Source organism: Chitinophagales bacterium (assembly GCA_020636535.1).
In the GTDB taxonomy this organism is placed as follows: domain Bacteria; phylum Bacteroidota; class Bacteroidia; order Chitinophagales; family JADIYW01; genus JADJSS01.
The window spans coordinates 173,015-230,685 of sequence record JACJXT010000011.1; the positions used below are offsets into that span (position 1 = coordinate 173,015).

Below are 57,671 nucleotides of genomic sequence, written 5' to 3' on the forward strand. Positions count from 1 at the left end.
ACAGAATTTATCAAGAAGATCAAGGTATTTAGTAAATGAAAGTAATATAAGATCTAATGATGCTTGTTTTACAGAACAAAGGCATTATAAAATGGCATTACAATACTTACAATCTTTAATTAATTTTTTTGAGAATGAATATGATGAAAAATTAATTGTAATTGAAGTTTTGTGTCCAGGTTATGCAGAATCTGCTAATTTTATAACTACCAGAACTTAATTTTTCCAGCAGCGAACCAACACATTCTTAGTAACATCCAACCATTGGTAAATCGTGAGATATTGGTATCACCATAAGTTCGTTCTCTATAACGAATTGGTAAGTCTATTATTTTTAGATTCAGTTTATACGCACCAAATAATAAATCGAAATCACCAAAAGGATCGAAATCGCCAAAAAACTTTCTATTGGCTTTTAATTGTATATAATCTTTTCTAAACATTACTTTAGTGCCACAAAGTGTATCTTTAATTGGCTGTTCTAGCAACCAAGAAAAGACTTTGCTAAAAAACTTATTGCCTAAAGTATTTAAAAAACGCATAGCTTCTTTATCCATTTGATACACCAAACGAGAACCATTAATAAACTCTGCTTTTCGTGTAGCAATAGCATTATAGAATTTTGGTAACTCTTCTGGCGGAACCGTTAAGTCTGCATCGAGAATCATTAAGATGTCTTTGGTTGCCATGTCATAACCTTTTCTTACAGCATCGCCTTTGCCTTTACCATCTTGTTGAGTAATTTTTATATCATGCGTTGATTTATATTTTTCTTGCATTTGTTGAATCACTTCCCAAGTATCATCACTTGAGTTGCCTTCTACAAAAATAATTTCTTGTTCTTTGCCAAATTTTGGTAATCTCAAAATAGCATTTTCAATATTGCCACTCTCGTTTCTTGCAGGAATACATATAGTAACACTAAACTCATCACTAACTGTTGCTTCTGTTTCTGAGATATAAGGTCGTGCAAAAATAAATTGATTTAAACACAGACTTTTTATCAAAGGCAATTTTGCAATGTATTTATTGAAAAACCAAGATATAATTGGAATATTAATAGGTATAAGCAATCGTCTATTAGTTCTGTAAGTTTCAAATCCACTTAAATACAACAAATTAGAAATGTCGCTTTCGTTTAACCAATTTTGATGTGGCGATTTTTTCTTGATACCAATTAACTCACCAAAATTTAAAAGTGGTTCCCACCAATGATTATAGTACGAAATAATAATTCTAGTATTCGCATGACAATTTTCTTTGATAGAATAAAACACATCTTGAATATTGTCTAAATAACCCACTACATTATTAAAAATAATTACATCAAACTTTTCTTTGAGCGAAAAATCTTCAGCATCCATTACAAAGAAATCTGCATTGGTAACATTTTCCTTAGCAACAGCAATCATGTTTTCGCTAATATCTATACCTACTTTTTTGTTGGCAATTAACTTTGAAAGCGTATTGCCTGTACCACAACCAATTTCTAATACACTACTATTTTCTTGTAGAAAAAAATTCAGATACTTAACAATATCGTTTTCATAATAGTTAAATCGTTTTCTATAACCATTGTATGAATCAGCTAGTTGATTAAAGTGTTCATGTATCTTATTTTTTCTTATACTTAATTCCATGTATTATTTTTTCTTAATAATGATTGTTTGAAACATAGCAATATATGGTAAAATTGGACTACAAATCTTTTCTATAAAGTTAATTAATTTATAGAAAGTAAAAGGCACTAACGCAGGTTTAGATAAACCACCAGAAAGCAAATATTTAAAAGGAGTATGATACTTAAATGCTACGAGTTCTAAATTGGGAAATAATTGATTGAATTTTTGAATATCTCTTTTAAATATAATATATGGTAATGCTCCATTAGCATCACTTAATGGACCCTTGCTTTCAAATTTCCAATCAACGACATTTTCTTCAAATGGTTCATGGTGAAAGTTTTTATAGATGAATCTAGAAAATAGAGTATTTGCTGGTTCTACCATATAAATAAATCCATCTTTATTTAAAACTCTATCTGCTTCTTTAAAAAATGCTTCATTATCTGGTATGTGATGTAAAACATTCAGCATAAAGATAGACTTAATTGTATTATCTTCAAAAGGCATCTCAGTTGCAGAGAATTGCATATCACAGCAATCTAAAGGCATAATGTCTGAAGTAATTACTTTTGGATAAATGTCTTTTAAAAAACCACCACCAGCACCAATTTCTAAAATTTTTCCTGTAGTAGTATTGGCTTCATCATACTGTTTAAACTCATTATACCAATCGGTATGAATTTGTTTTAAAAAAGGTTTTGATAAAACAATGGCTCTATGTTCTAATGTCGTTTCTGGTTTGTCTAATGTATTTATATCAGTCATTATTATATGCTAATATTATTTATTTATAATTCTAATAGAATCTATATAATTATAATTAATTTTATAGAGTGTAGATTTTTCAAACTGACCTTCATTGTGTATCTCTTCAAATGCATTTGGATATTTTTGTGCTATATAATAAACATATCGATGCATAGTATTTACAAATTGATTAGCAATATATCTGTTCGGGTCTAATCTTAATTCAGAAGTAACGATGTAATTTACTTTATTTTGAATTAATGGATCAAGCAAAGAGTCTGCATCTTGAGTTGGAACATTATAAACAGGATAAAATTCTTTTCCACCAGAAAAAATATAAGACATTGGTGCTTTTCTAATTGCAATATTTTCCTTAGGTAGATTGTCTTTACACCAAATACTCATATTTACATAGTTTTGCCAATCTGGAGTATAGCCATAGGCAGGATTACCATTTATATTTTCTATAAACATTGGAAACCTTTCTTTTCCATTTGTAATAGTTGCTTTTAGATTAGATACAAGTAATATAAATAGAATTAAAGGTAGTGCAAATTGAGTAAAGCTAAATTGTTTTCCTAAAATATAAAATAGATAGAAAATTGTAAATAGTATGAACGGCAAATACACCATAATTAATCGAGTTTGTCCCCAAGAGGTGTGTAGTGTTACAAATGTAACGGCTAGCATTGCCAAAAAATAAAGTGTAGAAAAGAGTAAATATTTTTGTTTGTTTTTATAAATATAAAATAAACTAACGAGTATTATTACTATAGAAATTATTGTTAACATTGTATTTCTTTCGGCTGTTTCTTTTACAAAACCAAGTACATAATAAAATCTAGAGGAAATATAAATTTCGCAGTTTCCCCAAAATCGTTCCACAAAGCCCCAAGTTGTTTCTTGTCCTAATTGTTGATTGTAAACATCTTTTTGAAACATTAATTTACTTTGAGCAGCAAACTGTGAGTTTGCTGCTGGCCAAATAAGTGTAAGTATTAATTTATATAAACCATAAAAAATTCCAAAAGAGACTATAGATAAAGCTGCTGGAATATATTTTTTTTCTAGAATGAAATAGATAACAATAACAGCAATAAAAATAAGTGCCACATTTCTAGTTAATAACTGTAGTAAGCAAATAGCACCAACAATTAAAAACTGCCAAGCGTTCTTTTTTATATCAAAAGTATTGGAGTCTAATTTGTCAAAGAAATTAAAAAGTACATAAAAACTTAAACCCATTACAAAAAATGAAAGTGTTTCAGCATAAGTCAAACTAGCATACATTAAATATGGAAAGTTAATAGCTGTGATTAATAGTGCAGGAATAAGTATTAAATACGGAATTCTATCTTTAAATGCTTTATAAGTAAACCAAAGTCCTAATACAAAAAAGAGTAACGAAAACAATTTCATTAGCACCAGTTTTATCCCAAATAACTTAATGACTAGTCCTAAGAAAATTGGATATAAAGGAGCATTGGCTGTGTAAAAATAACCAAAAAAGTTTTTAGCATAGTTTGCACCAGCTTCTATATATAAAGAATCGTCATTTGCTGTAGAAACTTTTGCATCAAAACAGAAAAATCCAAATAATATTGCTAAAAACAATATTAAAATAATATATTTTTTTTGATTGTTCTTAAAATGGTTTTCTAAGAAAACAAACAAGTCACTATTTTCTGTTTTTTTGTGGGTTGATTTAGGTGTAACAGTTTGTTGTTTATTACTTGTTGTAGCATTGGCTTGATGTTGTTTTCCTTTAAAGTTTTTTTTCTTACTCATAGTTGTTGTTTGGTTAAGAATAAATCAAAATAAAAAAGACGCTCTTTGGCTTTAGTTTCGTATAAACTCAATTCTTTCTTATCAAATATAGATAATTTACCATTTATGTTTTTATAGATAAACAAATCAAGGTCTTCTAATTGTTGATACCAATTATCTAGAGCAATTCCACATTGAGCAATTCCGTATGGATAAAACTCAGTAATAATTTTCAAATCATTACTGTTTTTAATTAAGGATTGCATTCCTTCAAAAGCATAATATTCAAATCCTTGAATATCTATTTTTACAAAATCAATATGTTTTTCTTTTATAAAATTGTCTAAACAAACAGCATCTATTGTTTCTTTTGAAGTAAAATCTTCATTTGCAAAAGTTTTGTGGTCAACATTCATTAAATCAGATTTGTACAAAGTCAGCACTTCATCTTTATTGCCAACAGCTTTATGAAATAGCTGTACATTTTGCAAATGACCACAGTTCTCTTGTAAGTGTTTAAAATTAGTACTATCTGGTTCAAAACTATAAACTTTACCATTTGCTCCAGTTAATTCAGAAAGCATTTTCGTATAAAAACCAATATTCGCACCAATATCTAAAATAATAGCATCTTGCTTTACATATTGTTTAATAATTTGTATATCGTATTTGTCATTTCGTTGCTTAAAAATAGGATACAATTTATTGTATATAGGAAATGCATTTTGATATAAAAAATTACCAATTTTTATAGAAAAAGAAGACATATTTATTTTTTTAAACCAATTTCTCTTAATCGTTCATCTAAATATTCGCCAGCAGAAATAGGTTCGTAGTGAATTGGATTTTCTGTAGTAACACAACTTTCTAAACAATCTAAACGCATTTCACTTCTTGGATGTAAAAAGAAAGGAATAGAATATCTTGCAGTACTCCATTTTTCTCTCGGCGGATTAACAACTCTATGTGTGGTAGAACGCAACTGATTATTAGTTAATCGTTGTAGCATATCACCAACATTTACCATAATTTGATGTGGTTCTGCTTTCGCAGCATGCCAATTGCCTTCTAAATCTTGTACTTGTAAACCATCAGCACTTGCACCAACCAACAAAGTAATTAAGTTAATATCTTCATGTTCTTCTGCTCTTATTGCAGATTTTGGTTCTTGTGTTATTGGCGGATAAAATATGGCTCTTAAAATACTATTGCCATTATGAATTTTAGCATCAAAATAATTTTCATCTAACTCTAAAAAGTTAGCAATTGATCGTAGTAAGTGTCTGCCAGTATTTTCAAAACTTTTATATAAGTCTTTTCCATATTTTTCAAAATCAGGTAATTCATCTACCACAATATTATCAGGATAGTCTGCTTCAGGCATTACTTCACCTTCTACATATTGACCTATTTGCCAAAACTCTTTTAAATCAGCAACTTCACTTTGTTTTGCTTTCTCTCTACCAAACGAAGTATAACCTCTTTGTCCTGCTAATTCTACTTTTTCATAACTCAATTTTGTTTCAGTAGGCAAAGCAAAAAACTGTTCCACTACACTGTAAAAATTATCAATTAACGCTTGCGGAATACCATGATTTTCTACAGCAGCAAATCCTATTTCTTGATATGCTTTTCCAAACTGCTGAATAAATTTTTGCTTTCTTTCAGCATCACCAGATAAATAATCTTCTAAATCAACTACTGGAATATAACTCATACTTTATTTTTATGGTAAAGATAAAAATATTAAATTCAAAACAATTAAGTTTCAATGTTTTTTCCTAAATACTATATGACCTTCAATAAATTTAGTGAGAACAAATAAAAAAGCGTTAAGAAAATCTTGTTGTTTGAGTGAAACGAGTTTTAAGATTTTTTAAGCAGTTCGAGCGTCAAGAATTCCTGTCTACCGACAGGTAGATATTGTAGTCTTGATTTTTTGTAACTTTTGTATCAAGACAAAACTTAATCCTCTGAATTATAATATTAGATTAAACCCAAATTACGCATTAGACTTTGTCATGAGAGAAAATTATACAAAATATTTACAAAGCACGGAATTTTTTTCACGGAAATGTAGTTTTAGCTACATTGAGTATAAAAAGATGAGTACTGAAGTAAATATAAAGTAGAATTTTTTCGGAATAAATTTCTAATGCGTAATTTGGGTTAAACAATCAAAACGATATACTTAAGCTTATATTCAAGTATAAAAATGTATTTTTGTCGTTCAATAGCTAAGTTATGACACATATTAATATAAAACAATTATTTGCAGAAGGAAAAATTGACGAGCAATACTTAATAAAAGCTTGGGTAAGAACTAAAAGACAATCTAAAACCGTAGCTTTTATTAATTTGAATGATGGTTCTTGTATTCAAAATTTACAAGTAGTAGCAGAAACAGATCAATTTAATGAAGCATTATTAGCTAAAATAAACACTGGTGCTTGTATTGCTGTACAAGGAAAATTAGTTGCTAGTGGAGGCAATCAAAGTGTAGAGTTATTAGCAGAAAATATTGAGATTTATGGAGAAGCAGATCCAGAAAAATATCCATTGCAACCTAAAAAACACTCATTCGAGTTTTTAAGAGAAATTGCACACTTGCGTCCAAGAACACAAACTTTTGGTGCTATTTTTAGAATTCGTCATCATTTGGCATTTGCAATACATCAGTATTTTAATAATAATGGATTTTTCTATTTACACACACCAATTATTACTGGTTCTGATGCAGAAGGAGCTGGTGAAATGTTTAAAGTAACCACTTTAGATTTAGACAATGTGCCAAAAACAGACGAAGGCAAAATCAACTATAAAGAAGATTTTTTTGGCAAAGAAACTAATTTAACTGTAAGTGGACAGTTGGAAGGTGAATTAGGTGCTATGGCTTTGTCTAAGATTTATACTTTCGGACCAACTTTTAGAGCAGAAAATTCTAATACTAGCAGACATTTAGCTGAGTTTTGGATGATTGAACCAGAAGTGGCTTTTTATGATTTGAATGACGACATGAACTTAGCAGAAGATTTTTTGAAATATCTTATTCAATATGTTTTAGATAATTGTTTAGATGATTTACAGTTTTTAAATGATAGACAAGCAACTGAAGATCAACAGAAACCAATGCAAGAGAGAAGTCCAATGCCTTTGATAGAAAAACTGCAATTTGTTGTCAATAATGATTTTGTTCGATTAACTTATACAGAAGCAATCGACATTTTGAAGAAAGCAAAAAATAAATTTAAATTTCCAGTAGATTGGGGAACGGATTTACAAAGTGAACACGAACGATTTTTAGTAGAAAAAGAATTCAAGAAACCAGTTATTTTGACACACTATCCAAAAGACATCAAAGCATTTTACATGAAGCAAGATGAAGATGGAAAAACAGTAAAAGCAATGGATGTGTTGTTTCCAGGAATTGGCGAAATAATTGGTGGTTCGCAAAGAGAAGACGATTATCAAAAACTAAAAGACAGAGCTTTAGAAGTAGGTATTACAGAAGAAAGTATTTGGTGGTATTTAGAAACCAGACAGTTTGGTGCTTGTCCACATGCTGGTTTTGGTTTAGGTTTTGAACGATTGGTTTTATTTGTAACAGGCATGAGCAATATTAGAGATGTAATTCCTTTTCCAAGAACACCAAAGAGTGCAGAATTTTAATTAATTTTATTGACATAGATTTTCAAGATGCTAAAACAAAGATTATCGCAAAAAATGCTACAAAAGTTGTCGCCACAACAAATTCAGCTAATGAAATTGTTGCAAGTGCCAACAGCTATGCTCGAACAAAGAATTAAAGAAGAGTTGGAAGCAAATCCAGCATTAGAAGAAGATCCAAGCGACTACGATTTTGATAAAGAAGATATAGCAGAACCACAAGAAATTACAGACAACGAAGAAGATTATAGCAATGACGATTTTGAAGATAATTTAGATTTATCCGACTACGATAATGATGACTACGATTATAGTGGAGGTACTTCTGGAGGAAGTAGTAGTGATGACGACGACCAAAAACAAGTACCATACGCAGTTAATAAATCGTTTCACGATAACTTAGTCGACCAATTAATGTTGGCAGAGCTAGATGAACATCAATTTCAAATAGCAGATCATTTGGTAGGAAGTGTAGATGAAGATGGTTATTTAAGAAGAGATTTAGATGCAGTAGTAGACGATTTAGCTTTTCAGAGAAATGTTACTACTACAGAAGAAGAAATAGAAGAAGTTTTAAAAATTATTCAACGATTTGATCCAGCTGGAGTTGGTGCTAGAACGCTTCAAGAGTGTTTGCTCATTCAGTTAGATAGAAAAAAACAAAGCAAAGAAGTGTTACTAGCAACCGAAATCATTACCAACCATTTTGATGCATTTAGCAAAAAACACTACGACAAATTATTAAAAGCATACGACCTAACCGAAGAAGAACTTAAAGTAGTTCTAGACGAAATCCTACATCTAAATCCAAAACCTGGAGGTACAAGTGCTAACAGTAGTATGGCTATTCAAAATCAAACCATAGTACCAGATTTTACTATAGAAAACAATAATGGCGAATTAGAAATTTATCTCAACGGAAAAAATGCACCAGACTTACGCATCAGCGATTCTTTTAAAGAAATGATGCAAAGTTACAGTCAAGGCAACATGAAAGACAAAGAACAGAAACAAGCTTTGGTTTTCATCAAACAAAAAATAGATGCCGCTAAGTGGTTTATTGATGCGATTAAACAAAGACAACACACACTTTTTGTTACCATGCAAGCATTAGTCGACTATCAAAGACAGTTCTTTTTAACTGGCGATGAAATGGATTTAAAACCAATGATTTTAAAAGACATTGCAGAAATGACTGGTTTAGATATTTCTACAGTATCGAGAGTTGCCAATAGCAAATATGTACAAACAGAATTTGGTATTTATAAATTAAAATATTTCTTTTCAGAATCATTACAAACCGATAGTGGCGAAGAAGTATCTACCAGAGAAGTAAAAAAGATATTGCAAGATATTATAGACGGCGAAGACAAAACCAAACCACTAAGCGACGAAGACTTAACCAAAGGATTAAAAGACAAAGGATATAATATTGCTAGAAGAACCGTTGCCAAATACAGAGAACAACTCAACATTCCAGTAGCACGATTAAGAAAAGAGTTGTAAAAACCTTTTATGTAAAAAAAATTATGAAAATAAATTTAATTATACTCATATCTTTAATTTCTGTATTAACTGTAGATGCACAAACTATTACAGACGCAGCATTTCCTAAAGGTTCTAAGGCATTAATGAAATATTTAGATCAGCATTTAGAATATCCAATGCTAGCAAAAGAAAATGAACTTGAAGGTAAAGTTTATGTAAGATTTATGATTGATGAAGAAGGTAATATAATTAATCCCAAGGTAGTTAAAGATGCAGTTGGTGGAGGATGTTCATTAGAAGCGGAAAGAGTTGTAGAAAATATGCCTAATTGGATTCCAGCAATGAAAGATGGAGTACCTATAAAGTCATACTATACATTGCTTATTATTTTTCAACTTAACAATCCAGAACCAACTCTAATTGATGATGAAGATTCTATATTTCAGAACATAACTTATTTTAATAAACTTGATAAACTGTATTCAGAGTTTGATATGTATTTTTCAGTTTCCGAAGAAGGGAAAACGATAGAAGCATCAATAGCAGGTGCAGAAATGTTTGATGAAAAAACTACTAAACAAATTATTGAAGAAGCGATGAAACTTCAATGGATTCCTGCTAAAGAAAATGGAGAAAATATAGCATCTGAAACAGAAATTTATTTTGAAATTTCCAATAGGATTGTAACATTAGATGGGAAGAATATTAAAGTAATAGATTGCTATTCAAAGATACAAGAGTATATTTATGAAGATAATATATCATCTGTAAAAAAATTACAAGAAATATTAAAAAACAATGATAATATCAATTTAGATATTAAAACAATAGAAACTATAAAAAATTTGGAGCCATAATTTTCGTGCTGTCGGGAAGAAATTCCCGACATTTTTTTATAAAATAAATTTCCTATTGCTTAAATTAGTTTCTTCAATAAATTTATTATACTTATTTTGTCCTTATATTTATAGCTAATGAAAAATTTAATATTAATACTACTCTTTCTAGCATTTACTCAACTGCAAGCACAAATGTTTCCACCTCCACCACCATATATTGAAGGAAAGCAAAATAATTATCCAATAGAAGTACAGATAGACACTAGTAACTCATCCGAAATTTATTTAAGAGCAGAAATACAGCCGTCATTTCCTGGTGGTGAAAATGCTTTAATGCAATATTTAGAAAAATATCTAGTATATCCAGAAAAAGCAGTAAACTATAATATTCAAGGCAAAGTGTATCTCAAGTTTTATATAGATACAGATGGTTCTGTACGAGATGCTAAAGTGGTTAAAGATGGGACGAAAGGTAGTGGTTGTGCTGAAGAAGCATTGAGAGTTATAAATAATATGCCCAAATGGTCACCAGGTATTCAAAGAGGAAAACCAGTAAAAGTATATTATACACTACCAATTACATTTACATTATCATCAGATAAACAAACCCAAAATGCAGTCTTAATAGATTCATCTTTAAATGAATTAGGGGAGTATTTATTTGTTTATCCTAAATCTAATAAGATTAATTATTATGCGGAAATGAGATATTATATTTCTAGCCAAGGGAATACTGACTTTGTAGATGTTTTACAGACAAATATTGATGATGAGTATTTAAAGACGCAATTAGAATTACAAGCAATGAGAGCTAAGTGGATTCCTGCAAAGTATGGAATAAGCAATGCAAGTTCATCAGAAGTAAAAACAAGTACATTTAATACAGTAGTTTACACAAAAGATAGCAAGGTTGTAGGGCTAAAATATTTAAAAGATATAATAGATAATTTTGTAAAAGAAAAACTCACATTAGAAGAAATAAAAACAAAACTACTCAAAAAACATGTAATAGATATTGATGAAGAGATTATTGAAAGTATATCAAAAATTAAAACCTACTAAAAAATGAATGCACTTTTAAAAACATTTACTATAACAAAAAATTTGTCTTTATTATATTATAATAGAATAGATAAATCAAAAGTATACGAACAAATTACTATAAATAATAAGCAATTAAATAGTGCTGCTTGGATATTTGCACATCTTACTTGGGCAGAATATTTCTTAATTCATCAAGGATTTGGATTTGATACCAAAGCACCAGATTGGTTAGAATTAGTAAAGATTGGCAATAATCATGAATTGATAAAAGATTTACCAAGCATCGAAATCATATAGCAATACAACCAAGAATTGCATCAAGAAACAATAAAACAATTACAAAATATTTCAGAAGAAGTATTATTACAAGAAGCACTAATTCCATTAAAATTTGGAGATGACAATTCTAAGCTAATGATGCTAATGCACACCATTAGACATGAAGGCGTTCATACAGGACAATTGTCTTACTTAGCCAAGTTGCTGTAAGAACTAAAGCAAATAGATTTTGCTTAAAAAAGAAAGTCGCCTGCTACTATACAGGCGACTTTCAGGTTGAGTTTAAAAAGGATGAGTATGCTATACTTCTACTAACTATTAACTAACTGTATAATATTATTTTATTTTTTCCCTGCTAAAATTGGCTCATTAGCATTGGTATTAAATGCAGATTCTAAAACTGTAATTCTTGCACCAATTTTTCCTAGAATATCATTGTTTTCAAAAACAGGATATTCGTGTTTTAGTCTTAGCCAACCATAATAACTATTATTATCTTTTACAATTTTAATTCCTAAATAATAAGTTTGGTCTTGTGCTTGAGTTGGTAAATTTATTATTGCTCCACCTTGTGGTGTCATAGTATTATATGAGAACCCTGCAATTTGAAAAGAACTTGGATAATTTATTTCTCCATTAGAACTTGTGGCTGCCTGTTCCGCTGTTCTATAATAATTACTCCATTCCGTATTTTCATCTATTGATTGATTGATTTGGAAGGACTGAGGTGCTGTAATTCCTATTAAAGACTTTCCAGAATAATAAACTTCTGTTCTAGTAATAGTAAAACTTGCATTAGAAGAAATTCCCCAAGTTGGATAATACGGTGTTTGTAAATGTGTGGCTATAATAAAGTCGTTTTGTCCATCATTGTCTATATCATAATATCTTGTTTTTTCCCAGCTATTACTCATGCTTGGGTCGCCACCAGTATAATTATAATAATCTAATGCATGGTTATATTGTTTGTATACAATATTGGGCGAAGTATTACCGCCAACTGGTGCAGTAGGAATACAGCTACTTACTAATACTACTGTAGTAAGTGCTATTAAAATGTTTAGTAATTTTTTCATATAGTAAAAATTTTTAAATTAATATTTAAATTGATAGAATAAGGTATCTCTACTCCAACGCATATTTCGTTTTATAATTCGGTTGTCGTTATCGTAGGTATAGCCAAAGTTGTAAGTTTCTATAAGCTCATTACTAATTATATTGTACTCTTCTCTTTTAACAAGCGTATTAGTATTGGTTTTTCCAAAATTTAAACCTACTTTGCTTATAACATCTAAACCTCCTATGTAAATATAACGAACGCCACTTGTAAAGAATCTAGTATCTAATTCTGCTGGAATTGAATTATTACTATAAGTGAGTAGTACTCTTCCTATTATTGGGCCATTGTCTAGTCTAAGCTCAAATTGTAATAAGTTATTGTTTGCGTCATAATCAAAATTTATAAAATCTCTAATTCCTGTTGAAGAAGAATCATAAATTCTAGTAATTAAATCATTTTCATAAGTAATCCACAAACCATTTCCAGCAGTGTCTAATACATTTGTAACTTGATTTTTTTCATTGTAGTAAAAATAAGCTATACTCGAACCTACATTTACTTCATAAGTATTTGCAACTATTCGGTCCAATTGATATTCAAATGCAATTGATTTTAGTAGTATTGCATTTACGGTAGTATCATCATAAACCGTAGCACTATTTAAAGTTTTATTATCATTATAAAAGAAATTAACCGACTGTATAACGCCATCTGCTAGTCGTCCGTTTACATTGTCTACAACTATTTGGTTTGATTGTTTGATTAATCTAGAACTTGCAACATCATCTACCCTTCTACAAGCAAAAGATAATGTTAACAAGAATAATATACTACAACCTATTTTAATAAAACGCATTCCTTTTATTTTAACTCCTTACAAATTTGTGTAAAGTTTTTAAAATATTTTCCTACAAATAAAATGCTTTGTCAATAAAAATTAGTAGTTTAGATTTTATATTATGTACAAAAATAAACTTATACAGACTTATATTTCTTTAAATAAAGGAGAATTGAGGCGATTGAAGAAGTATATAAAATCTGATTTTGTCAATAAAAATGAAGAAATATTGGCTTTCTTTAATTTTATTGATACAAGAACAACTTTAAATGAACAAACTGTAACTAAAGAAAAGGCACATCAGTTTATTTTTGGGAATGCGTCTTACAATGATTTAAAGATGAGACATTTAATTTGGCAGACTGGTGTCATTATAGAAAGTTTTATTATTTATGACCAAAGTACTAATAATGAAATTTTGAAAAATCAGTTGTTGTCTAACTTTTATTCTAAAAAAGAGTTGTATAAGTATGCAGAAGAAACTTTAAATAACAATATACATTTGATAGAGCAGAGTACAACAAAAAATGCAGCATATTATTTAGATTTGTTTAAAACAAATGCGAGTTTGTTTGATATTGCTCAAAGAAATATAAGAAGTAATCAATTTAATATAGAACAAATTGTACACAACTCTAGTGTGTTTGCTATTATTGAAGCGTTAAAATATGGCTGTCTAGTAAAGTCTATTCAGAAATTAAATGAGTTTGAAATAGAAGATTTTTTCATTAATAATATTATTGATTTTTTACCTAATTCTAAATATATAAAAAATCCGATGGTAAAAATTTACTATAATGATTACCTTTTAATTACCACTGAAGAAGAAGAAGCTTTTTTGAGTTTAGAGCAAGACTTAAAAAAACATCAGCAACTGTTTTCAAAAGAAGAATATATAGAAGTATATGCCAACTTATTGAATTATTGTGTTAAGCGTACCAATCAAAACGATGAAGTATACGCAAAAAAAGCATTTCAGTTATATATAGATGGTGTGAAAGATGGTATTTTGCTCGAAAAAAATGAAATTAACCGATTTGTTTTTACCAATATTGTTACGCTTGGTATTAAAGTAAAATCATATGCTGTGATAGAACAATTTATTGTATCTTATTTTAAAAATATTGATGAAGATTATAGACAAAACACCTACGACTTTAATCAAGCAAAGCTCTATTTTGCCAAAGCAGAATATGATAAGGCATTACAAATTTTATTAACCAACGAGTTTAAAGATGTACTTTGGAATTTAAATGCCAAATTTATTGTACTTAAAATATTTTTTGAGCAAGCAGAGTATCAATCGTTTGTTGTTTATTTAAAGTCTTTTAAAGTATATATTAAAAGAAAGAATAATATTGGTTATCATGCTACTTATTTTAACAGTGTAGCTAAAAGTTTAACACAGTTACAAAAAATTCAGAAGCAACCTAATAAATATAAAAGTTTTAGTTTTGACGAATCTACAGCAGATAAAGCTTGGTTTGATAATGCTTTACAATTAATCAACCAATCATTAAAAAAACAAAAAGCAACAACTACATAAAGTTTGGTGTTAACTGATGCTCTTGATCTTCGTAGAATTTATTAATGTATGCTACTGCTTCTTCAATATCATCGGTTACTAGAAATAAATCTAAATCATCTGCATTAATATTCTTGTTGTTTTCCAATACTTCTTGTTTTATCCATTCTAATAAACCAGTCCAATATTGCTTTCCCATTAATACAATTGGTACTAAAGCAATTTTTTTAGTTTGTACTAAAGTCATTACTTCAAACAACTCATCAAGTGTGCCAAAACCACCAGGCAAGTACACAAAACCTTGAGCATATTTTACAAAGACTACCTTTCTTACAAAAAAGTAATGATGCAAAATGTTTTTATCGTGGTCTACAAACGGATTAGAACCTTGTTCAAATGGCAAGTTAATATTTAAACCAACCGATTTTCCACCACCAGTTTGTGCTCCTTTGTTTCCTGCTTCCATAATTCCGGGACCACCACCAGTAATAACACCGTAACCTTCTTCAACCAATCGTTCGGCCATCTTTTCTGCCAATTGATAATATTGATGGTCTGGTTTTGTTCTGGCAGAACCAAATATAGAAATACAAGGACCAATTTTGTCCATCTTATCATAAGCATCTACAAACTCGCTCATTATTCTAAACATGCTCCAACTGTTAGAAGCATTTACTTGTGTCCAACTTCTTTGTTTATAAGGTTGTTTTTTTCTAAAATCGTCTAAGCTCATAAAAATCAATTTTTATTATAAAAACAGTTTTTTGCTATTATTTATACAAAAAACCGACTTGCAAAGATAGTAAATTAATTGATATTTTGTTTTTTCAGTAGCAGTAATCCTAACATCGTAATAATTGCATTGATGCCTAGCAATTCAAATCCAAAAACATAACCATTAAACCAAGTAGCTGCTTTTGTACTTAGCAAATAAGTGAGTAATGGTGCAATAATAGCGACTACAATAACACCTTTGTCTTTTATCTCAATTTTAGTAAACATACCAAAAAGATACAATCCTAATAGTGGACCATAAGTATAACCTGCTACGGTGAATATAGTACCTATAATTGCTGTTTTACTATAAGGTTCAAACAATATAATAATAATAAATATAATAATAGAAAAAACAACATGAACAATTCTTCTAGTATTTTTTTCTTGTTGAAGTTTATTCGTGTCTCTTCCAAAACCTAAAAAATCAATACAAAAAGAAGTTGTGAGCGAAGTTAATGCAGAATCGGCACTAGAATACGCTGCTGCAATTAAACCTACTACAAATAATAAACCTATTATAAATGGTAAATGTTGCAATGCAATTGTTGGATATAATAAATCTGATTTTTCTGGAAGTGCTATGTTTTTTGACATTGCAAATAAGTACAACAAAGCACCTAAACATAAAAATAATAGATTAACAAATATAATGACTACACTAAAACTCAACATGTTTTTTTGTGCATCTTTAATGTTTTTACAACTCAAATTCTTTTGCATCATATCTTGATCTAAACCAGTCATTGCTACTGCAATCAAAAAACCACCAAAAAATTGTTTGATAAAATGTGTTTTAGAAGTAACAAAATCATTAAAGAAAAAAATCTGACTGTAATCGCTGTTTTTAATCGTAGCAATAGTATCACCAAAACTTAAATTCATTGCTTTAGCAATATAGTATATCGTTAACGCAACTGCTACCAACATTACGGTAGTTTGTATAGTGTCTGTAATAACAATAGTTTTAATACCACCTTTAAAAGTATATAACCAAATTAGTACAAGCGTAATGATTACCGTAACATAAAAACTAATGCCTAAGCTATTCATTACAAATTGTTGTAGTACAACTGCTACTAACAATAATCTAAAAGAAGCACCAAATGTTCTTGAAATTAAAAAGAAAGCAGCTCCAGTTTTATGTGCCGTTTTGCCAAAGCGTTCTTCTAAATAAGTATAGATTGATGTTAATTGCAAACGATAATAGGTTGGCATAAGTACCATTGCAATGAATACATATCCAAAAAAATAACCAAATACCATTTGCATATAGGCAAATTGTTGCGTCTTTACCCAACCTGGAACTGAAATAAAGGTTACGCCAGACAATGACGCACCTATCATACCAAAAGCAACTAAATACCATTTGGACTGCCTATTGCCTACAAAAAAGGTGTTGTTGTCTGCATCTTTAGATGTAATAAAAGATATAGCAATTAAAAATAAAAAATAAACCAATACAATAGTAAGTATTAATTTAGGATTTAAAGACAAACTTTGTAACAGCACAGCAGATAACATATATTATAGTATTTTTAGCTAAGTTGATAAAATTTTACGAGAATAAAAAAGACAAAATTTTCTCTTATTTTTACACCATGCAATATCCTTCTAAATTAATTGAAGATGCCGTGAATGCTTTTGCAAAAATGCCAGGAATTGGTAAAAAAACTGCATTGCGTTTGGTATTGCATTTACTACAAAATGAAAGCAAAAACACAGAACAATTTACCTTTGCTTTACAAAATATGCGTAACAACATAAAGTTTTGTAGTGTGTGTAGTAATGTTTCTGATGAAGATATTTGTAGCATTTGCAACAATCCGTATCGAAATAAAAAACTAATTTGTGTAGTAGAAAACTTTAGAGATATTTTAGCAATAGAGCAAACACAACAATACAATGGTGTTTATCATATATTAAATGGTTTGATTTCTCCAATTGATGGTATTGGTCCTGATGATTTAAATATCAACTCGTTAGAAGAACGCATACAGCAAGACGAAGCAGAAGAAATAATTATGGCAGTCAATCCAACAATTGATGGTGATACTACTATTTTTTATTTGTCAAAAAAACTATCGATGTATGATATAAAAATTACTACGATTGCTAGAGGTATTTCTTTTGGTGGTGAATTAGAGTTTACAGATGAAGTTACTTTAGCAAGAAGTTTACAAGCCAGATTACCTTACGAACAATATTTAAATAAATATTAATCATATTTTTGAATAAACTAAGCATCATTATTGTTAATTACAATGTTCGATATTTTTTAGAACAATGTTTAAGGTCTGTTTTTCAGTCAGATGTAAATTTTAATTTTGATGTTTGGATAGTTGACAACAATTCTAAAGATGATTCGTTGTTGATGTTGGAACAACAGTTTCCACAAGTAAAACTAATTGCCAACAAACAAAATGTTGGATTTGCCAAAGCCAATAATCAAGCAATAAAACAGTGCAATAGCGAATATGTTTTGTTGCTCAATCCAGATACAATTATACAAGAAAATACATTACAGATAGTTGTAGATTTTATGGACAAACAAGAAGATGCTGGTGCTGTTGGTGTAAAAATGTTAGACGGAAATGGCAACTTTCTACCAGAATCTAAAAGAGGTTTTCCTACACCAATTGCTGCAATTTCTAGGATGAGTGGTTTAGATAAGTTGTTTAGTAACTCAATTATTTTTGGACAATATCATTTGACTTATTTATCGAAAGACAAAACACATGAAGTAGATGTTTTATCTGGAGCATTTATGTTAATTAAAAAAATATGTTTAAATAAGATAGGTTTATTAGATGAAGCATTTTTTATGTATGGTGAAGACATCGATTTATCTTATCGATTAAAGCAAGCTAATTTTAATAATTACTATGTAGCAGATACTTCTATTATTCATTTTAAAGGCGAGAGTACTAAAAAATCTACTTTTAATTATGTAAAAACCTTTTACAATGCCATGCTTATTTTTACAAAGAAACACTTTGGAAAAACAGTAAACGGAAAGGTACTTATTTTTTTATTAAGTGTTGCTATATATTTAAAAGCTTCATTAGTGTTAATACAAAATACAATAAAAAAAGTATTTCCAGTAATAAAAGATGCGTTGGTAATTGTTGGCATTTTATTTTTAATGCAATCTTTTTGGGAAAATTTTGTTTTAGTAAAAGCGCATATTCGGTTTCCTACATCATTTCAGTTTTTTAATATACCATTATATACTATAATTTGGTTGTTTACTTTTTGGTTGTTTGGCAGATATGATGTCAATGCTAAATTTAAAAACTTAGTGGTTGGATTAATTATTGGTTTTATAGTCATTTCATTGGTTTACGCCTTTTTGCCATTGTCGTTCAGAACATCAAGAGGTGTAATTATAGTTAGTACTATTTTGCTATTTGCTGTTTTTATTTTATTGGATTATAGTATGCAATTGCTATTTCATCGTAAGAAAAATTATTTTTCAAACAATATAAAATTTGCTACAGTAGCTAATAACATAGAAGCAGAAAATATATTAAATTTTATTCACAAAGATAAGAAACAATACATTGGCAATATTTTTCATAGCGATACCAAAACACATTATTTAGGAAAAACTATTGATGTGAATGAAATTGTAAATGCTTATCATATTGACGAAATTATTTTAAGTGCTAAGAGTTTGACTTCGCAAGAAATTATACAAACCATGCAGTTGTGTAGTAATAATGTGCATTTTAAAATTGCAATGGAACACGCTATTATTGGCAGTGATGATAAAAATAAAAGTGGAGATATTTATACTATCGATATTTCGTATAATTTAAACAAACCTATTTACAAACGACTAAAACGCTTATTAGATATATTAATGTGTTTTGTAGTAATAATTTTATTTCCTTTATTTTTAATTTCTAAGAACAGTGCTAATTGGTTTAAAGGAATTTATTTGGTTTTATTTAAACACTATACTTGGATTGGTTTCGATAATATCAACAATAATACAATAAATAAAAATATTTTTTCTATATCTTCTTTTGATTATAATGAGTATATTAAAAACTATACACCATTTTTAGATATTCAGTTGTTGATGAAAAAGTTTTAATCTTTCTACAATTACACTTCCACTGCGTTGTCGTCAGCTACTTGTCGTAGAAATCTTCCAGCATCTGTCATCGTTCTTTGATAAGTGTTAAAATCAACATTCACTAAACCAAATCTGTAGTGCAAACCAATATTCCACTCATGATTATCAATAGTACTCCAATGGAAATAACCTCTTATGTCAATACCATCATTAATTGCTTGGTGTATCCATTGCATGTATTCTTTCATGCTTTCAATTCTAAAATTAACATCGTGCGTACATACACCACTTTCTGTTATAATAATTGGCAAACCATTTTTTTTATGATAACGATGAAAGACTTCATAAAATCCTTTTGGCTCATATTCCCACATTAAATCATGTTTTTTTCCTAGCTTTTCAAACTGTGTAGTATGGTTCATGTAATCCATTGGCATTGGTCTAAAAGGCATTTTTGCATAGTAACTCAGTCCTTGAAAATCTACTTTGGTAAAATGTTTATGACAGTATTCCATAAACCACCAATCGAATAGCTTAGCCAAAATTTGTCCAGGAAAAACTTCGCCTACAAATTTTACGGTGTTGTGTGATATACCTACCATTGCATTTGGAAACTGCTGATGTATAAAATCATACATAGCATTATGAGCTTTCTCCATTGCTTTTAACACCTTTCTTGCAGTAAGAAAACTAGCTTTTTTAAATGGTGGAAACAATCCTGTAATATATCCGTTGCTTACATAAACATTAGGTTCATTAAAAGTATTCCAAGTATCTACTAAGTGTCCAAATGTTTCTACCGACTTCATTGCAAAGTCAACCCACATTAAATAATTATCGCCTTTTTCCCAACTTCCTGTTTCTACAAACCATTTTGGATGCGTAAAATGATGCAGTACCAACATAATGTGTATGCCTCTGTTTTTGAGTTCTTGCATAAACATTAAATACGCTTCAACAACAGTTTTGTCAAATTCGGCATAAGGTGCTTTTTGTAGCTTGCTCCAATCATGACTCATTCTATAAGCATTGCTCAATTGACAAATGAGTTCTAAGTCTTCCATACGATGACTATCGTGCATAGAACAGTTGTCAAAAATACTACCATCAGTACTTTTAAAACCTTTCCAGTCGTGTTCGCCAGCTTTTTCAATTTGATAGGCAGCGGTAGAAGTTCCCCAAATAAAATCTTTTGGAAATGACAATTTCATATTTTGTTGAATTTGATACTAGAACCAAAGATAGGAAATTGATGGGAAAGCATTAATTGTACAAGCGATTTTATCTAGAAAAAAACTAACAATAAAATTATTTAAAATGAGATATTTTGTTACAGTTTAAGACGATAGTTGGTAGCTATTTATTGTTTTATCAATACAATTAAATTACTTTTTTCATCGCAGTAGGTATTGTAACTGCCTTGTATAATTAATTTTTTAGAAGAAGTGCTTCTATAAAATCCAGCATTGAAATTGCCTAAACACCATTTGGCTTGTTCTGGCAAAACATCATAAAAGATATAGTTTTCTGCTACGAGTTGAATGGTATAGTTTTTATCATCTGCTTTTCCACTACACTTTGCTTTGGAACTATAAATTTTTCCGTTGTAGTTATAACTGATTTCTAATGTAGCGGCAACATTGCCGTTGTCTGTAATATCTTCAATGGTTAAAGTACAAGGAAAGTACTGAGCGTTTTGTTTGTCTTGATAGTCTTGAACAATGTAGCCAGTCCATTTTCCTTTAACAATAGGATTGGCTTGTACTATTAAAATAGTACTTAGTAATATTGCAAAAAACCACTTTTTCACTACACTAATGTATTAATTTATTTACTAATGTAGTACAAAAACTATGCTAATTGTTTCAATAGATTATTCATGTCTACTTTTTCTGCAACTATTCTGCTTAGCTCGCTAATGGCTACTCGCTCTTGTTGCATAGTATCTCTTTCTCTTAAAGTAACTGTATTGTCTTCTAGTGTTTGATGATCGATAGTAATACAATATGGTGTACCAATAGCGTCCATTCTTCTGTATCGTTTGCCAATAGTATCTTTTTCTTCGTAAAAAGTTCTAGCAATAAATTTTAGCTCATTAACAATTTCTTGAGCTTTTTCTGGCAAACCATCTTTTTTAACCAAAGGCAAAACAGCAATTTTTATTGGAGCCAAAGCTGGTGGCAATGATAAAACAGTTCTTGTTTCTCCATTTTCTAATTGCTCATCTTTTAAAGATTCGCTCATTATTCTTAAAAACATTCTATCTAAACCAATAGAAGTTTCAATAACGAAAGGCACATAATTTTGATTGAGTTCACTATCAAAATATTGTAATTTTTTACCGGAATATTTTTGATGTTCACTTAAATCGAAATCTGTTCTAGAATGAATGCCTTCTAACTCTTTAAAACCAATAGGAAAATTAAACTGAATATCTTCTGCTGCATTGGCGTAGTGTGCTAATTTTTCGTGTACATGAAAACGCAAATTATCTGGATTAGTACCTAAAGCCAAATGCCATTTCATTCTAGTAGTTTTCCATTTTTCAAACCAATCTAATTCTGTTCCTGGACGAACAAAAAACTGCATTTCCATTTGTTCAAATTCACGCATTCTAAATACAAACTGTCGTGCTACAATTTCATTTCTAAAAGCTTTACCAATTTGAGCAATACCAAAAGGCACTTTCATTCTAGCACTTTTCTGTACATTTAAAAAATTGACAAAAATACCTTGAGCTGTTTCAGGTCGCAAATAAATCGTACTAGCATCTTCGGCAACAGCACCTAATTTAGTATCGAACATCAAATTGAATTGTCTTACTTCCGACCAATTTTTAGAACCAGAAAACTCGCAAGCAATGCCATGTTCTTCAATCAATTCTTTGTATCGTTTAAAGTCGCTATTTTGAGCAGCTTCTGTATAATCTTTTTCTAATTGAATAGCTTTTGCAAAATTTCTACTCGCTTTAGCTTTATCTTCATCAGAAGCAGATTTATCAATGCCTTTTTTCTCTAGTTCTTTATCTGCTTTGTTATAATATTTTTGAATTTGATCTTCTAACAAAACATCAGCTCTATATCTTTTTTTAGAATCTTTATTATCAATTAATGGATCAGAAAAACTATCGACATGACCACTTGCTTTCCAAGTCGTTGGATGCATAAAAATAGCAGCATCAATACCTACAATATTGTCGTTCATTTGTGTCATGCTTTTCCACCAATATTCTTTGATGTTATTTTTCAATTCTACACCAAAAGGACCATAATCGTATACTGCACCTAAATTATCGTATATCTCACTAGACGGAAATATAAAACCATATTCCTTACAATGCGATACTATTTTCTGTAAATCTATTTGTTCCATAAGTGTACAAAGATAATGGTTTTTGTTATTAAGTAAATTTTACTAATTGGGACTTAAATTATGATTAGTTTTGGTTATGAAATATAAAATAGTATTAATTATAATAAGCTTGCTGTTGTTGTCTTGTAATAAAAATGCATCTATTGTTGAGATACTTCCGTACGAAAATTTTAACACAAAAGAAGTAGATACAATAAAAGCGATATTTCAAAACTTATTTCCAGAAAAACAAATAATTGTAAAAGAAAAACAAGCATTGCCAAAGTCAGCATTTATAAATATTAAATCACCAAGATATAGAGCCGATGAAATAATAAAAATACTATCTAAAGAAACCGTAGCTAATACAAAAACGGTAGCACTAACTAATAGTGATATATCTACTACAAAATATGAAAATGGCAAAGTAAAACAACCAGCATACAAATACAAAGATTGGGGAATTATGGGTTTGGCTTATTGTCCAGGAAAAGCTTGTGTGGTTTCTTCCTTTAGAATTAAACATCCTAATTATACTGTTTATATAGACAGATTAAAAAAGGTAAGTGTACATGAATTAGGACATACGCTTGGATTAAGACATTGTGCCAATAAAAAATGTGTAATGACAGATGCTGTAGAAAAAGTTTCTACCATAGATAACGCCAACTTAGCTTTTTGTGAGCAGTGTAGAACGAAATTAAAATAATATTATTCTTATAAAAAGTACTTGCATATTAATGTTTGATTTTTTATCTAAAAACCAAACTTCCAATAATCTTTTTTTATTTTAGTACAATGAAAATAGCATTGGCTCAGCAAAACTATATGATTGGCGATTTTGAAGGCAATCTCCAAAAAATGTTGTCGGCAATTCAACAAGCAAAACAAGCAAAAACAGACCTAATTATTTTTAGCGAATTATCTGTTTGTGGATATCCGCCTAGAGATTTTTTAGAGTTTAATCACTTTATCAATCAATGTCATAAAGATATTGAAGCCATTGCAAAAGTAGCTGCTAACGATATTGCAGTTATTGTTGGAGCTCCATCTAAAAATCCAAATAAAGAAGGAAAAGATTTATATAATTCAGCTTACTGTATTGCCGAAGGAAAAGTACAATATGTTGCACACAAAACACTCTTGCCAACTTACGATGTCTTTGATGAGTATCGTTATTTTGAACCAAATAAACAGTTCGATTGCTTTCATTTTAAAGGCAAAAAAATTGCAGTAACTATTTGCGAAGATATTTGGGATACTGGCGAAGAAAATCCATTGTACAGTATTAATCCAGTGGCTGAGTTGGCAAAATTACAACCAGATTTTTTGGTGAATCTTTCTGCTTCGCCATTCAATTACAAACAAGCTAAAAAACGCATTGATGTGATTAGAAAAAATGCTACGATTTTTAATTTGCCAGTATTTTATTGCAACTGTGTTGGTGCTCAAACAGAATTAATCTTTGATGGTGGTTCTGTAGTAATGTCTCCAAATGGAAAAGTATATAAAGAATTAAAATATTTTGAAGAAGAATTATTTATTTGTTCTTTAGATGAAGTTCTCTCTAATGACACTAATCATGAAAATAATCACAACGAACTACAACTTATTCACGATGCACTGATTTGTGGTATTAGAGATTACTTTAAGAAACTCAATTTTAAGACAGCAATTTTAGGTTTAAGTGGAGGAATTGATAGTGCATTAACTTTAGTGTTGGCAGTAAGAGCATTAGGAAAAGAAAATGTATTGTCTGTGTTAATGCCATCGCAGTTTTCTACCAATCACTCTGTAGATGACTCTATACAACTACTAGAAAACTTAGGCAATGCACCACATAAAATCATTCCAATAAAAGAAGTATATGATAGTTTTATAGATAAATTGCAACCACATTTTAATAACAAACCTTTTGATGTTACCGAAGAAAATATGCAAGCACGGATAAGAGCTGTTTATTTAATGGCTTTGTCTAATAAGTTAGGTTGTATTTTACTCAATACTTCTAACAAAAGCGAGGCAGCAGTTGGTTATGGCACACTATATGGCGATATGTGTGGTGGAATTTCTGTATTAGGAGATGTATACAAAACTAAAGTATTTGAATTATGTAAATTTATTAATAAAGACCAAGAAATTATTCCTTGGCACATCATTAATAAACCACCAAGTGCAGAATTAAGACCAGACCAAAAAGATAGCGACTCATTACCAGAATATAGTATATTAGATACTATACTTTATGAATATATAGAAAATAGAAAAGGACCAGATGAAATTGAAGCATTAGGTTTTGAAGAAGCATTGGTAAGTCGTGTATTGAGAATGGTAAATAGAAATGAATTTAAACGCTATCAAACGCCACCGATATTAAGAGTATCTACTAAAGCATTTGGTAGTGGAAGAAGATTGCCAATTGTAGGAAAATATTTAGAATAATCTGTTATGCTTATAAGTCAATATATAATAAAAATTGTCATTCTCAACCTGTCTGCCTACAGGCAGGCTTGATTGGGAATCTTTCTTGCGATTTTTATTATAAAAGTGACTTCTTATAATAGACCATAATCGTAAATCGCAAATGAACGATATTGATATACAACATATAGTCGAATCTTTTATTAATCACACCAATACACCTGTGTTTTTAACAGGAAAAGCAGGTACAGGCAAAACTACTTTATTAAGAAAAATTATTCAAACAACACACAAAGCATGTTTGGTTGTTGCACCAACAGGAATTGCTGCATTAAATGCTGGTGGCGTAACTATTCATTCGCAATTTCAGTTGCCATTTGCTACATTTTTACCTAGCGATGACTTCCCAGATTTTTCGATTTCAGATGTACAGATTGAAAATAAAACTACGCTTAAACGACATCTTAGAATGCATCATACAAAGCGACAAGTAATACAGCAAGCAGAGTTGTTGATTATTGATGAAGTGAGTATGCTTAGAGCTGATGTACTAGATGCCATTGATACTGTTTTGCAGTTTGTTAGAAAAAACAATCAATTATTTGGTGGAATTCAGTTACTACTTATTGGAGATATGTTGCAGTTGCCACCAATTGTAAGACCAAACGAATGGGAAATTTTAAAACATTACTATTCTGATATGTTTTTCTTTAATGCTTTGTCTTTAAAAGAGAATAAACCAATATATATTGAGTTAGAAAAAGTGTATAGACAAGCAGATGAAAGTTTTATCAATATATTAAATAATATTAGAAATAATAATATTAATGATAAAGATATTGAAATTTTAAACAATAAATATCAACCTAACTTTAAACCAAAACCAAATGAGTCGGTAATTACACTTACCACACACAATAGAATTGCAGATGGAATTAATGCTAACTCACTTCAACAAATTAAAAAAGAAGTATTTACTTATCAAGCAGAAATAGAAGGCGATTTTCCAAACTATATATTTCCTGTAGAAGAACAATTGCAGTTAAAAGTTGGTGCACAAATTATGTTTATTAGAAATGATGCTTCTGAAGATAAACAGTTTTACAATGGAAAGTTAGCAAAGGTTATTGAGTTATCTGATAATGAAATTGTAGTAGACTTAGAGAATGGCACTACACTTTCGGTAGAAAAACATGAATGGTATAATAAAAAATATAGTATAGATTCAAATACAAAAAATATCAATGAAGAAGTGTTAGGAACATTTGTACAATATCCAATAAAGTTGGCTTGGGCAATTACAGTACATAAATCGCAAGGTTTGTCGTTTGATAATGCCATTATTGATGTACAAAATGTATTTGCAGCAGGTCAAGCTTATGTAGCACTATCTCGTTTAAGAAGTTTAGAAGGACTGATTTTAAAAACGCCGTTTAAGTCTAATCACTTGCAATATCACAATGCAATACAATCATTTGCTAAGCAAAAGCAAAGTGTAGCAACACTACCCAATATTGTAGAACAACAATCGTATAGTTATTTAAATTCCTTGATAGCAAAAGCATTTGATTTTACAGTAATAGAAGATATATTTTATCAACATATTTTAAGTTATAACAAGAAAGAAGGCACTTCAATTAAACAACAATATCAAGATTGGGCATTAAAGCAATACCATATAGTGGCTTCTTGGAAAACACATGGCGATAAATTTATACAGCAAGTCAATATATTGTTTAATTCAAATAGTATTAATGTTAAATATATTAATGAAAGAGTGCATGCTGCACAACAATATTTTACAGTACAAATAGAGCAAGTTTTAAAAGAGATATTAGAAACAATTCAAACACTCAACACAATTAAACGAACTAAAACTTTTGCTGCTGAATTAAATGAGTTAGATGATGCCTTGTACTTCCAATATCAAAATATATATAAAAGTACTGCTTTTATTAAATTTTTTCAAGAAAAACAAATATTAAATAAACAAAATTGGGAACAGTATTTTGGCGATGATAAAAGAAAACAATTGTTGCCAACACCAAAAGAAAATGTGCCTATTAAAAAATTAAGTACCGTAGATATTACATTTCAGCTATATCAAGAAGGAAAAAATATAGATGAAATTGCTAAAGAAAGAAAGCTGACAACAGGAACGATTACTACACATTTTGCAAAACTTATTGCTAGAGCAGATGTAAAAATTACTGACATTATGGAAGAAGCAAGAGTAAATGAGTTGCAACATATTATGGAAAATCATCGTGGAAGCACTTCGTCTGCAATAAAAGAAATTGTAGACAATCATTTTTCGTTTGATGAAATTAAATTGGTAAGAGCTTATATAGAAATGCTAGAACGCAATTAATTCTACTCTTTAAAAAATTTGAATTGTAATGCAGCGATTCCACCAATAATTGCAGGTATGATTAGGTTGATTAACCAAATAGAAAAAGTAGTTGCTAAAATGGCAATATCGTTTTGTGCAAATGGCGATAAGAAATAGAGTGCGACATTACCTCTAAAACCAAAATCTAAAATGGCAACATTTAATGGCAAAATGGTTTGTAGAAAAAATATTGCTGGTACAACTACTAATGCTTGATGAAATTGAATGTTAAATCCGAAGAAGTACAACATAATTATAAACTGCAGTACATATATAATATATCTTAATAAAGAATATATTTCTAATTGTATTAATTCTTTGTTGTTGTATAGTTCTACAATGTGAATGTACTTTTGTGTTTTTTTGAATTTTCTAGTAACTGCATTGAGATTGAAATAAGAAAATTGTAGTGCAAATATCATAATGAGATAAGAAAAACTAATAGCAATAGCTAAGTAGAAATCTGTCTTGTAATATAAAATTAAATATAATAACAAACCTAATCCACCAAAAGACAAATTGATAATAAATTGAGCAATACTTCCCATTAATGTTGCAGCAATGGCTTCTTTTCTATTGGTATTGATAGCAAAAATTCTTCCGCCAAATTCGCCAACTCTATTTGGTGTAAATAGTGAAAAAGTTACACCAAAAAAAACACCACGCAATGCTTTTAGTCTGGAAATAATATGTAATTTATCAATGAGTAGTTTCCATTTTACTGATTCTATGAACCAATTTAGAAACATCAATACAATAACTACGATAAGTAAACTTAAACTTCCATCAAACGATTGAATAAAATATTGATAGGTTTGCTCCAAATTTTTATTTTTAAAGACTTGTAGATACAATATCCAAAGCAAGCCAATAAAAATGAGTAGCTTAATGATTGCATTGGCGTATTTGTTTTTCAGAATCATATGGGATTAAATGTATGTTGACTTAAAAAAGCAAGATAAAATAAAAACATTATTCTTACAACACTTATCTTGATTCGTAAAGGAATAATTCAAGGTATTAACTGTCGGAAAGAAACTTCCAACATCACAAAAATAGTTTTAACTTTTGTCTTGATACAAAAGTTACAAAAAATCAAGACTTCAATATCTACCTGTCGGCAGACAGGAATTATTAACGCTCGAACAGCATAAAAAAGCTACAAATCTTGAAACTCGCTATGCTCAAACAGCAATATTTGCTTACGCTTTTTTCTTTGTTCTCTCTAAACCAGCCTGCGGTTGGCAGGTTTATTGTAGGTCATTTTTTAATTGTTTTCATGACTATTTTAATCTAAATAATATACTCTTTTTACTCTTGATGAAATTCCAGTCAACAATTCGTAGCCAATAGTACCTATTTTTTGTGCTTGTTCTTTTATCGCAATATGACTTCCAAAAATTTCAACTTCATCACCTTCATTAACATCACTAATATTTGAAATATCAATCATGGTCATATCCATACAAACATTGCCAATAATTTTTGCTTTCTGTTGTTTAATATATACTTCGCCAACACCATTGCTAAATCTTCTATCAAAACCATCTGCATAACCAATTGCTAAAATGGCAATCGTCATATCTTGCGTAGCTTTTCCTTTACGAGAATAACCAATGGTGTCGCCTTGTTTTACTTTTTTAATTTGTGTAATTCTTGTTTTAAGCGTACCAATACTTTCTAAATCGACTTGTATCTTATTACTCGTATCAATACCATATAAACCAATGCCTAATCGTACAAAATCGAAGTGTGCTTGTGGAAAATTGACAATACCAGAAGAATTTAAAATGTGCTTTTTAATAGGATAATTTTTTGTATTTTGAATTTGTTCAAATATTATTTTAAATTCTTCTATTTGTTTATTACTAAATTGATTTTCATTATCATCTTCAGAAGCTGCTAAGTGCGAAAAGATTGTAGCGATTTTTAAATGATGATGTGCTTGAAGCGTAGTCAGTAATGATGGAATTTCTGCTTTAGTAAATCCTAAACGATTCATTCCTGTTTCTACTTTAATATGAATATTTAAACTATCAATATTATAATAACTTAATTGATTAATTAATTGTTGAAGAATAAAATCGTCGTAAATCACTGGTTCTAAATGGTACTCAATCATTCTATTAAAATCAATAGCAGCAGGATTCATTACCATAATAGGAATAGTAATGCCATTATTTCTGAGATGTACACCTTCATCTGCATAAGCTACAGCCAAATAACTTGCTTTCAATGATTGAAGCACCGAAGCAATTTCAACACTTCCGCTACCATAAGAAAATGCTTTAACCATAGCAATAATTCCTGTATGATTGCTTAGTAGTTTTTTATAAGCATTAAAATTATTGATTAAGCTATTCAAATTGATTTCTAAAATGGTTTCGTGTGTTTTACCAATTAGCAATTGTGATATATATTCAAACTGATATTTTCTAGCACCTTTTATTAATATAATTTCGTTGTGAAAATCTAATTGATAAAACTGTTTGATGAAACTGTTGGTATTTTCAAAATATAAATATTGTTTGAAGTTAGTTTGCAACACTTCTTGAAAGCTATCAAACACATTTCCAATAGTTATTATTTTTTGTATATGATATGGTTGAATGATATGAATGAGTTGTTTTATAAAATCATCGTTGTTGAGTCCACTTTCTTCAAAACCAGAAACAATGAGTGTTCGATTTTTATTAGTTGCTTGTTGATGCATAAAATCTAATGCAATTTGCAAACCAGAAAAATCTGCACTATAACTATCGTCTATTATAGTACATTGATTGATGCCATAATTTAATGACAAACGCATTGCTAACTTTTTTAGTTTTGCCATTCTTTGATTAATGCTTGTTACATCGTAATTTAAAATTAATAGCATGCAAATACAATGCAATGCATTTTCTATTGAAGCATCATCTATAAAAGGAATGACAAACAAATTATCGTTAATAATAAGTTGTGTAGATTGATTTTCTTTAGTTATATTTTTAATTTTAAAATAAGCATTATCATCAAATCCAATAGATTTATAACGACTATCTAATTTTACTAATTCATTTATTATAGTATATTTATTATTGTATATTATTTCATCAGTATTATTAAATAATATTAATTTTTCTTTTGTCTTTTCTGCTTGATTTTTAAATCCAGCATTATGTGCTTCTCCAATATTAGTAAAAATACCAAGCGTTGGTTCAATCATTTTTTGTAGTTGCTGCATTTCGTTTGTAGTAGAAATTCCTGCTTCAAAAATAGCTAAGTTGTGTTGTTCGTTCATTTGTAAAACAGACAAAGCAACACCAATTTGCGAGTTATAACTTTTTGGACTTTTTACTATGCTAAAATCTTCGTTGAGTAGTTGAAACAACCATTCTTTGACAATTGTTTTTCCATTGCTTCCTGTAATGCCAATTACTGGAAAATTGAACTGTTGTCGATGATAAATAGCTAATTGTTGTAGTGCTACCAATGTATTATCAACCAAAATAAAATTAATATTGTTGTACTGTGTAATAACAGAAGTATTGCTCACTACAAAAGTATCGATGCCTTTATCTATGCATTGTTGAATGTAATGATGTGCATCAAATCGTTCGCCAACTAAACAGAAAAAAAGTGTAGCACTATTTAAGTACAAAGAACGAGAATCGGTTGCTACTTGCGTAATGATTTTACTGCTGTTTGTATTGCAAGTACCATTAACAATGTTGGCAATTTGTTGTAAGGAATAGTTCATAATTATACCACACCAATATACAAGATATCGTTTTCAATTTTAAATTTATAACGCACTAATTTGTAGTGATTGCCATCTGCACTATTGCCTGTTTTAATATCGAACTTATAGCCATGCAAAGGACAACTGACGATGCCTTTTCTGTTGCAATGACCATAGTGTAATTGTGCACCAGCATGTGGACAACGATTGTTGATGCCAAAAATACCATCTTCGAGTTTTACTACACAAATAGATTTCCCTTCAAAAACATATTTAGCTGTTTGAAATAATTGTAAGTTTTCAAAAGCAGTTTTTACATCATCAGAAAGTGCTGTCCATTGCATGATGTAAAGGTAGTTAATTAAAGTATTATGTAATAAACTTAAAAAATTAGCAAGGTGTTTTTGGAAGAATTTTTAGAAAATCATTGTATAGAATAATCAGTAATATAAATGATAGGTGACCCTTCAAACCCGTCAGCTGACATTGGAAATATAGATTCAGACTCAGTGGCTTTTCTTGCTGTAAATTTTATAACTGTATTTTCTGGTAAATCTATAGGTATATTCAATGCTTCTACAACATGATTATAACCTTTGTAGCTTACATTGCTGTATGTATTGCTATTCATGCTTACACCAATTCCGCCACCCCAAGATCTAAATTTCCCAATAACAGTTCCATAGTAGGTAATTGTGCTATTTTCTTTAGTACAAGAAACAGTAAGTAAAATTAATAGGAGATATAATACTTTCTTCATAAATAATATTTTAATTAAAGATAATTAGTATGTTTTACTTTTGCAAGTAAATTTTTCTTAAAATATCAAATTAGTAATAAACTATTAGGTAAAGTTATGTAGACAGTATCAATTTCCACCACCATTTAACTTTGGTAAGCTGCAATCAAAAGGTGTGATATCTGTGGTATAAGTTTTAAGCACATCGGTTTCTTTTTTTGCTTTCCACATATTCAAATTATAAAATTTAATGTCGCCATTATTCGTAAAGCAATTTTGATAAGGTGGTTTAAAATTGCCATTTTCTGCACGCATATCTGCTGTTGCATTGCCATCAAAAATTATGTCTAATGGTGTTTTAGAAATTGCCAAAACCAATTTGCCAAGCATAGAAGTCATATCTGGAATGAGTGTAATTTTTCTGCTAAATGTATTGTTGTGTATATTTATAGCTGTACAAAATGCAGAATATAAAGAATCGTTAATTGGTCTGCCTGTAACTTGATAACTCACTGCACAACAACCAAGTGTTTTATTGTCTTTTATCGTATTATTAAAAACTTCAACGCTATCGTAAGCCATAATGATAATACCACTTCCTGGTGGAATATCAGATACATAAGAACCTGGTTTTGCAAAATTTTTAAAATTATTAGCTTCTACTTTATTGTTATACACTCTACAATTTCTGCCATGTTTTAAAGGCAATCCTGGTAAGTCGTACACAACAATACCTCCGCTATTATTATAAGTGTAATTATCATATACATCAGCATTGATACAATTTTCAATTTCTATACCACAAACATTATGGTGTGCTGTACAATTTCTTACAGTAACATTTATCGACTGACCAACATATACGCCAGCATCTGCACAGTAAGAAACATCAGAGTGTTCTATCAATACATCATGACATTCTACAGGATAATAACCATAATTGCCATTGGCAGAATCAGCACCTGTTGTCCATGTAGAATTCATGTTTTTGATGATTACTTGATTGCATGCTTTTAATTTTAAATTATCGCCTTTTGCATCTTGAATCGTAAAACCTTCTATGGTAATATTATTGCAGTTGGTTACATTAATGCCTTCTGCTCCTTCTGTTTGATTTAAAAAAGATAATATACATTTATCTTTTCCATTTCCTTTTATAGTGATATTGTTTTTTCCTTCAATAGATAAAGATTTAGTCAATATCCAGTTACCATCAGGAATTTCTATTGTAGCACCATCTTCTGCCATAATAAATTGTTCTTGTAATGTTTTTTGAAAATTGGCATCGTTGACAAACTCAGCTTCTTTTTTAGTATTTGTTTTACAAGAAACTATTAAAATTATTAAGAGCAACAAGTAGATTATTTTTTTCATAAATATTTATTTTATAGTTGTGTGTTTAGAAACAAAATAAAGTAAAAATCGCTATTCTTAACATGACTAGGAATCTTTCTTTCTATTTTTAGAATAGATTCCAGATAAATTTCTTCGTTTTACTACGAAATTTTCTGGAATGACGCTCAAACACAGAACTGTTTTTTTACTATTTCATACTGGCAATCCATGCTTTTACCAAATCAACACCTTCTTGATGTACTACAGAACGACCTAATTCTGGCATTCTAATTTGTGGATCATTGTGTTCCATTCTATATACTAAAATAGATTCATCTGGTTTGCTTGGAACTACATCATATAATCTATCGCCACTACCAGAACCTGCAGCAACTGGCGATTTCATAATTCCCCATGCTTCTTTATTTTTTTCTGATAGCTGTAAAAACAAACCTGTTGTATTAGCATTGCCTTCTGGCCTATGACAATGTGCACAGTTAATTTCTAAGTAACTTTTAGCTCTTTCTTCTAATGAACCAGAAGTTTCATCGTTCCATTTTGCTAATTTATTATGTATATTATCTGCTGGAACAAAACCAGTTAAATAACCAACGCTTGTCCATTTTTCTAATTGATTCATTGTTCCATCGGTATAAGCAAAATCGCAATTTAAGTTTCTTACTTTTGGCCCAATTGGTGTTAAAACATTTTTTACATTATGACAGTTTTTACATTCATTCTTGTTTGGAACAACATACGCAATATCCATTTTTTTACCAGCTTTATTTATCCAGCTAACTGGTAAAGTACCACCAACAATTTCTAAAGTAGCATCTGTTTGTTCGTCGTTCCATATATAAGGAAAAGCTTCCCATTTATCTGCTTGTTTAATTAATAATCTTGTTTCTATAATTCTTCTGCCTTTGCTTTCGTCTCTTTCATCAATTGGATAATAAAAATTTTTTATTAATACTGTACCAACAGGAAAATCTAATGCTTCGTCTTTAACATATTTAGCAGTTTCTCCTTTTGGCATCCAAACAAATCGTGCTTTGTGTGCATAATCTGTAAATAAAGGCGTTATTAAATCGTAAGGTAAAACACCATCATTCGGAATTAAATCATTAAGTGTTCCCTTGAATAGGTGATATGCTGATAATTTTTCAAAAGGTTGACTTACATCTACGGTAACAGTACTATTAGTATTAGTATCTGTGGTTGAATTTGTTTTTGTCTTTGTCTTACATTGTATCAACAAAAGCATAGAAATAATTAGTATACTTATTGATGATATAATTTTAGTTTCCATGATAATTATTTTGCAGGTGTATTATTTCCGTTTATTCCAGTATAAGCACAATCAAAAGGTGTAACATCTGTATCATACGATTTTAAAATTTCTTTTGCAGAACTTGCTTTCCAAAGATTTAGATTAATGAACTTTTTCATGCCTTCATTATTTCTAATACAGATTCTTTTACCTTCTGGCAACATACCGTTTGCATCTCTAACATCTTTTGCCGAAGCACCATCGTAAGCAATATCTGCTGGCGATTTTAAAGTAGCGACTAGTAGCTTGCCAAAATCGGTTTTAATATTTGGAATTAAAGTAGCTTTTCTGCTAAAGGTATTGTCGTGAACATCAATGGCATAGCAATATGGACCATAAGTAGAATCGTTGATTGGTCTTTCTGTCATTAAATAACTTACAATAGAAATTCCAGCAGTTTTATGGTCGGTAATGGTATTGCCAAAAACATCTACACTATCTGTTGCCATAATGATAATGCCAGAACCAGCAGGAACTTCTCCAACAATGCTTCCTGGTTTTGCAAAATTTGGAAAGTTGTTGTTTTTAACTGTGTTATTGAACAGTTTGGCATTTCTTCCGTTTGGTTGAAATAGTTTTGGTAAATCGAATACTAAAATTCCACCAGAATTATCTTCTGCCAAATTATCATAGATGTCTGAATTGATACAGTTTTCAATTTCAATTCCAGCTACATTATGGTGTGCATAGCAATTTCTTACAATTACATTAGTTGATTGACCTACATATACGCCAGCATCTGCACAATAAGAAACTTCACATTTTTCTACTAAAACATTAGTACATTCCACAGGATAGTAACCATAATTGCCATTGGTAGAATCTGCACCAGTTGTCCATGTAGAATTTAAATTTCGTAGCACTACATTTTTGCAGCCTTTTAATTTAATGTTGTCGCCTTTAGCATCTTGAACGGTTAAATTTTCCATAGTTACGCCATCGCAATTGGTAATATTAATGCCTTCTGCACCAGCAATTTGTCCTAAAAAAGAAAGAATGGTTTTATCTTTTCCAGCACCTTTTATGGTGATATTTTTTTTGCCTTCAATAGATAAAGTTTTGTCTAATAAAAAGTTTCCAGCAGGTAATTCTACAGTTCCACCATCTTCCACCAAAATAAATTTTTCTTGAAACTCTTTTTGAATCTTTTCATCGAAAGAAAAGTTTTCATTACTTGACTTATTGCCTTGATTTTTACAAGAAATTATACTAAAAAATGTTATGATTAGTATAAGAATATTTAACTGCTTCATTTTATAATTATTTTTAACTACTTATTTATGGTGAATTTACTATTTTTTTTCAATGTAAAATAAACATTATCTCAGTTTAACAAATTAGCTAGACATTTTTCTATTGTTTCAAATTCAAAATTATAACCAGAATTAGTAATTTTTGTAGCACTACAATTATTACTAGTAAGCAACATAGTTGACATTTCGCCTAAAGTAGTTTGTAATAATATTTTTGGAATTGGAATACTCATTGCAACAATATTTAACTTTTGGTTTATAGCACGATATAGTGTGTTGTAGCTTACTGGATTTGGTGCACATAGATTATATATGCCTTCTAATTGATTTTGTAGCAACCAAGCAAATATTTGAACTGCGTCTTTAATGTGTATCCACGAAACATATTGATTGCCATCTCCAAAAATTGTATTAATGTGAAATTTTGTTGATGCTAATAGTTTTGGTAAAACACCACCATTTTTACTCATTACTATACCTAATCGTGCAATAGTAACTTTTGTGCCAATATTAGAAAATTGAAGTGCCGCATTTTCCCAATGTTGACAAACTTCTGCTAGAAAATCATTTCCAATAGGAGCAGTTTCATCTACAACAGTTGTTGTATTTCCGTAATATCCAAGTCCAGAAGCTGTAATAAAATGTTCAATAGCAATATTATTGTTTTTAATACTATTGTATAACAATTGTGTACTCTTTACTCTACTATCAATAATGAGTTGCTTTTGTTGATTAGTCCATCTTTTGTCGCCAATATTTTCACCAGCTAAATGAATAATACAACTTACCTCTTCAAAGCAATTCATATCAATTTCGTTCGATTGATAATTCCAATAAAACGCATTAGGAGCTTTAGGATTTCTAGTCAATATATTAACCTCATATCCAAGATTTTTAAGTGTTACTTGCAAGTAATTACCAATTAAGCCAGTTCCACCAGATATTAATACTTTCTTCATTTTATGCAAAATTCCATTTTTACTATTAACTTTGTATCTAAAATTACTACAATATGTTTAAAAATGTTTTATACTTAACAGCTATTTGTATTTCATTAATTGCCGTTTCTTGTAAAGGGAATAGAGGCGGAAGCTCTAATGAAACTTACAAAGACCAAGTTGTTCTTCACACATTGTCAGACTTTAAAGGATTAAATCCAGTTACGAGTTCTGATGCACAAGCACAAGCGGCTTTAAAAAATGTATATCAAGGTTTATTAGATTATAACTTTGAGAATTTAAAATTAATTCCAGTTTTGGCAACTGAAGTTCCTCAAATGGTTCAAAAAAATGGAGGTGTAGAAGTTACTTACGAAATAAGACCAGAAGCTGTTTGGGACAATGGAACACCAGTTACAGCAGATGATTATATATTTTCGTTAAAAGCATGTATTGTGCCTAAAGTAGTAAATGAACATATTTCCTCTTTAGAAGATGTAGTAGATGTTATAAAAGATCCTACTAACAATAAAAAATTTACAGTAGTATTTAACAAAACATCTACACAAGTTTTAGATGCATCTGGTTCTGATGTTAGACTAATGCCAGAGTATGTTTTCGATCCAAAAGGAGTTTTAAAAAAATATACTATTGCACAATTACAGTTAGCGAATAGTCCAGCAGAAAATGATCCAGCAATTATAGAATTTGCTAATTTTTTTAATGGAGAGAAAGCGAATAGAGACCCAAAATTTGTAGATGGTAGTGGTGCATACAAATTAGAAAGTTGGGTTACCGACCAAAGAATTGTGTTGGTAAAAAAAGATAATTGGTGGGGCGATAAATTAGAAGGCACCAACCAGTTTTTTGATGCTTATCCTAAAAAATTAGTTTATGAAGTAATTAATGACTTTAATACAGCATTAACGGCTTTAAAAGATGAGAAATTAGATGTAATCTATGTAACACCAGTTAAAGATTATGTAGAGTTAGACAACTCGTCTAAGTTTAAAGAAAAATTTTCTAAATCAGAGCCAGATATGTTATCTTATCAGTACATAGGTATTAATACGAGAGATAAAATTTTAAGCGACAAAAAAGTAAGACAAGCCATTGCTCATTTGGTTAATGTAGACCAAATTATAGACAAAGTACTTTATGGTAATGGGTTTAGAATTGTTGGACCAGTACTTAAATCATCTAAAGAAGATTATAACAACGATTTAAAACCAATACCGTATAATGTTGAACAAGCTAAAAAAATGTTAGCAGAAGCTGGATGGAAAGATACTGATGGTGATGGAATTTTAGATAAAGTGATTAACGGACAAAAAACTGATTTCAAAATTAGATATGATTATAACTCTGGAAATCCTATTAGAGAGTCTGTAGGATTGTTTTTACAACAATGGTTAAAACAAGCAGGCATTGAATTAGAAGTTAAAGCCATGGATTGGTCTTTATATTTAGATGAATTGAAAAAAGGCAACAGCCAATTGTTTTATGGTGCGTGGGTAATGGATCCAAGACCTTACGATTTTACACAAATTTGGCATACTTCTTCTAAAAATGGAGGTTCTAACTATACTGGTTTTGGTACTGCAGAAACCGATAAAATGATTGAAGACATCAGAACAGATTTAAATCCAGCTACAAGAGCTCAAAAAATCAAAGATTTCCAAACCATTCTACAAGACGAAACGGCTTATATTTTCTTATACGGTCAGAACTTTAGAAATGTGGTACACAAAAGATTTGAAAATATTAATCCAGGACCAGTTTATCCAGGATATTGGGAAGCAGGTTTTAAAGTAAAAGATGGTTATAAAGTAGAAGGAAAAGAATAAAATACTTCTTCTAAACCAGCCAATAATATATGTCCTACCATTAAGTGTAGGACATTTTTTTTAGACCTATCAAAATTCAATGTTTAATTGTACTTTTGTGCTATGTTTAAGTACATCATTAAGAGAATTTTCATTTTCTTACCAACAATATTTATCATCTCTTTGCTAACATTTATGTTGAGCGTAAGTGTTCCTGGAGATCCTGTAGAACAAATGCTAAGCTCTAATACAGAATCTGGTTCTGTACAAAATGCACTAGCATCAGAACAAGCGTACATTAAAAAAAGACAAGAATTGGGTTTAGACTTGCCAGTTTTCTATTTCTCTATTTCTAATGAAGCAACGCCGAAAGACTTACACTTAATTCCTAAAAAATTTCATCGAAATAATTTATCTAGATTAATTGCTCAGTACGGAAATTGGACACTCATAGACAAATACTATCAGTCTATTAAACAACTAGAATTTGCTACGCTAGAAACCAAAAGAGATTCTGCCAATGGCGATGCAATTATTGCAATCAAAGACAACATATATCAACTGTACATTAACGACAATAATAATGTAATTCAGTCATCGATAAGCAAAATTCAAAATCAAACAAAAAAAGATAGTTCGTTATTGGCAATCAACAAAGCATTGCTTACTGTTAAAAATAATTACCAAGAATTAAGAGATAATCCTACACCAATAAAATATAAAACACCAACCATACATTGGTATGGTACACAATGTCAATACCATCAATGGATTACCAAATTTATGAAAGGCGATTTTGGAATTTCTTATAAAGACGGTCGACCTGTAAAATCTGTTTTATTAGATGCTGTAAGATGGACAGTTATTTTAAGCATTATTTCAATAATATTAACTTATTTAATTTCTATTCCATTAGGTGTGGTTTCTGCAGCTAAAAAAGGTTCAAAAACCGATCAAACTATTTCTACCATTTTATTTTTACTATACTCTTTACCAAGTTTTTGGGTAGCAACACTATTAATTATGTTTTTTGGAGGTGGCGATTTCTTAAACTGGTTTCCTGCGTATGGTGTAGGACAAATTGAAAGTGGTATGAGTTTTATGGAAAAATTTGGCATTAGAGCATATCATTTAGTATTGCCTTTAATTTGTTATACTTACGGAAGTTTGGCTTACATTTCTAGACAAATGCGTGGAGCTATGGTCGATACACTTTCGCAAGATTATATACGAACTGCTAGAGCAAAAGGACTAAATCAAAGAACAATATTGTGGAAACACGCTTTTAAAAATTCACTATTGCCAATAATAACTTTGTTTGCTAGTGTATTTCCATTAGCAGTAAGTGGAGCAATTGTACTAGAAATTATTTTCTCTATTCCAGGAATGGGAAAACTGGCGTACGATGCTTTAGTAGCGAGAAACTATCCAATTGTATATTCGGTAGTTATGTTTTCGGCAATTTTAACTTTAGTAGGATTTTTAGTAGCAGATATTTTATATGCATTAGTAGATCCAAGAATATCTTATAATAAAAAATAGAAATGGGAATATTAAATCATTTAAAAGGAATTAAGTTTTCAAAAGGGAATGCTAAGCATTTTAAAAATGAGCTTAGTCCTACGCCTACTAAAAACTCTGAAGCATATTGGGCTTTTGTAAAACGACAATTTAATAAAAACAAAAGAGCTGTTTTTTCTTTGTATTTAGTTGGTTTTATGGCTTTCATAGCTCTTTTTGCCGATTTTATTGCTAACGAAAAACCTATTTACTGTAAGTATAACGATAAAAGTTACTTTCCAATTCTTATAGATTATGGTGTGCAGTTAGGTATAAAAAAATGGCCAAAAGATTTACAAAATATCAATTGGATTGATACCGATTTTCAAAAAGTTGTTCGTCCACCAATTCCATATTCTGCTACAACACAAGATATTATAAATGCTGGTTTTGTATCTCCATTTGAAAAACAAGATGTTCCATCTGTTCGTTGGCGACATTGGCTAGGAACTGAAGCACTTGGTCGAGATGTTTTATCTGCTTTAATTCATGGTACTAGAATTGCTTTTGCAGTAGGCATTGTGTCTATGTCTATTGCTTCGTTAATTGGTATTATTTTAGGTGCTTTGGCTGGTTATTTTGGCGATAACAGAATACTCATTTCTAGAGCAACAGCTATTATGCTTTTACCAGGAATTATTTTTGGTTGGTTCTATGCCTTTTCTACGCGTAGCTATATATTAAGCGATAGTTTAAAAGTTTCTGGTTTAAAATTCTTAGGCAATTTACTACTCAGTTTTGTCATATTTTTTGGTGCCATTATTTTGTCTTGGTTGGTAGGAAAACTACTACAATTCATTCCTTGGTTCAAGAAAAAAATTGCAGTCCCAATGGATATTATCGTTCAACGATTAATAGAAATTCTAGTATCTATTCCAAGATTATTCCTAGTAATTGCCATAGTGGCCATTGCAAAACCAAGTATATTTTTAGTAATGGTTGTTATTGGTTTAACATCATGGACAGGTATTGCCAGATTTATAAGAGCAGAGTTACTAAAAGTGCGTTCTTTAGAATACATAGAAGCAGCAGAAGCACTAGGTTATTCTAGAAAACGAATCTTATTACGACATGCTATTCCAAATTCATTGTCATCAGTATTAATTGCCATAGCTTTTGGTATTGCATCAGCTATTTTAATAGAATCTTTCTTGTCTTTTATAGGATTAGGAATTCCGCCTGAAACTTTATCATGGGGAAAATTGTTATCATTAGCAAGAGGTGGAAAATCGCAATTATGGGTTGCAATATTTCCAGGAATGGCTATCTTTATTACTGTAACTTTGTTTAACTTAATAGGTGAAGGTTTAACAGATGCTATTGATCCAAAACAAAAAAGATAATTTGAAACTAAAATTATATATATTATTACTGTCTTTTTTTGTAGTAACTCAGCTACAAGCACAGAAAATTTATAAGTCGGCACAAGAAAAAATTCCTAGTAAATATTTAGACTATGAAATTTTAGGAACGAATAAAATAGGAACAGTCATTCACTATTTTGGAGATAATAATGAACACGAACTAGCTATTTTAGATGATAAACTCAATACAGTATATAGAAAAGAAATTCCTATACAAGATAAAAATATAAGTGTAGATGAGTTTTTATTAACCGATGATAATATTCTACTTTTCTATACAGTAAAAGAAAGCAATAGAGAGCATTTCTTAAAAATGCAAGTCATCGACCAACAATTAAATCTTAGTAAAAAAGCATATATCATAGATTCTGTAGCTACAGATTACAATTCAGACCAAAATTTTTATGTTCGTTATTCTCCAGATAAATCTAAAATAGTTTGCTTTACTATTTTGTCTAAGAAAAATAATTTTTTTGTACGATTTAATATTCTCAACAGCAATCTTAATATAATAGGTAGAAATGTATTTACTATTCAAGATAAAAATAATATCTACTTAAAATCTTTTCGTTTAAGTAACCAAGGTAATGTATTAGCTGTTTTTGCTCATAAAAACAATTGGTCGTCAGATGAATACGACTACGAAAAATTTACTACGATGGTGTACAATCTGCAAGAGAAAAAAATTGCAGAAGCAGAAATCAGTGGAATGCATAAAAGCTATAAAAATTTAGTTACAGATGTTAATCTAACAGAAGAAACAGCATATATTATTTGTGGTTATAAAGACTATGAAAATAAATCGGATATTGGTTTTTATTTTAAAATAATAAATATATTAACTAACGAAACTATTTCAGAACAATACATGGCTTTGAAAGAAGAAGATTTAAAGCTCTCTAAAACTTTCGATTTTAAAAACTGGAGAGATAATGTGACTACACTAAAAATTAAAAAAGTTATTCCAAGAAGCGACGGTGGTTTTATTTTTGCAGCAGAAGGCGAAATGATTTATACTAGCATTTTACAATCTGGAAATAGTACATTTAATAATTACAATCCATATTTTTCAGATCCATATGTTCGTTACTCTAATAAATATCAATTTAATGATGTGTTGGTGTATTCTATCAATCCAAACGGAACAATAGATTGGCAAAATACAATAGTAAAATCTCAAGTAAGCGAAAACGACAAAGGTTGGTATTCTTCTTTTGCTTTTTTCGAAGCACAAAATGCCATTAAATTTTTATACAACGAAGATATTTCGAGCAACGGAAATTTTATAGACTATACCATTAATCCAAATGGTTTGTACAAAAGAGAAAGTTTGTTAAATGCACATAAAGAAAAACTAAACTTAGTAACCAATAAAGCATTACAAACCGATGGAAATACAATTATTATTCCAAGTGAAGAAAAAAGAATAAGACAATTTATTAAAATTGTGTACTAATGTGTAGGTTTGCTCTTTGCAAAATCAAATCAAACAACAATAAACTTACAGCGTGATTTTACAACTAAAATCAAAAAATCCTTTAGCAATCACTATTTTGGTAGTTGTCTTTTTACTATTAAAAACACCTTTCTTTTTTTATCAATACGATGTACCAACAAATCCAACCAATAATTGGTGGACAACAGTAAGCTTTATCTCAATCAATAATTTTTTATTAGAATTTGTATTCGCACAACTCATTATTATTATTCAAGCAATTTGGCTCAACTACTTATTTAATGTCAACGGATTTAATAAAGAATTTTCATTCGTTCCATTGCTGTATTTTATCATAGCATCTTGTATTTTTCCAAGCTATAATGTATTGTCTGCTTATCATTTTATCAATCTTACTATTCTTGTTTTGCTACAATTATTATTTGCACTAAGTACAAGCATCAATAAATCAATCTGTTTGCTCATTGGTATTGTCATCGGATTAATCATACTACAACTACCATCGTTTGTAATTGGAGTACCAATAGTTTTTGCAGCAATTTTTATTGTAAAACCATTTCAAGTAAAAGACTATTTACTCATTTTCTTTGGAATGTTACTGCCATTATATTTTGCATTTAGCATCTGTTATATTTTTGATATTGCTTTTTTTATTGATAATTTTTCAATCTTTCCTTTTCAATTCATCAGTTTCACTAAAAACTATTTTCAATACATACCATTAGCACTAATGGCATTGTATGTAATTTTTAGTTTTATAAGTTTAAGAGGCGTCATGTTTGCTACTAGTGTAAAAACAAGAAAAAACCTAACAGCATTTCATGTATTTAGCATGTCATTATTAGCAACAGCAATATTTACTTATACCAACGATACCACTGTTTTTTCAATATTATTGATACCAATTACAGTGTACAATAGCTTTTTAATGCTACGAATGCGTTTGCCAAAATGGAGAACAATTTTACACTATGCACTATTATTAACAATAATTATAAGCCATATACTCTATATTTTTTATTAATTCTTGTAAGTTTGATTTCAATTTAAACTCAGAAGATGAAATTTGGCGTTGTTACATTTCCAGGTTCAAACTGCGATCACGATATAGCTCATGTTTGCGAAAAAGTAATGCAAGCAGAAGTCAGAATACTTTGGCATAAAGATACTGCTTTACAAGATTTAACAACCAACGACTGCATCATGATTCCTGGTGGTTTTTCTTATGGCGATTATTTAAGATGTGGTGCTATTGCAAGATTTTCACCAATCATGGAAAAAATTATAGAACATGCCAATAATGGTGGTTTTGTTTGGGGAATTTGTAACGGATTTCAAATCTTATGCGAAGCACATTTATTACCAGGTGCTTTGCTACGAAATAAAGACCAACGATTTATTTGTCAAAATCAGTACATCACTACAACCAATACAACTACACCACTTACCAAAAACCTTACACCAAACCAAGCACTAAGCATTCCAATTGCACATGCAGAAGGCAGATATTTTGCCGATGATGCTACACTACAACAACTACAACAAAACAATCAAATAATATTTCAATATTGCGATGCCAACGGAAACATCACAGACGAAAGCAATCCAAATGGTTCGGTAAATAATATTGCAGGAATTTGCAATGCCAATAAAAATGTATTTGGTATGATGCCACATCCAGAAAGAGCTGCCGAAACTATTTTAGGAAACAAAGACGGAAAATTATTGTTTGAATCATTATTAGATATTGTTCATGCTTAAACAATAATTATGCACAAACTTAAACACTTACTAATTCTTTTTTGCTTACTATTTTCAGTACAAGGATTTGCACAAATGAATTATCATTTTACTTATTCTGCCAATGTAAGCGAAATTGCAGACAACGAATATTGGGTAAATGTAGTCGTAAAGTTAGATAAGAATTGGCATATGTATAGTCAATTTACAGAAGATGGAGGACCATTGCCAACCATTTTTAAGTTCGATAAAAATCCAAATGTAGAATTAATTGGTAAAGTAAAAGAAACAGGAAAACTCGAAAAAAAGTTTGATGAATTGTTTGGTGTCAATGTAAGTTCTTATAGCAATACGCTTACCTTTAGTCAAAGAGTAAAAGTAAAAGCCAATACTACACTTAAAGGCGAATTCGATGGCATGGTTTGTAAAGACGAAGAAGGTTGTATGCCATTCGGTCCAGAATCTTTTGCAGCTAAATTAGCGTACAAAAATACTACAAGTAATACTACTAATAATAATTCTACACAAGAAACAACGACTACACCTACTAAAGAAAATCAAACGACTACAACAATTACAGAGCAACCAACAAATACTACTACCAATAATGTAGAAGACAATATTACTACTACAGAAAATGGTACTATAACAAATACAACTACAACAACAGATGATGTTGCAACACAAGACATCGACCAAAAAAGTGCTATCGATAATGTAAACACAGAAAAGTTTGATATTTCATATGCAAATAGTGCTTGTAGTGTACAAAACGATAAGAAAGATAAAAGTGCTTGGTTAATTTTTGTACTGGGTTTTTTAGGTGGATTAATAGCACTGCTTACGCCTTGTGTTTTTCCTATGATTCCATTAACTGTTAGCTTTTTTACTAAAGGCGGAAAAGACAAAAAACAAGGATTAAAGAAAGCATTACTTTATGGTATTTCTATAATTATAATATATGTTCTATTAGGATTAATTATTACAACTGTATTTGGTTCAGATGCATTAAATGCTATGAGTACCAATGTATGGTTTAATTTAATTTTCTTTATCGTATTTGTAATTTTTGCATTTTCTTTCTTTGGATTTTACGAAATCACGCTACCAAGTGCTTGGGCAAACAAGTCAGATAGCTTAGCAAGTAAAGGTGGAAACTTAGGTATTTTCTTTATGGCATTTACTTTGGCATTGGTATCGTTTTCTTGTACAGGACCAATTATAGGAACGCTTTTAGTAGAAGTAGCAACTGGTGGAGGTGCATCTATTCTAGGAAGAATTCCATTAAAACCATTAGTCGGAATGCTAGGATTTTCTACTGCATTGGCTTTACCTTTTACACTATTTGCTTTATTTCCGCAATGGCTACAATCTTTGCCAAAATCTGGAGGATGGATGAACACCGTAAAAGTATTCTTAGGTTTTATAGAATTGGCACTTGCTTTTAAGTTTTTATCTATTGCAGATATGACACAAAATTGGGGATTATTGCGTTGGGAAGTTTTTATGGCAATTTGGACACTTATTTTCTTTGCATTAGCACTATATAGTTTTGGCATCATCAAATTTCCACACGATAATAAAGGCGAAAAAATTAGTGCTACTAGAAAAATATTAGGCGTTTTAACTTTAATTTTTGTAGGATATTTGGCTTATAACGGAATCAAATATCAACCATTAAAATCGGTGTTGAGTGGTTTAGCTCCACCAGTTACTTATAATTTTAAAGACAAAAATCACGAACAGTTTATACACTTTAAAGACTACGACAAAGGTATGGCGTATGCTAAAACCAATAACTTACCAGTCTTGTTAGATTTTACTGGTTTTGGTTGTGTAAACTGTAGAAAAATTGAAGAAAATATCTGGACAAAAAAAGCAGTACAAAGCTTATTGCAGCAGTATGTCATCATTTCACTTTATGTTGATGACAGAACTGACTTACCAGAAAATGAGTGGTTTGAATCAGATGCTACAGGAAAAATGAGAACAGTAAAAACGGTTGGTCAGAAGTGGAGCGATTTCCAAGCCAAGCACTTTAAAACCAATTCGCAACCATATTATGTATTAGTAAGTAATCAGGAACAACTACTTAATCAACCAGTAGATTATTCTTTTTCTGCCGACGAAAAAAATTACATTAGTTTCCTAGAATGTGGACTAAGCACGAATAAAAAATTGGTGAAAGAATAGTTTACTCTATTTTTGCTTTAACTAAGAAGGAAAGTATAATTTCTATAAATCTTAAGTATATCTAATAAAAATCTCAATACTTACTAATCTATACTCATTGCTACTCAACTAAAAGCTTGGTTTAAAGCTAAAGGCAACTCTAAATGGTTTAATGTCTGTTTTGTCTTTCTGAGTTAATCGCCAGCTAAAATCTACTCTAAGTAGCTTTGCAATATTTTCTATAGCAAAACCAACTTCAGCATAAAAACCATTTAAGCCATTTAATGTACTTGGCAAATCGGTAAACGACACTTTCGATTTATCTAAACTGCCAACTGCCATTTTAGTTACAAAAACTTCTCGCAATCCAAGTTTTTTTATCAATGGAATTTTGTTGAAGAAAAATCCATTAAAATGATGTTCTAATAAAAAACTTATCATTTGGTCGGCAATGAACTCACCTTCATTCATATTAGTAAATCGGTCTTTTTCATATAAAAACGACTGATTTCCTCTTAGCACATGCAACAAAGGATAAGGTGCTTCTCCAAACAATTTAAAACCACGCAACTCTATAATAGAATGACCAATTGGTGTTGGCAATCTTTCTTCAATCAATAATTCTAGTTTATGATAGCTAAAATCGCTAATAAAACCTTTTAAGCTAAAATTATAGTCGAGTGTTATTCTTGGTAAATTACCTTTTACAAATCGTTCTCTTCTGGCAGTTTGTAAAAATTTAGCACCAGGTGTTGCTCGCATGGTAAAACTTGGTGAAAATATCTGAAATTTATTTCGATTAACTACAGTTCCATCATCAAGTGTTTTGATGAACTCAATTTTTCCTGGAATGGTTTGATAGTTCTTATAGTTGAAAGACAAACGAGTATTAAAATTAGGCAACCACTGTCTGTAATAAAATAAGTTAGCACTTTTTATATAAACTAAATCGGTGATAGACTGTGTTCTCAAAAGTGAGTTGTAAATATAGTCGTACTCTAAATCATTCGGCGATAATGAAAATCGTTGATAATCATCAGAGTAAGAAGCACCAATGCTATGATATCGTTTCTTTTTATCAGGTAATTTCGATGATATTTCTGCTCCATATTTTATTCGTTTATCTTTAGTACCATAAGCCAATTTGGTTCTAAATCTAATCCATTCACTCATTCGCCAATTGTTCCTAAAGTCAACACGAAGTCGCACACCTTCTACATCATTCCAACTAATTAACTGATATAAGTTACCAACTTCAAGCATTTGCTTTTTTCCCATTTTATAAAAACCACTAGAAAAAAATGAACCTAAAGTCGACATCGATTTATAAAACTTAGTTCGCTTCAAAGAATCAATCAAAAAATAAACTTTACCTTCTGATGTCGTTAAAGAATCATGTCTGCTTGCTAACCAAAACGAATCTTTTTGTCGATTATAATTTGGCAAATTAGTAACGCCAACTTCACTAAAAATGGTATCTGGAAAAATAGTATCTATGGCAATATCTTTTCTTGATATAGAACGATAAATCCGAACACTTTTAGCTTTTTTGCGTTTGGTAAAAGCAATGTTGGTACTTCTTTCTTCGCTCACTTTAAACCAACCTTTGTTTTCAACTTCTTCAAAGCGTTGTTTTAGCATAAAGTCGTTTACAAAGTTTAAGTTAGCTCTTTTGTCAATACTTAAATCAATTTTGGTAATGGCGAAAGAAGAATCTTCAATCCAAGCTCTACCATTAAATAGTAAGTCGCTTTTGCTTTTAGCAACAAAAGCCAATTGATAAATCCAAACACTATCTGCATTTTTAACACTATCTACTAAATAGTATCGATATAAAGTTAAACCACCATTGGCAAAAGGCAATAAAAAAGTCATACCATTTACTTGTGTCTGATTGTCGTAGATGTCGACTTCATCAAACGCAATATCTAGCAACTCAGAAAAACGCAATTGCTCAATACCAGAAATTTTGCTGGCTTTAACAAACGATTTACTTTTATCTGGTTTTTTTTGATAATATTCTTCGGTAATTGATTCTTTTAAAATAAGAGGCACATATTTAACACCATTTTCGGTAGAATCCATGTTTTCAATAACAAACCTAAATGGTTTTAAAATCTTCTTTTTTAGAATTTTGTCTTTGATGTTATATAAAGAAGCCACTGTTTTTGCATACTCTTCATATTGATAATTGTTGTACTGTTTAGGTCTATTGTCATCTTTATGAGCCACTACATTTCTAAAAATTCTAATGGCTACTGTATCTTTAGTTTTAACTTTTTTACTCGCTTGAATAACAAACTCTTGTAACATATAACCATCTGGTTTCATTTTTACAGTAATAGAGTCTTTAGAAAAAAACCGTTGCTTTAAAACTTCGTCTTTATAACCAAGAAAAGTAAAAACAATAGAATCTACATTTTCTTTAACAGTAAACTCAAAATAACCAGAATCATCAGTCATATATGCCTCTGTAGAACTTATTAAGATATTAGTATAAGGCAATAGTTCTTTAGTTTTTGCATCAACAACAATACCTTTTAGAGTAATGTCTGCTTTACTATAACTAACAACACCAAAAAGTGCAAATAATATGAATATAAACCGCTTCAATGTATTACAGTATAAAAATATTGTTATTCAACTTATTTTTTTAAATTTTGTTGATGGCTTAACAATTCTTTATCATCATTCTACTAAAAATCATACCAAATTATGAGTTTATCGTAATAAATAGCAAAATGCAACTTGCGTACATCAATAACTTGCATTACATTTATAACTATAAAAGAGTAATCAAAGTAATAATGTATTTTGGTTAGATAAAATATATAGGTTTTGCAATAGTTAATTAATGGTATAGAAATTAATAGAAAACGATAATTCAAGAGGTGTAAAAATAGATAAAACATGAGATTGAGAATTAATATATACTTTTATATTTTTATCATAGATGTTTTAATTGATTTATTCATTTTCTTATTAGCTTACATTCATCTTGGATACTTGCCTAAGTATGCAGTAGATGAGGAACCAAATGGTTTACTGTTTTTTAATTTAAGCTCAATTAGTAGTATTTTTTTCTTTGTAGTTCTTTTTAGCTTTATTTATGCTGTAATAAGAGTTATAATTTTAGTTGTTAAATCAATTAAATACAAACAAAAAATTAAATTAATTTATAACAAAAAGGTTTTAGCGGTTTTTCTAATTTGTATAATTTTAAGAATTATAATATATACATACTTTGGAGATACTATAGCTTGGATTCTTGATTAATATTAAACAACCTGAGTTCGGTTTTAAAACACCCAAAAATATTATAAGTATTTGATTTATATTGTATTAGTAGCATATTTTAGTAACTTAATAAGTGCGTAGCACTTCAACCTTATTAGAAATGATAGAAAATTTTATAAAATACAGCGTAGCGGTATAACCTTTAAGATTTGTCTAAATATAAATTGTTGATAAACAGTATTTTATAATAATTTTTAAACCGAAATCAGGTTCATAGCAGTAGAAGTGTAAAGTACTTTAATATAAGTAACCATGTGGTGAAACCTATGATAATAAACCCAATCTACCAAAACCATAACTTAACTACGATTTAACAATTAAAAACTAACATTTTATCGTTTTTATCAATACCTTTGCACCACTTTTAAGAGTAGCAATACTCTTTTGGGTAGTGACTGTCTTCGGTTTGAAGATAAGACTACAAGACAAATGATGATTTTTTTCAATACAATGTTTTGTATTCTTATTTATTACGCTTACCTTTGCAGTCCAAATTTTAAAAATTAATTGGAATGCCAACTATATCACAATTAGTAAGAAAAGGAAGAAAACAACTAAAAGAGACATCTAAGTCAAAAGCTTTGACTTCTTGTCCACAAAGAAGAGGTGTTTGTACAAGGGTTTACACTACTACACCTAAAAAACCAAACTCAGCACTTAGAAAAGTAGCTAAAGTAAGGTTAACTAACAAGTACGAAATCATTGCTTACATACCAGGCGAAGGTCATAACTTACAAGAACACTCTATCGTAATGATTCGTGGAGGAAGGGTTAAAGATTTACCAGGGGTAAGATACCACATCGTTAGAGGTGCTTTAGATACAGCTGGAGTAAACGACAGAAAGAAAAGTAGATCTAAATACGGTACTAAAAGACCCAAACCAGCTTCAAAATAATTATAACAGTCGCTAATTTTTTAATACAATGAGAAAGCAAAAAGCAAAAAAAAGATATTTAGCACCAGATCCAGTTTACAATGACGCATTGGTAACTAGATTTGTTAATAATATGATGGTTGATGGAAAGAAAAGCATCGCTTACAAATCTTTCTATGAAGCTATGGAAAAAGTAAAAGCTTCTACTGAAGAAGAAGGTTACGATATTTGGAAAAAAGCATTAGAAAATGTAATGCCATCTGTAGAAGTAAGATCTAGAAGAATTGGTGGTGCTACTTTCCAAATTCCTACACCTATCAGAGAAGATAGAAAAATATTCTTAACCATGAAGTGGTTAATTATGTTTGCAAGAAAAAGAAATGGCAAATCTATGGGCGAAAAATTAGCTCAAGAATTAATAGCAGCTTCTAAAGGAGAAGGTTCTTCTGTAAAAAGAAAAGAAGATATGCATAAAATGGCAGAAGCAAACAAAGCATTCTCTCACTTTAAAGTTTAATACAAGTAAAAAATGAAACGCGATTTAAAATATACAAGAAACATAGGTATTGCAGCTCACATCGATGCAGGTAAAACTACTACAACAGAGCGTATTTTATATTATGCTGGTGTAAATCACAAAATTGGTGAAGTACACGATGGTGGTGCTACTATGGACTGGATGGTTCAAGAACAAGAAAGAGGTATCACAATTACTTCTGCTGCTACTACCGTTTTTTGGAATTATAGAGGAGATCAATATCATGTAAACATCATCGATACACCAGGACATGTCGACTTCACTGTTGAAGTAAATCGTTCTTTAAGAGTATTAGATGGTCTAGTATTCCTTTTTTCTGCGGTTGATGGTGTTGAACCACAGTCAGAAACAAACTGGAGATTAGCAAATAACTATAATGTTGCTCGTATTGGTTTCGTAAATAAAATGGATAGATCTGGAGCTGACTTCTTAAATGTTGTTCAACAAGTTAAAGACATGTTAGGTTCTAATGCTGTTCCTTTACAATTGCCAATTGGTTCAGAAGATAACTTTAAAGGTGTGGTTGACTTAATCAACTTTAGAGGTATCGTTTGGAATACAGAAGATATGGGTATGACTTTCCAAGAAGTGCCAATTCCTGATGACATGATGGAAGAAGCTGTTAAATGGAGAGAAGTTTTATTAGAAGCAGTTTCTGAATACGACGAATCATTAATGGAAAAATTCTTTGATGATCCAGAGTCTATCACAGAAAGAGAAATCTTAGATGCATTAAGAAGTGCAACTATCGATATGAAGATAGTACCAATGTTATGTGGTTCTTCATTCAAAAATAAAGGAGTTCAAACAATGTTAGATTTGGTAATGGAAATATTGCCAAGTCCATTAGATAGAGGTGAAATCAAAGGTACTAATCCAGATACTGGAGAAGAAATCTTTAGAAAACCAAGTTTCGATGAACCATTTACTGCATTAGCATTTAAAATCGCTACAGATCCTTATGTTGGTCGTTTAGCATTTATGAGAGCTTACGCAGGAGTGTTAGAAGCAGGTTCTTATATCTACAACTCTCGTAGTGGAAACAAAGAAAGAATTTCTAGAATATTCCAAATGCACGCCAACAAACAAAATCCAATCGAAAGATTAGGTGCTGGTGATATTGGTGCTGCAGTTGGTTTCAAAGATATTCGTACTGGAGATACACTTTGTGCAGAAGGTAAACCTATCGTGTTAGAGTCAATGAAATTCCCAGATCCAGTTATTGGTTTGGCAATCGAACCTAAAACACAAAAAGATGCCGATAAATTAGGGATGGCTTTGGGTAAATTAGCAGAAGAAGATCCAACTTTCAAAGTAAGATACGACGAAGAAACTGCTCAAACAGTAATTAGCGGAATGGGTGAGTTACACTTAGAAGTTATCGTAGATAGATTATTAAGAGAGTTCAAAGTAGAATGTAACCAAGGTGCTCCACAAGTAAACTATAAAGAAGCAATCACTAATACTATTAAACATAGAGAAAAATATGCTAAACAGTCTGGTGGTCGTGGTAAGTTTGCCGATATTGATGTAGAAGTTGGTCCAGGTGAAGAAGGAAAAGAAGGTTTAACTTTCGTAAACAATATTTTCGGTGGTGCAGTTCCTAAAGAATTCATTCCTGCTGTTGAAAAAGGTTTCAAAGAAGCAATGAAAACAGGAGTATTAGCAGGTTATGATGTACCAAGCTTAAAAGTAACTTTAAACGATGGTTCTTATCACCAAGTCGATTCAGATTCTTTCTCTTTCGAGCAATGTGCTAAGTTTGCGTTCAGAGAAGCTTGTAAAAAAGCAGGACCAATCATTCTTGAGCCAATCATGAAATTAGAAGTAATCACACCAGAAGAAAATACAGGAGATGTAGTAGGTGACTTGAACAGAAGAAGAGGTATGATGGAAGGTATGGAAATCAAAAACAATGCTCAAGTAATTAAAGCAAAAGTGCCTTTGTCTGAAATGTTTGGTTATGTAACCGATTTAAGAACAATCACTTCTGGTAGAGCAACATCTATTATGGAATTTTCTCACTATGCTCCAGTTTCAAACAACTTAGCAGAAGAGATTATATCTAAAGCAAAAAGTAAAGTTAAAGCTGAATAATTTAAAATAATATGACACAGCGAATTAGAATAAAATTAAAATCGTACGACCACAACTTGGTAGATAAATCTGCTGAGAAGATTGTTAAAACTGTAAAAAATGCAGGTGCTTTGGTAACAGGTCCAATTCCTTTGCCAACCAACAAAAAAATATTTACTGTTTTAAAGTCGCCACATGTTAATAAAGAAGCAAGAGAGCAGTTTAAATTGTGTACTTACAAAAGATTGTTAGATATCTATAGTGCTACACCAAAAACAGTAGATGCTTTAATGAAATTAGAATTGCCAAGTGGTGTGGATGTAGAAATAAAAGTATAGTAAAATGAAAGGATTAATAGGTACTAAAATAGGAATGACTACAATCTTCGGTGAAGACGGAAGAGCAATACCTTGTACAGTATTGGAAGCTGGTCCTTGTGTAGTTACACAAAAGAAAACTACCGAAAAAGACGGATATGATGCTATTCAAATTGGCTTTGGAAATAAAAAAGAAAAAAATACTTCTAAAGCAATGAAAGGACATTTCCAAAATGCAAGCACTGCACCTAAAGCTAAATTAGTAGAATTTAGAGGAAACTTTGAGGATGTTAATGTTGGAGATGTAATTGATACTAACTTAATTCAAGAAAACGACAAAGTAGCAGTTACTGGAACTTCAAAAGGAAAAGGTTTTCAAGGAGTAGTTAAAAGACACGGCTTTGCAGGTGTTGGTGGTGCTACGCATGGTCAACACAACAGACTTAGAGCTCCAGGTTCAATCGGTGCTTGTTCAACGCCAGCTCGTGTTTTTAAAGGCATGAAAATGGCAGGTAGAACGGGTGGAGATAAAGTAAAAGTTACTCGTGCAAAAGTGATAAAAGTTCTTGCCGACCAAAATTTAATCTTAGTAAAAGGAGCAATTCCTGGTCATAAAGGAGCATTCGTAATTATTGAGAAGAAGTAAAATGAAAGTAGAAGTATTTAATATAGAAGGTAAAGCTACAGGCAGACAAATTGAGTTGAATGACGCAATATTTGGCGTTCAACCTAATGAGCATGTTATCTATTTAGCAGTAAAACAATACTTAGCTAACAGAAGAAGTGGTACACACAAAACTTTAGAAAAATCAGAATTATCTGGTTCAACTAAAAAATTGCATAAGCAAAAAGGTACTGGTGGTTCTAGAAAAGGAAGTATCAAAAATCCATTGTTTAGAGGTGGTGCTAGAATATTTGGTCCAAGACCTAGAAATTATGGCTTCAAACTAAACAAAAAAGTGAAAGAATTAGCTAGAGCTTCTGCATTATCATCTAAAGTAGCAAGTCAAACATTAAAAGTAATAGAAGATTTTTCTTTTGACGCACCAAAAACTAAAGAGTATGTAAAATTGCTTAAAAACTTTGATGTACAAAACTCAAAATCATTATTGGTTTTACCAGAGTTAAACGATAATATCTATTTAGCGTCAAGAAATATTCAAGGTGCTGGCTTAGTAATGGCTAACCAATTAAACGCTTATGATATCTTGAACAATAACATGCTTTTAATTAGCGAAAAAGCAATTGAATCATTGAATAATTCAAAAACAGAAAAAAAATAAACAATGGATATACTTAAAAAACCATTAATTTCTGAAAAAGCTTCTGCTATTACCGAGAAGCATAACAAATATGCATTCATCGTTGATAAAAAAGCTAATAAAATTGAAATTAAAAAAGCAGTAGAGCAGATGTATGGCGTTAATGTAGAAGAAGTAAACACTGCAATCATGCCATCTAAGCCAAAATCAAGATATACTAAAAAAGCAATTTTAACTGGTAGAAAAGGAGCTTATAAAAAAGCAATCGTAAAAATTGCAGAAGGTGAAGAAATAGATTTTTATAACGATTTGTAAGATTTAAAAACTAAGAAGAGATGTCAACTAAAAAATATACACCAGTAACTCCCGGGCTTAGATTCAAAGTTTCTAATGCTTTCGTAGAAGTAACAGAATCTAATCCAGAAAAGTCTTTATTGGTTACTCTAAGCAAAACAGGTGGTAGAAACCAAAATGGTCGTATGACCATGAGACAAAGAGGTGGTGGTCATAAAAGACAATATAGAATTGTAGATTTCAAAAGAAATAAATTTGATATTCCTGCTACAGTAAAATCTATTGAATACGATCCAAATCGTTCAGCATTTATCGCTTTAGTAGTGTATAAAGACGGAGAAAAAAGATACATCATTGCTCCAGAAGGTTTACAAGTAGGTCAAGAAATTATTTCAGGAAACAAAGTAGCTCCAGAAGTAGGAAATACATTACCATTAGCAAACATACCATTTGGTTCTATCATTCACAATATAGAATTACAACCAGGTAAAGGAGCAGTTATTTGTAGAAGTGCAGGTACATTTGCTCAACTTACAGGTAAAGACGGAAAGTTTGCAATCGTAAAAATGCCTTCTGGCGAAGTAAGATTAGTTTTATTAACTTGTTTAGCAACTATAGGTACAGTATCAAACTCAGACCATAGCTTACTAATCAAAGGTAAAGCAGGTGCATCAAGATGGGCTGGTAGAAGACCAAGAGTAAGAGGGGTAGCAATGAATCCAGTAGATCACCCAATGGGTGGTGGTGAAGGTAGATCTTCAGGTGGTCACCCAAGATCAAGAACGGGTATCATGGCTAAAGGTCAAAAAACTAGAAATACCAAAAAAGCATCTAATAAATATATAATTTCTAAACGCAAGAAAAAATAAAACATGGCTAGAAGTTTAAAAAAAGGGCCTTATGTAGCATACCATCTTCAAAAAAAAGTAGATGATATGAATGAATCTGGTAAAAAAACAATTATCAAAACATGGTCTAGAAGATCATTAATTACACCAGATTTCGTAGGACATACTTTCGGAGTTCATAATGGAAATAAATTTATTCCTGTTTATGTAACAGAAAATATGGTAGGGCATAAATTAGGAGAGTTTTCTCCAACAAGACAGTTTAAAGGACATTCAGGTAATAGAAAATAATTATAGTAATGGGAGCAAGAAAACAAATAGCAGCAAAAGCTAGAAAAGAACAAAAGAGTACACAATGCAGTGCAAAAGCTGTAGGTGTACCTACTTCTCCAAGAAAAATGAGATTAGTTGCCGATGCTATCAGAGGTAAAGATGTAATGCAAGCATTAAATATCTTAACATTCTCTACTAAACACGCATCAAATACTATGGAGAAATTGTTGCGTTCTGCAATTGCCAATTGGGAAAATAAATTTGAAATGGCTGCTGATGAAAGCGAACTATTTGTAAAAGAAGTTTTTGTTGATGGTGGTAGAACCTTAAAAAGATTCTTGCCAGCTCCAATGGGTAGAGCTTACAGAATCAGAAAAAGATCTAACCATGTTACCATTGTATTGGATAGCAGAAATCAACAATTAGCAACAGAGGTAGTTGAAGAAGAACAAATTGAAAATAACGAAAATTGATTTAGATAAATGGGACAAAAAGCAAATCCAATAGTTAATAGGTTAGGGGTCATCAGAGGATGGGATTCTAATTGGTACGGAGGT

52 protein-coding genes (2 of these 52 running past the window's edge) are annotated in these 57,671 nt (G+C 30.3%); 31 read left to right on the plus strand and 21 right to left on the minus strand.

Annotated features, from left to right (window positions below; translation table 11 throughout):
* Nucleotides 1–220, plus strand: partial view of a hypothetical protein gene (locus H6553_01145; GenBank protein ID MCB9032423.1) — the final stretch only. The gene continues 263 nt to the left of window position 1, outside the view; the window shows 220 of its 483 coding nt (coding positions 264–483); its start codon lies off the left edge, out of view; its stop codon occupies nt 218–220.
* Here the strand turns inward: H6553_01145 and H6553_01150 are convergent.
* From H6553_01150 to H6553_01170, 5 genes are read right to left on the minus strand one after another with little or no spacing between them, the layout of a single operon-like run.
* Nucleotides 207–1,640 carry a glycosyltransferase gene (locus H6553_01150; protein ID MCB9032424.1) on the minus strand — a complete coding sequence of 478 codons (1,434 nt, stop codon included), beginning with the start codon at nt 1,638–1,640 and terminating at the stop codon, nt 207–209. The genes H6553_01145 and H6553_01150 overlap by 14 nt on opposite strands.
* A 3-nt stretch (nt 1,641–1,643) precedes the next feature.
* On the minus strand, nt 1,644–2,390 hold the full coding sequence (locus tag H6553_01155; protein MCB9032425.1) for a class I SAM-dependent methyltransferase: 747 nt from the start codon (nt 2,388–2,390) through the stop codon (nt 1,644–1,646).
* A gap of 15 nt (nt 2,391–2,405) precedes the next feature.
* Nucleotides 2,406–4,160 (minus strand): hypothetical protein, encoded by a 1,755-nt coding sequence (locus tag H6553_01160; GenBank protein MCB9032426.1) that lies wholly within the window; start codon nt 4,158–4,160, stop codon nt 2,406–2,408.
* The gene (locus H6553_01165) at nt 4,157–4,906 is read right to left on the minus strand and encodes an FkbM family methyltransferase (protein ID MCB9032427.1); all 750 of its coding nucleotides are present in this window, start codon (nt 4,904–4,906) and stop codon (nt 4,157–4,159) included. The genes H6553_01160 and H6553_01165 overlap by 4 nt, the downstream gene beginning before the upstream one ends.
* A 2-nt stretch (nt 4,907–4,908) precedes the next feature.
* On the minus strand, nt 4,909–5,856 hold the full coding sequence (locus H6553_01170) for an isopenicillin N synthase family oxygenase (protein ID MCB9032428.1): 948 nt from the start codon (nt 5,854–5,856) through the stop codon (nt 4,909–4,911).
* Between the two features lie 527 nt (nt 5,857–6,383).
* Between H6553_01170 and asnS the strand changes: the two genes are divergently transcribed.
* The 6 genes from asnS to H6553_01200 all read left to right on the plus strand — a co-directional run bounded on the left by asnS (nt 6,384) and on the right by H6553_01200 (nt 11,665).
* Nucleotides 6,384–7,808 (plus strand): asparagine--tRNA ligase, encoded by a 1,425-nt coding sequence (gene asnS / locus H6553_01175; GenBank protein MCB9032429.1) that lies wholly within the window; start codon nt 6,384–6,386, stop codon nt 7,806–7,808.
* A 27-nt stretch (nt 7,809–7,835) separates the two neighbouring features.
* Nucleotides 7,836–9,311, plus strand: a complete 1,476-nt coding sequence (rpoN, locus tag H6553_01180; protein ID MCB9032430.1) for an RNA polymerase factor sigma-54 — start codon at nt 7,836–7,838, stop codon at nt 9,309–9,311.
* 23 nt (nt 9,312–9,334) lie between these two features.
* Entirely contained in the window at nt 9,335–10,150 is an 816-nt protein-coding gene (locus H6553_01185; protein ID MCB9032431.1) for an energy transducer TonB, read from the plus strand.
* 117 nt (nt 10,151–10,267) lie between these two features.
* On the plus strand, nt 10,268–11,194 hold the full coding sequence (locus H6553_01190) for an energy transducer TonB (protein MCB9032432.1): 927 nt from the start codon (nt 10,268–10,270) through the stop codon (nt 11,192–11,194).
* A 3-nt stretch (nt 11,195–11,197) separates the two neighbouring features.
* Nucleotides 11,198–11,473 carry a hypothetical protein gene (locus tag H6553_01195; GenBank protein MCB9032433.1) on the plus strand — a complete coding sequence of 92 codons (276 nt, stop codon included), beginning with the start codon at nt 11,198–11,200 and terminating at the stop codon, nt 11,471–11,473.
* 15 nt (nt 11,474–11,488) lie between these two features.
* Nucleotides 11,489–11,665 (plus strand): hypothetical protein, encoded by a 177-nt coding sequence (locus H6553_01200; GenBank protein MCB9032434.1) that lies wholly within the window; start codon nt 11,489–11,491, stop codon nt 11,663–11,665.
* 131 nt (nt 11,666–11,796) lie between these two features.
* Here the strand turns inward: H6553_01200 and H6553_01205 are convergent, their stop codons facing one another.
* The gene (locus H6553_01205) at nt 11,797–12,531 is read right to left on the minus strand and encodes a hypothetical protein (GenBank protein MCB9032435.1); all 735 of its coding nucleotides are present in this window, start codon (nt 12,529–12,531) and stop codon (nt 11,797–11,799) included.
* An 18-nt stretch (nt 12,532–12,549) separates the two neighbouring features.
* On the minus strand, nt 12,550–13,371 hold the full coding sequence (locus H6553_01210) for a hypothetical protein (protein ID MCB9032436.1): 822 nt from the start codon (nt 13,369–13,371) through the stop codon (nt 12,550–12,552).
* A 103-nt stretch (nt 13,372–13,474) separates the two neighbouring features.
* On the opposite strand from H6553_01210, the gene H6553_01215 reads away from it, so the two are divergent.
* The gene (locus H6553_01215; protein ID MCB9032437.1) at nt 13,475–14,899 is read left to right on the plus strand and encodes a hypothetical protein; all 1,425 of its coding nucleotides are present in this window, start codon (nt 13,475–13,477) and stop codon (nt 14,897–14,899) included.
* On the opposite strand, the gene H6553_01220 is transcribed toward H6553_01215, so the two are convergent.
* Complete coding sequence (locus tag H6553_01220; protein MCB9032438.1) at nt 14,892–15,611, minus strand: TIGR00730 family Rossman fold protein; 720 nt, start codon at nt 15,609–15,611, stop codon at nt 14,892–14,894. The two genes, H6553_01215 and H6553_01220, sit on opposite strands and share 8 nt — an antisense overlap.
* A gap of 74 nt (nt 15,612–15,685) precedes the next feature.
* Complete coding sequence (locus H6553_01225) at nt 15,686–17,176, minus strand: sodium:solute symporter (protein MCB9032439.1); 1,491 nt, start codon at nt 17,174–17,176, stop codon at nt 15,686–15,688.
* 77 nt (nt 17,177–17,253) lie between these two features.
* On the opposite strand from H6553_01225, the gene recR reads away from it, so the two are divergent.
* A complete protein-coding gene (gene recR / locus H6553_01230; protein ID MCB9032440.1) occupies nt 17,254–17,874 on the plus strand; it encodes a recombination protein RecR in 621 nt (206 codons plus the stop codon).
* Between the two features lie 8 nt (nt 17,875–17,882).
* Entirely contained in the window at nt 17,883–19,754 is a 1,872-nt protein-coding gene (locus H6553_01235; GenBank protein MCB9032441.1) for a glycosyltransferase, read from the plus strand.
* Between the two features lie 11 nt (nt 19,755–19,765).
* Here the strand turns inward: H6553_01235 and H6553_01240 are convergent, their stop codons facing one another.
* The 3 genes from H6553_01240 to H6553_01250 form a co-directional block, all read right to left on the minus strand.
* Nucleotides 19,766–20,947, minus strand: coding sequence for a glycoside hydrolase family 1 protein (locus H6553_01240; protein MCB9032442.1), 1,182 nt, complete (start codon nt 20,945–20,947; stop codon nt 19,766–19,768).
* A 149-nt stretch (nt 20,948–21,096) separates the two neighbouring features.
* Complete coding sequence (locus H6553_01245) at nt 21,097–21,546, minus strand: hypothetical protein (protein ID MCB9032443.1); 450 nt, start codon at nt 21,544–21,546, stop codon at nt 21,097–21,099.
* 41 nt (nt 21,547–21,587) lie between these two features.
* Nucleotides 21,588–23,108, minus strand: a complete 1,521-nt coding sequence (locus tag H6553_01250; GenBank protein MCB9032444.1) for a glycine--tRNA ligase — start codon at nt 23,106–23,108, stop codon at nt 21,588–21,590.
* 76 nt (nt 23,109–23,184) lie between these two features.
* Here H6553_01250 and H6553_01255 point away from each other — a divergent pair, with 76 nt between their 5' ends.
* From H6553_01255 to H6553_01265, 3 genes are all read left to right on the plus strand, one after another.
* Nucleotides 23,185–23,796 carry a matrixin family metalloprotease gene (locus H6553_01255; GenBank protein ID MCB9032445.1) on the plus strand — a complete coding sequence of 204 codons (612 nt, stop codon included), beginning with the start codon at nt 23,185–23,187 and terminating at the stop codon, nt 23,794–23,796.
* Between the two features lie 89 nt (nt 23,797–23,885).
* A complete protein-coding gene (locus H6553_01260) occupies nt 23,886–25,529 on the plus strand; it encodes an NAD+ synthase (GenBank protein MCB9032446.1) in 1,644 nt (547 codons plus the stop codon).
* Nucleotides 25,530–25,671: 142 nt separating this feature from the next.
* On the plus strand, nt 25,672–27,879 hold the full coding sequence (locus tag H6553_01265; protein ID MCB9032447.1) for an AAA family ATPase: 2,208 nt from the start codon (nt 25,672–25,674) through the stop codon (nt 27,877–27,879).
* A 2-nt stretch (nt 27,880–27,881) separates the two neighbouring features.
* On the opposite strand, the gene H6553_01270 is transcribed toward H6553_01265, so the two are convergent.
* The 8 genes from H6553_01270 to H6553_01305 all read right to left on the minus strand — a co-directional run bounded on the left by H6553_01270 (nt 27,882) and on the right by H6553_01305 (nt 37,237).
* Nucleotides 27,882–28,823, minus strand: coding sequence for a flippase-like domain-containing protein (locus H6553_01270; GenBank protein ID MCB9032448.1), 942 nt, complete (start codon nt 28,821–28,823; stop codon nt 27,882–27,884).
* 365 nt (nt 28,824–29,188) lie between these two features.
* Nucleotides 29,189–31,639, minus strand: a complete 2,451-nt coding sequence (locus tag H6553_01275; protein MCB9032449.1) for a bifunctional UDP-N-acetylmuramoyl-tripeptide:D-alanyl-D-alanine ligase/alanine racemase — start codon at nt 31,637–31,639, stop codon at nt 29,189–29,191.
* Between the two features lie 2 nt (nt 31,640–31,641).
* Nucleotides 31,642–31,965 (minus strand): Rieske 2Fe-2S domain-containing protein, encoded by a 324-nt coding sequence (locus H6553_01280; GenBank protein MCB9032450.1) that lies wholly within the window; start codon nt 31,963–31,965, stop codon nt 31,642–31,644.
* 80 nt (nt 31,966–32,045) lie between these two features.
* Nucleotides 32,046–32,381, minus strand: coding sequence for a hypothetical protein (locus H6553_01285; protein MCB9032451.1), 336 nt, complete (start codon nt 32,379–32,381; stop codon nt 32,046–32,048).
* A 108-nt stretch (nt 32,382–32,489) separates the two neighbouring features.
* On the minus strand, nt 32,490–33,734 hold the full coding sequence (locus H6553_01290; protein ID MCB9032452.1) for a right-handed parallel beta-helix repeat-containing protein: 1,245 nt from the start codon (nt 33,732–33,734) through the stop codon (nt 32,490–32,492).
* Nucleotides 33,735–33,903: 169 nt separating this feature from the next.
* Complete coding sequence (locus tag H6553_01295; protein MCB9032453.1) at nt 33,904–34,959, minus strand: hypothetical protein; 1,056 nt, start codon at nt 34,957–34,959, stop codon at nt 33,904–33,906.
* 50 nt (nt 34,960–35,009) lie between these two features.
* Entirely contained in the window at nt 35,010–36,278 is a 1,269-nt protein-coding gene (locus tag H6553_01300; protein MCB9032454.1) for a right-handed parallel beta-helix repeat-containing protein, read from the minus strand.
* A gap of 71 nt (nt 36,279–36,349) precedes the next feature.
* Entirely contained in the window at nt 36,350–37,237 is an 888-nt protein-coding gene (locus H6553_01305; GenBank protein ID MCB9032455.1) for a TIGR01777 family protein, read from the minus strand.
* A 53-nt stretch (nt 37,238–37,290) separates the two neighbouring features.
* Here H6553_01305 and H6553_01310 point away from each other — a divergent pair, with 53 nt between their 5' ends.
* From H6553_01310 to H6553_01340, 7 genes are all read left to right on the plus strand, one after another.
* Nucleotides 37,291–39,063 carry a hypothetical protein gene (locus H6553_01310; GenBank protein MCB9032456.1) on the plus strand — a complete coding sequence of 591 codons (1,773 nt, stop codon included), beginning with the start codon at nt 37,291–37,293 and terminating at the stop codon, nt 39,061–39,063.
* A gap of 102 nt (nt 39,064–39,165) precedes the next feature.
* Nucleotides 39,166–40,584 (plus strand): ABC transporter permease, encoded by a 1,419-nt coding sequence (locus H6553_01315; GenBank protein MCB9032457.1) that lies wholly within the window; start codon nt 39,166–39,168, stop codon nt 40,582–40,584.
* A gap of 2 nt (nt 40,585–40,586) precedes the next feature.
* Complete coding sequence (locus tag H6553_01320) at nt 40,587–41,945, plus strand: ABC transporter permease (protein MCB9032458.1); 1,359 nt, start codon at nt 40,587–40,589, stop codon at nt 41,943–41,945.
* The gene (locus H6553_01325; protein MCB9032459.1) at nt 41,917–43,422 is read left to right on the plus strand and encodes a hypothetical protein; all 1,506 of its coding nucleotides are present in this window, start codon (nt 41,917–41,919) and stop codon (nt 43,420–43,422) included. Before H6553_01320 ends, H6553_01325 begins: the two co-directional genes overlap by 29 nt.
* Nucleotides 43,423–43,474: 52 nt before the next feature.
* Nucleotides 43,475–44,446 carry a hypothetical protein gene (locus H6553_01330; GenBank protein ID MCB9032460.1) on the plus strand — a complete coding sequence of 324 codons (972 nt, stop codon included), beginning with the start codon at nt 43,475–43,477 and terminating at the stop codon, nt 44,444–44,446.
* 35 nt (nt 44,447–44,481) lie between these two features.
* Complete coding sequence (purQ, locus tag H6553_01335) at nt 44,482–45,183, plus strand: phosphoribosylformylglycinamidine synthase subunit PurQ (protein ID MCB9032461.1); 702 nt, start codon at nt 44,482–44,484, stop codon at nt 45,181–45,183.
* A 75-nt stretch (nt 45,184–45,258) separates the two neighbouring features.
* Nucleotides 45,259–47,355: a thioredoxin family protein gene (locus H6553_01340; GenBank protein MCB9032462.1), complete on the plus strand. Its 2,097-nt coding sequence runs from the start codon at nt 45,259–45,261 to the stop codon at nt 47,353–47,355.
* Between the two features lie 108 nt (nt 47,356–47,463).
* On the opposite strand, the gene H6553_01345 is transcribed toward H6553_01340, so the two are convergent.
* Entirely contained in the window at nt 47,464–49,947 is a 2,484-nt protein-coding gene (locus tag H6553_01345; GenBank protein ID MCB9032463.1) for a carboxypeptidase-like regulatory domain-containing protein, read from the minus strand.
* Between the two features lie 1,196 nt (nt 49,948–51,143).
* On the opposite strand from H6553_01345, the gene H6553_01350 reads away from it, so the two are divergent.
* The 11 genes in view from H6553_01350 to rpsC are tightly spaced (at most 28 nt apart) and all read left to right on the plus strand, a layout consistent with a single transcriptional unit that may run on beyond the window.
* Complete coding sequence (locus H6553_01350; protein ID MCB9032464.1) at nt 51,144–51,527, plus strand: 30S ribosomal protein S12; 384 nt, start codon at nt 51,144–51,146, stop codon at nt 51,525–51,527.
* A gap of 28 nt (nt 51,528–51,555) precedes the next feature.
* On the plus strand, nt 51,556–52,023 hold the full coding sequence (rpsG, locus tag H6553_01355; protein MCB9032465.1) for a 30S ribosomal protein S7: 468 nt from the start codon (nt 51,556–51,558) through the stop codon (nt 52,021–52,023).
* Nucleotides 52,024–52,035: 12 nt separating this feature from the next.
* A complete protein-coding gene (fusA, locus tag H6553_01360; GenBank protein ID MCB9032466.1) occupies nt 52,036–54,141 on the plus strand; it encodes an elongation factor G in 2,106 nt (701 codons plus the stop codon).
* A gap of 11 nt (nt 54,142–54,152) precedes the next feature.
* A complete protein-coding gene (rpsJ, locus tag H6553_01365; GenBank protein ID MCB9032467.1) occupies nt 54,153–54,458 on the plus strand; it encodes a 30S ribosomal protein S10 in 306 nt (101 codons plus the stop codon).
* A 4-nt stretch (nt 54,459–54,462) separates the two neighbouring features.
* Nucleotides 54,463–55,083 carry a 50S ribosomal protein L3 gene (rplC, locus tag H6553_01370; protein ID MCB9032468.1) on the plus strand — a complete coding sequence of 207 codons (621 nt, stop codon included), beginning with the start codon at nt 54,463–54,465 and terminating at the stop codon, nt 55,081–55,083.
* Between the two features lies 1 nt (nt 55,084).
* The gene (gene rplD / locus H6553_01375) at nt 55,085–55,720 is read left to right on the plus strand and encodes a 50S ribosomal protein L4 (protein MCB9032469.1); all 636 of its coding nucleotides are present in this window, start codon (nt 55,085–55,087) and stop codon (nt 55,718–55,720) included.
* Between the two features lie 3 nt (nt 55,721–55,723).
* The gene (rplW, locus tag H6553_01380) at nt 55,724–56,014 is read left to right on the plus strand and encodes a 50S ribosomal protein L23 (protein ID MCB9032470.1); all 291 of its coding nucleotides are present in this window, start codon (nt 55,724–55,726) and stop codon (nt 56,012–56,014) included.
* Between the two features lie 20 nt (nt 56,015–56,034).
* Nucleotides 56,035–56,862 carry a 50S ribosomal protein L2 gene (rplB, locus tag H6553_01385; protein MCB9032471.1) on the plus strand — a complete coding sequence of 276 codons (828 nt, stop codon included), beginning with the start codon at nt 56,035–56,037 and terminating at the stop codon, nt 56,860–56,862.
* 3 nt (nt 56,863–56,865) lie between these two features.
* Entirely contained in the window at nt 56,866–57,132 is a 267-nt protein-coding gene (gene rpsS / locus H6553_01390) for a 30S ribosomal protein S19 (GenBank protein MCB9032472.1), read from the plus strand.
* An 8-nt stretch (nt 57,133–57,140) separates the two neighbouring features.
* Nucleotides 57,141–57,587, plus strand: coding sequence for a 50S ribosomal protein L22 (gene rplV, locus H6553_01395; protein ID MCB9032473.1), 447 nt, complete (start codon nt 57,141–57,143; stop codon nt 57,585–57,587).
* 9 nt (nt 57,588–57,596) lie between these two features.
* On the plus strand, nt 57,597–57,671 hold the 5' end (the start) of the coding sequence (rpsC, locus tag H6553_01400; GenBank protein MCB9032474.1) for a 30S ribosomal protein S3. 642 nt of this gene lie beyond the right edge of the window; the window shows 75 of its 717 coding nt (coding positions 1–75); the start codon lies at nt 57,597–57,599; its stop codon lies off the right edge, out of view.

What these genes read in the sequence shown, in the direction of transcription:
- H6553_01150 (MCB9032424.1), bottom strand. Translation starts at nt 1,640, where the DNA reads ATGGAATTAAGTATAAGAAAAAATAAGATACATGAACACTTTAATCAA.
- H6553_01155 (MCB9032425.1), bottom strand. Translation starts at nt 2,390, where the DNA reads ATGACTGATATAAATACATTAGACAAACCAGAAACGACATTAGAACAT.
- H6553_01160 (MCB9032426.1), bottom strand. Translation starts at nt 4,160, where the DNA reads ATGAGTAAGAAAAAAAACTTTAAAGGAAAACAACATCAAGCCAATGCT.
- H6553_01165 (MCB9032427.1), bottom strand. Translation starts at nt 4,906, where the DNA reads ATGTCTTCTTTTTCTATAAAAATTGGTAATTTTTTATATCAAAATGCA.
- H6553_01170 (MCB9032428.1), bottom strand. Translation starts at nt 5,856, where the DNA reads ATGAGTTATATTCCAGTAGTTGATTTAGAAGATTATTTATCTGGTGAT.
- asnS (MCB9032429.1), top strand. Translation starts at nt 6,384, where the DNA reads ATGACACATATTAATATAAAACAATTATTTGCAGAAGGAAAAATTGAC.
- rpoN (MCB9032430.1), top strand. Translation starts at nt 7,836, where the DNA reads ATGCTAAAACAAAGATTATCGCAAAAAATGCTACAAAAGTTGTCGCCA.
- H6553_01185 (MCB9032431.1), top strand. Translation starts at nt 9,335, where the DNA reads ATGAAAATAAATTTAATTATACTCATATCTTTAATTTCTGTATTAACT.
- H6553_01190 (MCB9032432.1), top strand. Translation starts at nt 10,268, where the DNA reads ATGAAAAATTTAATATTAATACTACTCTTTCTAGCATTTACTCAACTG.
- H6553_01195 (MCB9032433.1), top strand. Translation starts at nt 11,198, where the DNA reads ATGAATGCACTTTTAAAAACATTTACTATAACAAAAAATTTGTCTTTA.
- H6553_01205 (MCB9032435.1), bottom strand. Translation starts at nt 12,531, where the DNA reads ATGAAAAAATTACTAAACATTTTAATAGCACTTACTACAGTAGTATTA.
- H6553_01210 (MCB9032436.1), bottom strand. Translation starts at nt 13,371, where the DNA reads ATGCGTTTTATTAAAATAGGTTGTAGTATATTATTCTTGTTAACATTA.
- H6553_01215 (MCB9032437.1), top strand. Translation starts at nt 13,475, where the DNA reads ATGTACAAAAATAAACTTATACAGACTTATATTTCTTTAAATAAAGGA.
- H6553_01220 (MCB9032438.1), bottom strand. Translation starts at nt 15,611, where the DNA reads ATGAGCTTAGACGATTTTAGAAAAAAACAACCTTATAAACAAAGAAGT.
- H6553_01225 (MCB9032439.1), bottom strand. Translation starts at nt 17,176, where the DNA reads ATGTTATCTGCTGTGCTGTTACAAAGTTTGTCTTTAAATCCTAAATTA.
- recR (MCB9032440.1), top strand. Translation starts at nt 17,254, where the DNA reads ATGCAATATCCTTCTAAATTAATTGAAGATGCCGTGAATGCTTTTGCA.
- H6553_01240 (MCB9032442.1), bottom strand. Translation starts at nt 20,947, where the DNA reads ATGAAATTGTCATTTCCAAAAGATTTTATTTGGGGAACTTCTACCGCT.
- H6553_01250 (MCB9032444.1), bottom strand. Translation starts at nt 23,108, where the DNA reads ATGGAACAAATAGATTTACAGAAAATAGTATCGCATTGTAAGGAATAT.
- H6553_01255 (MCB9032445.1), top strand. Translation starts at nt 23,185, where the DNA reads ATGAAATATAAAATAGTATTAATTATAATAAGCTTGCTGTTGTTGTCT.
- H6553_01260 (MCB9032446.1), top strand. Translation starts at nt 23,886, where the DNA reads ATGAAAATAGCATTGGCTCAGCAAAACTATATGATTGGCGATTTTGAA.
- H6553_01265 (MCB9032447.1), top strand. Translation starts at nt 25,672, where the DNA reads ATGAACGATATTGATATACAACATATAGTCGAATCTTTTATTAATCAC.
- H6553_01270 (MCB9032448.1), bottom strand. Translation starts at nt 28,823, where the DNA reads ATGATTCTGAAAAACAAATACGCCAATGCAATCATTAAGCTACTCATT.
- H6553_01275 (MCB9032449.1), bottom strand. Translation starts at nt 31,639, where the DNA reads ATGAACTATTCCTTACAACAAATTGCCAACATTGTTAATGGTACTTGC.
- H6553_01280 (MCB9032450.1), bottom strand. Translation starts at nt 31,965, where the DNA reads ATGCAATGGACAGCACTTTCTGATGATGTAAAAACTGCTTTTGAAAAC.
- H6553_01285 (MCB9032451.1), bottom strand. Translation starts at nt 32,381, where the DNA reads ATGAAGAAAGTATTATATCTCCTATTAATTTTACTTACTGTTTCTTGT.
- H6553_01290 (MCB9032452.1), bottom strand. Translation starts at nt 33,734, where the DNA reads ATGAAAAAAATAATCTACTTGTTGCTCTTAATAATTTTAATAGTTTCT.
- H6553_01295 (MCB9032453.1), bottom strand. Translation starts at nt 34,959, where the DNA reads ATGCTTTTGTTGATACAATGTAAGACAAAGACAAAAACAAATTCAACC.
- H6553_01300 (MCB9032454.1), bottom strand. Translation starts at nt 36,278, where the DNA reads ATGAAGCAGTTAAATATTCTTATACTAATCATAACATTTTTTAGTATA.
- H6553_01305 (MCB9032455.1), bottom strand. Translation starts at nt 37,237, where the DNA reads ATGAAGAAAGTATTAATATCTGGTGGAACTGGCTTAATTGGTAATTAC.
- H6553_01310 (MCB9032456.1), top strand. Translation starts at nt 37,291, where the DNA reads ATGTTTAAAAATGTTTTATACTTAACAGCTATTTGTATTTCATTAATT.
- H6553_01315 (MCB9032457.1), top strand. Translation starts at nt 39,166, where the DNA reads ATGTTTAAGTACATCATTAAGAGAATTTTCATTTTCTTACCAACAATA.
- H6553_01320 (MCB9032458.1), top strand. Translation starts at nt 40,587, where the DNA reads ATGGGAATATTAAATCATTTAAAAGGAATTAAGTTTTCAAAAGGGAAT.
- H6553_01325 (MCB9032459.1), top strand. Translation starts at nt 41,917, where the DNA reads ATGCTATTGATCCAAAACAAAAAAGATAATTTGAAACTAAAATTATAT.
- purQ (MCB9032461.1), top strand. Translation starts at nt 44,482, where the DNA reads ATGAAATTTGGCGTTGTTACATTTCCAGGTTCAAACTGCGATCACGAT.
- H6553_01340 (MCB9032462.1), top strand. Translation starts at nt 45,259, where the DNA reads ATGAATTATCATTTTACTTATTCTGCCAATGTAAGCGAAATTGCAGAC.
- H6553_01350 (MCB9032464.1), top strand. Translation starts at nt 51,144, where the DNA reads ATGCCAACTATATCACAATTAGTAAGAAAAGGAAGAAAACAACTAAAA.
- rpsG (MCB9032465.1), top strand. Translation starts at nt 51,556, where the DNA reads ATGAGAAAGCAAAAAGCAAAAAAAAGATATTTAGCACCAGATCCAGTT.
- fusA (MCB9032466.1), top strand. Translation starts at nt 52,036, where the DNA reads ATGAAACGCGATTTAAAATATACAAGAAACATAGGTATTGCAGCTCAC.
- rpsJ (MCB9032467.1), top strand. Translation starts at nt 54,153, where the DNA reads ATGACACAGCGAATTAGAATAAAATTAAAATCGTACGACCACAACTTG.
- rplC (MCB9032468.1), top strand. Translation starts at nt 54,463, where the DNA reads ATGAAAGGATTAATAGGTACTAAAATAGGAATGACTACAATCTTCGGT.
- rplD (MCB9032469.1), top strand. Translation starts at nt 55,085, where the DNA reads ATGAAAGTAGAAGTATTTAATATAGAAGGTAAAGCTACAGGCAGACAA.
- rplW (MCB9032470.1), top strand. Translation starts at nt 55,724, where the DNA reads ATGGATATACTTAAAAAACCATTAATTTCTGAAAAAGCTTCTGCTATT.
- rplB (MCB9032471.1), top strand. Translation starts at nt 56,035, where the DNA reads ATGTCAACTAAAAAATATACACCAGTAACTCCCGGGCTTAGATTCAAA.
- rpsS (MCB9032472.1), top strand. Translation starts at nt 56,866, where the DNA reads ATGGCTAGAAGTTTAAAAAAAGGGCCTTATGTAGCATACCATCTTCAA.
- rplV (MCB9032473.1), top strand. Translation starts at nt 57,141, where the DNA reads ATGGGAGCAAGAAAACAAATAGCAGCAAAAGCTAGAAAAGAACAAAAG.